The organism is Paenibacillus sp. FSL H7-0735, from assembly GCF_038008505.1.
Classification (GTDB): Bacteria; Bacillota; Bacilli; order Paenibacillales; family Paenibacillaceae; genus Paenibacillus_AQ; species Paenibacillus_AQ odorifer.
Map to the genome: position 1 here is coordinate 5,882,496 of NZ_JBBOZH010000001.1, position 57,671 is coordinate 5,940,166.

At 45.8% G+C, this 57,671-nt stretch carries 44 protein-coding genes (2 of these 44 cut by a window edge); 8 read left to right on the forward strand and 36 right to left on the reverse strand.

Annotated elements, in window-relative coordinates:
- Positions 1-891, reverse strand: partial view of an SPFH domain-containing protein gene (locus NSS82_RS26650; RefSeq protein WP_036686962.1) — the 5' portion only. The gene continues 45 nt to the left of window position 1, outside the view; the window shows 891 of its 936 coding nt (coding positions 1-891); it begins with the start codon at positions 889-891; its stop codon lies beyond the left edge, outside the window.
- Positions 891-1,415 (reverse strand): NfeD family protein, encoded by a 525-nt coding sequence (locus NSS82_RS26655; protein WP_256718601.1) that lies wholly within the window; start codon positions 1,413-1,415, stop codon positions 891-893. Before NSS82_RS26655 ends, NSS82_RS26650 begins: the two co-directional genes overlap by 1 nt.
- 512 nt (positions 1,416-1,927) lie before the next feature.
- Here NSS82_RS26655 and NSS82_RS26660 point away from each other — a divergent pair.
- Positions 1,928-3,877 carry a glycosyl hydrolase family 18 protein gene (locus tag NSS82_RS26660; RefSeq protein ID WP_076273746.1) on the forward strand — a complete coding sequence of 650 codons (1,950 nt, stop codon included), beginning with the start codon at positions 1,928-1,930 and terminating at the stop codon, positions 3,875-3,877.
- Between the two features lie 61 nt (positions 3,878-3,938).
- Positions 3,939-6,341 carry a glycosyl hydrolase family 18 protein gene (locus NSS82_RS26665; RefSeq protein WP_076273747.1) on the forward strand — a complete coding sequence of 801 codons (2,403 nt, stop codon included), beginning with the start codon at positions 3,939-3,941 and terminating at the stop codon, positions 6,339-6,341.
- 412 nt (positions 6,342-6,753) lie between these two features.
- Here the strand turns inward: NSS82_RS26665 and NSS82_RS26670 are convergent, their stop codons facing one another.
- From NSS82_RS26670 to NSS82_RS26680, 3 genes are all read right to left on the reverse strand, one after another.
- Entirely contained in the window at positions 6,754-7,410 is a 657-nt protein-coding gene (locus tag NSS82_RS26670) for an XTP/dITP diphosphatase (protein ID WP_038573081.1), read from the reverse strand.
- Between the two features lies 1 nt (position 7,411).
- Complete coding sequence (gene rph / locus NSS82_RS26675) at positions 7,412-8,170, reverse strand: ribonuclease PH (protein ID WP_036686952.1); 759 nt, start codon at positions 8,168-8,170, stop codon at positions 7,412-7,414.
- A 163-nt stretch (positions 8,171-8,333) separates the two neighbouring features.
- On the reverse strand, positions 8,334-9,467 hold the full coding sequence (locus NSS82_RS26680; protein WP_170914313.1) for a GerMN domain-containing protein: 1,134 nt from the start codon (positions 9,465-9,467) through the stop codon (positions 8,334-8,336).
- 269 nt (positions 9,468-9,736) lie between these two features.
- Here NSS82_RS26680 and NSS82_RS26685 point away from each other — a divergent pair, with 269 nt between their 5' ends.
- Positions 9,737-10,345: a phosphatidylglycerophosphatase A family protein gene (locus NSS82_RS26685; protein WP_036686950.1), complete on the forward strand. Its 609-nt coding sequence runs from the start codon at positions 9,737-9,739 to the stop codon at positions 10,343-10,345.
- Positions 10,346-11,916: 1,571 nt separating this feature from the next.
- Here NSS82_RS26685 and NSS82_RS26690 read toward each other — a convergent pair.
- The 5 genes from NSS82_RS26690 to NSS82_RS26710 all read right to left on the reverse strand — a co-directional run bounded on the left by NSS82_RS26690 (position 11,917) and on the right by NSS82_RS26710 (position 19,091).
- On the reverse strand, positions 11,917-12,927 hold the full coding sequence (locus tag NSS82_RS26690) for an MBL fold metallo-hydrolase (RefSeq protein WP_076272778.1): 1,011 nt from the start codon (positions 12,925-12,927) through the stop codon (positions 11,917-11,919).
- Between the two features lie 38 nt (positions 12,928-12,965).
- Positions 12,966-13,700: a class I SAM-dependent methyltransferase gene (locus tag NSS82_RS26695; protein WP_076099469.1), complete on the reverse strand. Its 735-nt coding sequence runs from the start codon at positions 13,698-13,700 to the stop codon at positions 12,966-12,968.
- A gap of 151 nt (positions 13,701-13,851) precedes the next feature.
- On the reverse strand, positions 13,852-15,543 hold the full coding sequence (locus NSS82_RS26700; protein WP_076272773.1) for a glycoside hydrolase family 13 protein: 1,692 nt from the start codon (positions 15,541-15,543) through the stop codon (positions 13,852-13,854).
- 71 nt (positions 15,544-15,614) lie between these two features.
- On the reverse strand, positions 15,615-17,270 hold the full coding sequence (locus NSS82_RS26705) for a response regulator (RefSeq protein ID WP_038573084.1): 1,656 nt from the start codon (positions 17,268-17,270) through the stop codon (positions 15,615-15,617).
- A complete protein-coding gene (locus NSS82_RS26710; protein ID WP_076272772.1) occupies positions 17,271-19,091 on the reverse strand; it encodes a sensor histidine kinase in 1,821 nt (606 codons plus the stop codon). It abuts the gene before it with no gap.
- 238 nt (positions 19,092-19,329) lie between these two features.
- Between NSS82_RS26710 and NSS82_RS26715 the strand changes: the two genes are divergently transcribed.
- The 3 genes from NSS82_RS26715 to NSS82_RS26725 all read left to right on the forward strand — a co-directional run bounded on the left by NSS82_RS26715 (position 19,330) and on the right by NSS82_RS26725 (position 22,715).
- Positions 19,330-20,706 carry an ABC transporter substrate-binding protein gene (locus NSS82_RS26715; protein WP_036679562.1) on the forward strand — a complete coding sequence of 459 codons (1,377 nt, stop codon included), beginning with the start codon at positions 19,330-19,332 and terminating at the stop codon, positions 20,704-20,706.
- Between the two features lie 206 nt (positions 20,707-20,912).
- Entirely contained in the window at positions 20,913-21,797 is an 885-nt protein-coding gene (locus NSS82_RS26720) for a carbohydrate ABC transporter permease (RefSeq protein WP_036679565.1), read from the forward strand.
- Positions 21,798-21,824: 27 nt separating this feature from the next.
- Positions 21,825-22,715: a carbohydrate ABC transporter permease gene (locus tag NSS82_RS26725; RefSeq protein ID WP_081386630.1), complete on the forward strand. Its 891-nt coding sequence runs from the start codon at positions 21,825-21,827 to the stop codon at positions 22,713-22,715.
- Between the two features lie 91 nt (positions 22,716-22,806).
- Here the strand turns inward: NSS82_RS26725 and NSS82_RS26730 are convergent, their stop codons facing one another.
- The 10 genes from NSS82_RS26730 to nifB all read right to left on the reverse strand — a co-directional run bounded on the left by NSS82_RS26730 (position 22,807) and on the right by nifB (position 33,740).
- Positions 22,807-23,937 carry a homocitrate synthase/isopropylmalate synthase family protein gene (locus tag NSS82_RS26730; protein ID WP_076272771.1) on the reverse strand — a complete coding sequence of 377 codons (1,131 nt, stop codon included), beginning with the start codon at positions 23,935-23,937 and terminating at the stop codon, positions 22,807-22,809.
- Positions 23,934-24,686, reverse strand: a complete 753-nt coding sequence (locus NSS82_RS26735; protein ID WP_038573088.1) for a HesA/MoeB/ThiF family protein — start codon at positions 24,684-24,686, stop codon at positions 23,934-23,936. The genes NSS82_RS26730 and NSS82_RS26735 overlap by 4 nt, the downstream gene beginning before the upstream one ends.
- A gap of 38 nt (positions 24,687-24,724) precedes the next feature.
- A complete protein-coding gene (locus NSS82_RS26740; protein WP_076103660.1) occupies positions 24,725-25,291 on the reverse strand; it encodes a DUF269 domain-containing protein in 567 nt (188 codons plus the stop codon).
- Entirely contained in the window at positions 25,275-25,679 is a 405-nt protein-coding gene (locus tag NSS82_RS26745) for a NifB/NifX family molybdenum-iron cluster-binding protein (RefSeq protein WP_036679578.1), read from the reverse strand. Before NSS82_RS26745 ends, NSS82_RS26740 begins: the two co-directional genes overlap by 17 nt.
- The gene (gene nifN / locus NSS82_RS26750; RefSeq protein WP_038573090.1) at positions 25,645-26,982 is read right to left on the reverse strand and encodes a nitrogenase iron-molybdenum cofactor biosynthesis protein NifN; all 1,338 of its coding nucleotides are present in this window, start codon (positions 26,980-26,982) and stop codon (positions 25,645-25,647) included. Before nifN ends, NSS82_RS26745 begins: the two co-directional genes overlap by 35 nt.
- Positions 26,972-28,336: a nitrogenase iron-molybdenum cofactor biosynthesis protein NifE gene (gene nifE, locus NSS82_RS26755; protein ID WP_038573091.1), complete on the reverse strand. Its 1,365-nt coding sequence runs from the start codon at positions 28,334-28,336 to the stop codon at positions 26,972-26,974. Before nifE ends, nifN begins: the two co-directional genes overlap by 11 nt.
- Before the next feature lie 77 nt (positions 28,337-28,413).
- The gene (gene nifK, locus NSS82_RS26760) at positions 28,414-29,955 is read right to left on the reverse strand and encodes a nitrogenase molybdenum-iron protein subunit beta (RefSeq protein ID WP_076103662.1); all 1,542 of its coding nucleotides are present in this window, start codon (positions 29,953-29,955) and stop codon (positions 28,414-28,416) included.
- Positions 29,952-31,415, reverse strand: coding sequence for a nitrogenase molybdenum-iron protein alpha chain (gene nifD / locus NSS82_RS26765; RefSeq protein ID WP_036679590.1), 1,464 nt, complete (start codon positions 31,413-31,415; stop codon positions 29,952-29,954). The genes nifK and nifD overlap by 4 nt, the downstream gene beginning before the upstream one ends.
- Positions 31,416-31,490: 75 nt before the next feature.
- On the reverse strand, positions 31,491-32,360 hold the full coding sequence (nifH, locus tag NSS82_RS26770) for a nitrogenase iron protein (protein ID WP_235219430.1): 870 nt from the start codon (positions 32,358-32,360) through the stop codon (positions 31,491-31,493).
- A gap of 3 nt (positions 32,361-32,363) precedes the next feature.
- Complete coding sequence (gene nifB, locus NSS82_RS26775) at positions 32,364-33,740, reverse strand: nitrogenase cofactor biosynthesis protein NifB (protein WP_076099475.1); 1,377 nt, start codon at positions 33,738-33,740, stop codon at positions 32,364-32,366.
- A 662-nt stretch (positions 33,741-34,402) separates the two neighbouring features.
- Between nifB and NSS82_RS26780 the strand changes: the two genes are divergently transcribed.
- Positions 34,403-35,230: a TerC family protein gene (locus NSS82_RS26780; protein WP_036679597.1), complete on the forward strand. Its 828-nt coding sequence runs from the start codon at positions 34,403-34,405 to the stop codon at positions 35,228-35,230.
- Positions 35,231-35,308: 78 nt separating this feature from the next.
- Here NSS82_RS26780 and NSS82_RS26785 read toward each other — a convergent pair whose 3' ends face one another.
- The 6 genes from NSS82_RS26785 to NSS82_RS26810 all read right to left on the reverse strand — a co-directional run bounded on the left by NSS82_RS26785 (position 35,309) and on the right by NSS82_RS26810 (position 45,523).
- Positions 35,309-36,961 (reverse strand): response regulator transcription factor, encoded by a 1,653-nt coding sequence (locus NSS82_RS26785; protein ID WP_339814934.1) that lies wholly within the window; start codon positions 36,959-36,961, stop codon positions 35,309-35,311.
- Complete coding sequence (locus tag NSS82_RS26790) at positions 36,948-38,711, reverse strand: sensor histidine kinase (RefSeq protein ID WP_076099477.1); 1,764 nt, start codon at positions 38,709-38,711, stop codon at positions 36,948-36,950. The genes NSS82_RS26785 and NSS82_RS26790 overlap by 14 nt, the downstream gene beginning before the upstream one ends.
- Positions 38,712-38,794: 83 nt before the next feature.
- The gene (locus NSS82_RS26795) at positions 38,795-39,682 is read right to left on the reverse strand and encodes a carbohydrate ABC transporter permease (protein WP_076272769.1); all 888 of its coding nucleotides are present in this window, start codon (positions 39,680-39,682) and stop codon (positions 38,795-38,797) included.
- 19 nt (positions 39,683-39,701) lie between these two features.
- The gene (locus tag NSS82_RS26800; protein WP_036679607.1) at positions 39,702-40,607 is read right to left on the reverse strand and encodes an ABC transporter permease; all 906 of its coding nucleotides are present in this window, start codon (positions 40,605-40,607) and stop codon (positions 39,702-39,704) included.
- A 183-nt stretch (positions 40,608-40,790) separates the two neighbouring features.
- The gene (locus NSS82_RS26805) at positions 40,791-42,443 is read right to left on the reverse strand and encodes an extracellular solute-binding protein (protein ID WP_076099479.1); all 1,653 of its coding nucleotides are present in this window, start codon (positions 42,441-42,443) and stop codon (positions 40,791-40,793) included.
- 707 nt (positions 42,444-43,150) lie between these two features.
- On the reverse strand, positions 43,151-45,523 hold the full coding sequence (locus NSS82_RS26810; protein WP_076272768.1) for a YcdB/YcdC domain-containing protein: 2,373 nt from the start codon (positions 45,521-45,523) through the stop codon (positions 43,151-43,153).
- A 161-nt stretch (positions 45,524-45,684) separates the two neighbouring features.
- On the opposite strand from NSS82_RS26810, the gene NSS82_RS26815 reads away from it, so the two are divergent.
- Positions 45,685-46,632 carry a serine hydrolase domain-containing protein gene (locus tag NSS82_RS26815; RefSeq protein WP_038574807.1) on the forward strand — a complete coding sequence of 316 codons (948 nt, stop codon included), beginning with the start codon at positions 45,685-45,687 and terminating at the stop codon, positions 46,630-46,632.
- Between the two features lie 148 nt (positions 46,633-46,780).
- On the opposite strand, the gene NSS82_RS26820 is transcribed toward NSS82_RS26815, so the two are convergent.
- From NSS82_RS26820 to NSS82_RS26865, 10 genes are all read right to left on the reverse strand, one after another.
- Positions 46,781-47,557, reverse strand: a complete 777-nt coding sequence (locus NSS82_RS26820; RefSeq protein ID WP_076272767.1) for a Cof-type HAD-IIB family hydrolase — start codon at positions 47,555-47,557, stop codon at positions 46,781-46,783.
- 132 nt (positions 47,558-47,689) lie between these two features.
- Entirely contained in the window at positions 47,690-48,778 is a 1,089-nt protein-coding gene (locus tag NSS82_RS26825; protein WP_038574808.1) for a low temperature requirement protein A, read from the reverse strand.
- A gap of 208 nt (positions 48,779-48,986) precedes the next feature.
- On the reverse strand, positions 48,987-49,979 hold the full coding sequence (locus NSS82_RS26830; RefSeq protein WP_081382488.1) for a carbohydrate ABC transporter permease: 993 nt from the start codon (positions 49,977-49,979) through the stop codon (positions 48,987-48,989).
- A gap of 3 nt (positions 49,980-49,982) precedes the next feature.
- Positions 49,983-50,858, reverse strand: a complete 876-nt coding sequence (locus tag NSS82_RS26835) for a carbohydrate ABC transporter permease (protein WP_052097289.1) — start codon at positions 50,856-50,858, stop codon at positions 49,983-49,985.
- Between the two features lie 4 nt (positions 50,859-50,862).
- On the reverse strand, positions 50,863-53,235 hold the full coding sequence (locus tag NSS82_RS26840) for a DUF5696 domain-containing protein (RefSeq protein ID WP_076099482.1): 2,373 nt from the start codon (positions 53,233-53,235) through the stop codon (positions 50,863-50,865).
- Positions 53,236-53,253: 18 nt separating this feature from the next.
- The gene (locus NSS82_RS26845; RefSeq protein ID WP_036679624.1) at positions 53,254-53,868 is read right to left on the reverse strand and encodes a YIP1 family protein; all 615 of its coding nucleotides are present in this window, start codon (positions 53,866-53,868) and stop codon (positions 53,254-53,256) included.
- Positions 53,865-55,358 carry an NHL repeat-containing protein gene (locus NSS82_RS26850; RefSeq protein WP_143761269.1) on the reverse strand — a complete coding sequence of 498 codons (1,494 nt, stop codon included), beginning with the start codon at positions 55,356-55,358 and terminating at the stop codon, positions 53,865-53,867. The genes NSS82_RS26845 and NSS82_RS26850 overlap by 4 nt, the downstream gene beginning before the upstream one ends.
- Positions 55,359-55,366: 8 nt before the next feature.
- The gene (locus tag NSS82_RS26855) at positions 55,367-56,227 is read right to left on the reverse strand and encodes a carbohydrate ABC transporter permease (protein ID WP_036679629.1); all 861 of its coding nucleotides are present in this window, start codon (positions 56,225-56,227) and stop codon (positions 55,367-55,369) included.
- 1 nt (position 56,228) lies between these two features.
- Complete coding sequence (locus NSS82_RS26860; RefSeq protein WP_052097291.1) at positions 56,229-57,194, reverse strand: carbohydrate ABC transporter permease; 966 nt, start codon at positions 57,192-57,194, stop codon at positions 56,229-56,231.
- Positions 57,191-57,671, reverse strand: partial view of an extracellular solute-binding protein gene (locus NSS82_RS26865; protein WP_076103671.1) — the end only. It continues 2,450 nt past the right edge of the window; the window shows 481 of its 2,931 coding nt (coding positions 2,451-2,931); its start codon lies beyond the right edge, outside the window; it ends in the stop codon at positions 57,191-57,193. The genes NSS82_RS26860 and NSS82_RS26865 overlap by 4 nt, the downstream gene beginning before the upstream one ends.

Below are 57,671 nucleotides of genomic sequence, written 5' to 3' on the forward strand. Positions count from 1 at the left end.
AAGACTTCCCAGCGTTTCAACAGCGCTAGTTGGCAAGAACACTTTATTAGCAGGGCCTTTGGCAATCTCAGCCAGAGCCTCGAAGGAACGATAAGCCAGCACCTGCTCATCCAGACCTGCTGAACGAATCAGCTCAATGCGTGATTTTTCTGCTTCTGCCACGGCTTGAATCGCTTTAGCCTCACCGTGTGCTTCCAGTTCCTGCGCCTGCCGTGAACCCTCTGCTTGACGGATACGCGCTTCTTTATCGCCTTCTGCTTTTAGAATCTTACTCTGTTTATCCCCTTCAGCGCGTAGGATCATATCCTGCTTGGCAGCTTCCGCTTCCAAAACAATGGCACGTTTGCTCCGCTCTGCTTTCATCTGCTTATCCATCGCTTCCTGAATATCCAACGGCGGTTTGATATCGATAACTTCCACACGCTCGATCCGTACGCCCCACTTCTCAGTAGCTTCATCGAGAGCAAGACGGATATCCGTCGAAATCTTTTCCCGTCCAGACAAGGTCTCATCCAATTCCAGCTTACCGATGATTTGCCGCATCGTTGCCGTCGAAATGTTTCTTACCCCATAAACATAATCAGAAATACCATAAGTAGCTTCCTCTGGTCCAACCACCTGGTAGAAAATAATCGTATCAATCTGCACCTGCACGTTATCCTTTGTAATTACCGTTTGCGGAGGTACATTTGCTTGTTGAATCCGTAAATCATGGTAGGTGCGCACCTGATCAATTACAGGAATCAGAATGTTCAGCCCCGGTGTCAGCAGACGATTAAATTTACCGAGCCTTTCCACTACGCCTACCCGCTGCTGTGGTACGATTTTGACTGTTAATGCCACAAAAACTACGACCACTACAATAATAATTGCGATAATTGCCCATTGCATTAGTTCATTTCCCCCCATCGTTCTACTTCGATAATCGTCGTGCCTCTTTTCACTACTCTTACAACCTCATCCTTGCCTAGAGACTGTTCAGAGGTCGCGCTCCACGTATCTCCGCCTACCTTCACTTGCCCGTAACGTCCCTGCTCTATCGGCTCAACAACTACTCCTTGCCTACCGATGATTTCTGTACCTGTATCCTTGAACCCACGTGAATGGCGAAATCTAGAAACCAGTGGTTTCGAGAATATAGTCAGACCAAGTGCGACCAGTGATCCAAGGACCACCTGAAACAAAATGGCTTCGGGAACAATCAGCGACACCAAACCTGCGGCCAAAGCACCAATACTAAGCCACAATAAATAAAAAGTAAGCGTCATCATCTCTACAACAAACAGGACACCGGCTGCGATCAGCCAAAACACCCACACAACCATCGGTGAGCCCACCACCTTCCGTATGATACTACTATAACGAAAAGAAACATCGATGCGTTGCATAGTTCCATAAAAAAATATTTCAGGCATGTATATAATTTATATTCATTACATCGGTGGTTATGTGTTTCTTCATGAGTTTCTTGATAAAAGGCGAGTATACAAATCCAAAAGGGTTCACTTTTTGACGAGTCACTATAAATTAGAAAATTCTCCCCCTATATCACCTGATTTTATCCCTAGCGCAATTGCAAGCTATGCTTGAGAATAAGAGTTACCATCACCCATTTATATCTAATTCATCCTAATTATCCAACTTCCAAACATCCTCCTCTATTCATTCAAACCATACACAGCATGTTACATCTTTTAAAATCAATGAAACAGCAGCACACAAAAAGCATAAAAGAAAGCGCTTACTGAATGGGTAAGGCTTGATTTGGACCGCTGCTTTTTTGCTGCTGAATCTACGAATTGAACTTCAATAGAATGATAGGGACGCCAAGGGTGATGGTGCACTACAACCGACGGGAGGTGAAGGTCAGGACATCTTGCCGAAAAGAATTTCGAACTACACTTTGAATCTAGGAGGTAGAAATTCAATGATCTTCACGAAAAAAGCTTCACGCAAAACCTTTGCAATTGCGATGATCGCCGCGCTTGTTCTGACACTCTTTTCCACCCTGGGTGGCAGTCCCAAAACAGCCAACGCCGCACAGGATTACAAACTGGTTGGTTATTACGCTTCATGGGCCGCTTACGGGCGTGCTTACAATGTAACAGATATCGATCCTACCAAAATGAATGTCATTAACTACGCTTTTGCGGATATTTGTTGGAATGGCATTCATGGCAATCCCGACCCCACTGGCCCTAATCCGGTGACCTGGTCTTGCCAGAATGAACAAGGCCAAGCCATCAGCGTTCCGAACGGTACGATTGTTCTTGGTGACCCTTGGATTGACACTGGAAAAAGCTTCGGGGATGACAAATGGGATGATCCCATCAAAGGTAACCTGAAGCAGCTATGGAAGCTGAAGGAAAAGAACCCGAACCTGAAGACCCTAATCTCCGTTGGGGGCTGGACCTGGTCGAACCGTTTCTCGGATGTAGCTGCGACAGCTGCGACCCGTGAGGTTTTTGCCAATTCCGCGGTTGATTTTATTCAAAAATACAAGATGGACGGCGTGGATCTCGACTGGGAATATCCAGTAAGTGGTGGACTCGCAGGCAATAGCTACCGTCCTGAAGATAAAGAAAACTATGTACTGCTGCTGCAAAAAGTTCGCGAAAAGCTAAATGCAGCCGGCGCGGCGGATGGAAAAACCTATCTGCTGACCATTGCTTCCGGGGCAGGCCCAACGTATATCAACAACAATAACCTGGCCGGCATTGCTTCCGTTGTCGACTGGATCAATATTATGACCTATGACTTTAATGGGAGCTGGAACACCACCACCGGACATAATGCTCCGTTGTACTATGATCCCGCAGCTTCCGCTTCGGGCTTAACCGAACCGCAAAATTTTAACATCGATAAAGCGGTAACCTCCTATCTTGCGAATGGTGTACCTGCGAACAAGCTTGTACTTGGCATGGCTTTTTACGGTCGTGGTTGGGGCGGAGCTCCTGCTTCAGGAAACGGCCAATATCAGGTATCCGCTGGCATCTCACCAACAGGAACATGGGAAAAAGGCAGCTATGATTTCTATGATCTCGAAGCTAATTATATCAACAAAAACGGCTATACCCGCTATTGGAATGATACATCCAAAGTGCCTTATCTCTATAATCCAACAAATCAAACCTTTATCAGCTATGACGACGTAGAATCCTTTGGCCACAAGATCAGCTACCTGAAGTCCAAGGGTCTTGCAGGTGCTATGTTCTGGGAAACAAGTGGTGACCGGAACAAAACACTAACCAATAAACTAAACGCCGATCTTGGTGGCGGAGTGGTGCAGCCGACACCGACACCATCCACATCACCAACACCTACACCTACGGCAACTCCAACTCCTACGGCAACAGCAACGCCAACGCCAACTGCAACCGTGACGCCAACCCCAACGCCTACACCGGGACAATGTTCGGCAGCGACCTGGGGTGCAACAACCGTATACACTGGCGGACAGCGTGTCTCCTACAATGGCTCAGTCTATGAAGCCAAGTGGTGGACGCAAGGGGATCGTCCTGATCTTAGCGGACCTGATGGGGTCTGGAAATTCATCAGCGTATGCGGAACAGCGACACCAACGCCAACTGCAACTGTGGTCCCAACTTTAACACCTACGGTAGTACCAACGCCTACCGCAACCGTTGCACCTACGCCTACTGTCGCGCCAACGCCAACTGCAACCGTTGCACCTACGCCAACTCCTTTGCCTACCGCTACACCTACTTCGGAAGGGTCTAGCTGGGGAACAGGCGTTGCGTACAAAACAGGTGATGTCGTCGCCTACAACGGAAAAACATATACCTGCTTGCAGCCCCACACTTCACTTCAGGGCTGGGAGCCAGCCACCTCACCTGCTCTTTGGAAGCTCAATTAAAGTCATGCAGGAAGCAGCGTTCCCTAAATAACATTATCCCCCCCTTGGAGGTATATTAAATATGATTGCAAAAGCACGTGCTAAGCGCAAAATATCCATAAGTTACCTTGCTGCGCTAATGAGCCTAATCGTTCTGGTTCCACTTTACACCGGGACAGGTGCATCCTTACCAGTGGCCCATGCAACGGAAACAACACCTTCCGCTCCCGCTCCAGCAGCTGACCATCCTCGCAAAATCGTTGCTTACTTCCCAGAGTGGGGCGATCAGGAGAACAAAGGATTTTACACCGTAGACAAAATTCCGTGGGATAAAATTACCCATATTAACTACGCCTTCGCCAAGGTAAATCCTCAAACGAACAAGATTGATCTCATGGACCGTACAGCTGCAATCGAAAAAGACTATCCCGGTCAGCTGACTACCCTGCCTTTTAAGGGGCATTTTAACCAACTGATCAAGTACAAACAGCTCTATCCTGATGTACGCACCCTGATTTCTGTTGGCGGCTGGTCGGGTTCCGGAGGATTCTTCAACATGGCGAATTCGGAAGCCGGGCGAGAAGCTTTTGCCAATAGTGTTGTGGATTTTCTGCGTACCTATCAGTTCAACGGAGTGGACATCGATTGGGAGTACCCTTCTGGCACTGGGCAGTCCGGTAATCCTAACGATTTTGCCGTGGCAGAACCGCTGCGTACAGTTAATTACAACAACTACGTTCTTCTTATGAAAAAACTTCGCGAAAAGCTCGATCTGGCAGGTTCACAAGACAATCAGAAATATGACCTGACTATTGCGGCCACCGCCTCTTCCTGGATTCTTGGGGGCATGAAGCTTGGGGAAGCCAATCAGTATTTAGACTGGGCGAACCTTATGACCTATGATTTCCATGGTGCGTGGAATGGTTATGTAGGGCCGCATTCTGCACTGTACCCGGATTCCCGCGATACTGAAACTGCTGCGCTGGGTACTCCGGTTCTGAATACCGACTGGGCGGTCCGATACTATCTCGGTACGCTTCCTCCGGAAAAAATCGTGATCGGAGTTCCTTATTATTCACGAGGCTGGAAAAATGTGAATGGAGGCATCAACAATACCGGCTTTTACGGCACAGCTCCGACAACCGGTGGGGGAGCAGATGGCCAATACGGCATCTGGAATGATCCCGCACCAGAGCAGCCTGCTGGTGCAAATCCGATCTGGCATGTGCTAAATCTGCTCAAAGATCCAGCGAATAAACGTTACTTCGATCCTGTTACCAAAACACCGTACTTGTTCAACGCAGACAAGAAGGTTTTTCTTACGTATGAAGATAAGGAATCTCTAGGCTACAAGCTGGATTACATTAAACAAAAAGGCTTGGGAGGCATGATGTTCTGGGAATTAACGGGCGATTACTCTGAGCAGAGCGATGGCACTTATACGTACGGCAATTCTCTGACCGATTTTGCCTATGATCAGCTGAAGACAGCCTCGCCGCCGGGCGGAGCTCCTAAGCCGCAGTTGCCTGAACCTAAAAACTTCAACCTCAGCTTCAGCGGCGCTTATGATCATCCGAACTATACCTATTCATTAAAAATAACGAACAACACCGGTGCGGATATTCCCGGTGGCTGGAAGCTGGAATTCGACCTGCCAACAACTACAACCCTAACCTCGGCATGGGGAGCCGGTAGCGTTGAGCAAATCTCCACGGCCTGGGATTTCAACCGCTACCGTATTACAGGTACAGCTACTCAAACCATTGCAAACGGAGCTTCACTTGAAATTCCGGGTATGATGAAGCTGAATTTTTCAGGCGGTCCACAGCGAATCACCCTGAACGGAAACTCGTCCCAACAGGAATACGATAAACTGTACGGTGGCATTACGCCAACACCAACACCGTCTGCATTACCGACAGCAACACCTACTCCGACGACTACACCAACAGCAACACCAACGGCAACACCTACAACAACACCGACTCCGACGGCAACCGTGACGCCAACGCCAACTGTAGCGCCAACACCTACTCCTACGCCGGGACAATGCTCGGCAGCGACCTGGAATGCGGCAACCGCATATACTGGCGGACAACGTGTTTCCTACAACGGCTCAATCTATGAAGCCAAGTGGTGGACACAAGGCGATCGTCCCGATCTTAGCGGACCGGACGGTGTCTGGAAATACATCAGCGTATGTGAAACAGCAACGTCTACACCAACGGCAACTGTAGCTCCAACGGTAACACCGATTTTGACACCAACGGTGGCACCGACGCCTACAGCAACCGTAACACCCACGCAAACTCCATTACCGACTGCTACACCTACTTCGGGAGGGTCTAGCTGGGTAACAGGAGTTGCTTATAAAGTAGGTGATGTCGTTGCCTACAGTGGAAAAACGTATACCTGCTTGCAGCCTCACACTTCACTTCAGGGGTGGGAGCCAGCTTCTACACCTGCTCTTTGGAAGCTGATATAATCGGGTGCTCTCTTTGATTCCAACAAGAAGATTGTCCCATTACAAGGAGAACATCCCATTATTAGTGCAGAGTCATACTCATTCTCTGGGGCTTACGTTAAGGACCCAGTTGACGTTATTTACAAATTTCAAGCCTTTGGAGCTATGTTTCGGACTCCAGTGCTGCTATTCCTTATGAAATGCTTCTTTTGGGGTGTTTTTCGTGCCCATAGCGACTTTGGGGTCCAGTAGAATCTCAATTATCGGAAATAGCTACGTTTAAGGTCAGCTGTGTCCGGGTGGCAGCTTCATACGGGTAAATGTGTTAGAATCGAACGAAGTTTGAGGCTTAGTTCAAAGGGAAGGTATAAAAAACGGGGGTGCCCAGCAGCCATTTCGCGGCTTTTGGACACCCCCACTTTTATAAAAAACTCTATTCCGGCGATAGGCCGCCTTCAGCTGCCAGTTTCTTCTCCAGCTTCGCCGTCAGCAGTCGCAGTGCAGTTCCTCGATGGCTGATCTGCTGCTTCTCTTCCAGCGTAAGCTCGGCCATAGTTTTTTCATGTTCCGACAGGTAGAATAGCGGGTCGTAACCGAAACCACCGGCACCTGATGGTTCTGAAGTAATCCAACCTTCGACCGCACCTTCTGCGGTTAGCTCCTGCTTGGAAACTGGATCGTACAGCGATAAAGTACAGACGAACCTAGCCGTGCTCAGCAAAGGCTGATCTGTGTCTTCCCCCTGTTTCAATCTCTCTAGCTCGCTAAGCAGCTTTAGGTTATTTTCCCCATCCGTAGCATCTTCACCTGCAAAACGTGCAGAGTACACACCAGGTCTGCCATCCAAAGCATCTACACAAAGACCCGAATCATCAGCGAGTACCGGAATTCCAAGTGCGTCACCTACGGCTTTGGATTTTTTAAATGCGTTTTCTGCAAAAGTAGCTCCGTCTTCTACCACATCGGGCAGATGCGGATAGTCATACATACTCTTAACTGTCAGGCCCAACGGGGCAAAAGCGTGCTCGAATTCGCGCACCTTCCCCTTATTCTTCGTAGCGACAATGAGAATATTGCCTGTGGAATTCATGTTACACCTCTTGGCCCGGCTGGCCGGAAGGGATTTTCAGAGCAATCGCTCCGAGCGCTTCTTTTTGTGCGGCAATCAGTTCATAAATCCCTTTCTCACCTAGACCCAACAAAAGATCCAGCTCTTGACGCGAGAATGGTCTTTCTTCGCCAGTTCCTTGTACCTCAACAAAAGCACCGCCGCCGGTCATGACTACATTCATATCCACTTTGGCTTTGGAATCCTCTTCATAATTCAGATCGAGCAGTGTTTTATCCCCTACAACACCTACACTAATTGCTCCCAAAAAGTCTGTTATAGGAAAAACAGCCAGCTTGTGCTGTAGTGCAATTTTATTAATAGCAAATGCCATGGCAACAAAAGCGCCTGTTATCGAAGCCGTCCGAGTTCCCCCATCCGCCTGAATCACATCACAATCCAGCGTAATGCTGCGTTCACCTAACGCTTGTAAATTCACCACGGAGCGAAGCGCACGGCCGATCAGCCGTTGGATCTCCATTGTACGTCCGGTAAGTTTACCGCGTGCAGCTTCACGCTGATTACGGGACTGGGTGGCCCGTGGAAGCATCGAATATTCGGCAGTTACCCAGCCTTTTCCTTGTCCTTTAAGAAACGGAGGCACTTTTTCCTCTACAGTAGCCGTACAAATGACTTTGGTGTCTCCCATCTCAATGATCACGGAGCCCTCAGCATATTTATTCGTTTGGGTCGTTATTGTCAGCGGCCGTAATTGGTCGTCAGTTCGCCCGTTTGATCTCATCTTTTCTGCCTCCTACATCGTATAGCTAATAGTTTAGTGTGAGTCCCGTTTCCCTGTTGTTCATTGCGGCAGTTCACCGTTCGGGACGTTGCGTCTTTTTGAGCAACTTTTATTCTACCAAAGAGGAGGCACAAAAGCATCTTTTAAACCTTAGAAGGTCATTCTATAACGGGAGCTCGTTCAAAAATTCAGGTGCAGAAACAGGTTTGCTATAGTCCACATTGTCAGTGTCGGTAATCGATTGTTTGCCGTTCAAACGAATTTGAACTAAAGCATCTTCCGTATTTTGCGCAACAGTCAGAACAACCGATTCCAGCAATTCGGCAGGAACTTCCTTCCCATCTGCGAACATATCGTCAGTCAAGGATACAGTAACAACACCGTTTTGTCCGGCTTCAACCGAATCAAGTGATGTGCCCTGTGTCATAACCATTTCCAGACCGTCTCCGGATTCAGGTCCCGCAATCAGTTCATTGATAGCAGCAGTCAGCTGTTCTTGCCCTGCGGGTACAAAGCGCGTAACCGGAACATAATATTGGATACCGTCAGGAGATGTTGTGGAAAAATAAACAGTAACCGCACTAGAGTTCATCAAAGATGGACCTTGTTTAGGCAGGTTAATGCCCATTGTGCGGGACAGCGGGCGATCCAGCGGAGTACCTTGAAGCGGCATTTCCGTAAGCTTTTTACCATCTACCCAGAACTGTACACCTTTAATGTCATCTTGACCGGTCAGCGTCCAAGTGATCGCTTCAAGGATTTTGCGTTCATCCGCAGCATCGTAGTTGTTAAATTCCGAATTGAACTCAACAACTGCCAGATTCGACTTGTCTACCGTAATGCTTTGCACCTCAGTTCCAGCTGGTAGAATGCCTTGGAAGCCTTCTGGCAATGAGGACGCATATTCTCCCTTATTCACTAATGCCATTAAAGAGTTCTTGAGCGTGCTGGAATCTTTGCTTTTTGGCAGATTTAGCGACACTGGAGCGAGTAAGCCGTTTCCATCTTCCAAATATACGGTCGTCCGGTCACCGGAAGCCGTTGTTTTATCCGTTGCTTTAGCGGTTTTGGTGCTGTCCTTAACAGCTGTTTGTGCATCATCCTGAGCCACTGGACCAAATACACCTGAATCCAAAGTGTTATTTCCCTCTGTCTGTAGCATCTGCGCTTCAACCTCAGGTGGCGGAGCATCAATCGATGCTGATTCCGAACCGAACAAGCCACAACCGGACAGTGCCAGTGGAACTGCGAGTAGGCAGACCGCGGAAATCCCGCGGATTTGTTGCATTGTTTTCATCATTTATTACCCCTTTCAAGGTTAGATAGCATTTGTACTGCTATGTATACGAGACCTTTGTCCAAAAAATAACAACTGCTTATCCTAAATTGTTGGAAAAGCCTGTGTACTTTATTTTCAGGTTGGGTTGGATCTAGATTTTAATTCACATAGACTCCGCTTTCTGGACAAATACTTCTTCTAAACGTACAATCTGAGATAACACCAGCGCTTAACATCATGCTAACGAACGTTGTAATGCAAAGACTTAACTTACGAGGTGACTAATCATGGCTGATGAACCAATCGCAAAAATACCTTACAGTCTGAACAGCAAGGCAGTCGCAGATGCGACCAAAGTGTGGTTGAATAAGCGTGGAGTGAATCTGCAGGAAATCGCAGAGCTCGTTATGTTTCTGCAAAAAAAATATTATCCAAACTTAACAATGGAAGAGTGTGTCCATAACGTTGAGATGGTACTCAGCAAACGGGAAGTGCAAAATGCAGTACTTACGGGCATTCAATTGGACATGCTCGCGGAGGAGGGGAAGTTGTTTCCGCCGCTTCAGGATATGATCGAAAATGATGAGGGATTATACGGAGTGGATGAGATTCTGGCTTTCTCCATCGTAAATGTATACGGCAGCATTGGCTTCACCAACTATGGTTATGTGGACAAGCTTAAGCCAGGCGTTCTTGAACGGTTGAACGACAAAAACACCGGGCAGATCCACACCTTTCTCGACGATATCGTCGGAGCTGTAGCCGCTGCAGCTAGTAGCCGAATCGCACACCGTAAGCAAGCGGAGCGTGAGATAGACCTCGAACTTCCGCATTCACCTGAGGATCGCGAAGAAGCTGCAAGGAAACTTGCAGAACATGAAAAACAACCGGAGTAACCGGTGTTTTGGGTACACTCTGAGAATTAAAAAGCGATTGTTTCGTAACCCTTGCGGGTTATGAGACAATCGCTTTTTTTGAGGTTGGGTTGGGTTGGGTTGGGTTGGGTTGGGTTGGGTTGGGTTGGGTTGGGTTGGGTTGGGTCGGGTTGGGTTGGGTTGGGTTGGGTTGGGTTGGGTTGGGTTGGGTTGGGTCGGGTTGGGTTGGGTTGGGTTGGGTTGGGTTGGGACCGTTTTAGGGAAAAACTCCCTAAAAAATACCGAAAATCGTTCAAAACCTAAGGTATTAGGGAATTCTTCCCTAATAACTCTACGAAAACCTTAATTTATAGCTACATTCGTAGAATATTAGGGAGAAATTCCCTAATATCCGCTCTACACCTCAACAATCCTCAAAAAACAGGGAGGAATTCCCCAATTAGTCAATACCAACACTTAGTTACTCGGCAAGATGTGTTTCTACCCACGAATAGCGGCATCTGAGTCCGAATGATCTGTGTGACGCATGAGTTAAGTAATCAAATGTTAGTTTGGTAATGCGTTCGGACTCAGGTGACACTATACTCACAATCCCCTTAGATTTGGACACTTTCGGACTCCAGAGTCGCTATTCACTCAAAAATGACCAATAACTACCCTCTGCACTAGCAATAACGCCTCTCCGGTCCGATACTAACCTCAAAAGCCCCAAAACCCACGAATAGCGGCATCTGAGTCCGAATGATCTGTGTGACGCATAAGTAAAGTAATCAAATGTTAGTTGGTAATGCGATCGGACTCAGGTGACACTATTTCCATAAAACACCCTTGATTTAGTCACTTTCGGACTCCAGAGTCGCTATTCACTCAAAAATGACCAATAACTCCCCTCTGCACTAGCAATAACGCCTCTCCGGTCCGATACTAACCTCAAAAGTCCCAAAATCCACGAATAGCTGCATCTATGTCCGAATGATCTGTGTGACGCATAAGTAAAGTAATCAAATGTTAGTCCGAATGTTCAGCCTGACGCATGAGAGTTAAGTAATCAAATGTTAGTCCGAATGTTCAGCCTGACGCATGAGTTAAGTAATCAAATGTTAGTTTGGTAATGCGTTCGGACTCAGGTGACACTATACTCACATATCCCCTTTGATTTGGACACTTTCGGACTCCAGAGTCGCTATTCACTCAATAATGACCAATAACAACTCTCTATACTATCAATAACGCCTCTCCGGTCCGATACTAACCTCAAAAGTCCCAAAACTCACGAATAGCTGCATCTGAGTCCGAATGATCTGTGTAACGCGTAAGCAAAGTAATCAAATGTTAGTCCAAATGATCAGCCTAACGCATGAGTATGTAATCAAAGATTAGTTTGGTATGCGATCCGACTGAGGAGCTCAATATTCATATAAATAGCACCGAATTATACTCTCTCCTTAGTCACTAAAACCAAAACCCAAAAAAAGAGCAGTCCCAATAACACAGGACTGCTCTGTACCTCTACTTGATCATAACCTTCACATCTCAATTCATTCCATCAATCATCATTCATCACTCATCACTCTTCGAGCCCGCTAGAAACTCTAACTAACATGGTCTCCAGCACTTTGAGATGCTGCAAATAATATAGCACCATCCGCCTCTATCATCACTGCCCGCTCCCGGCGCATCAGCTCCGCTAAATGCGCCAGTGTCTCACTCATCGCAAAGCGCATCTGGTGAACGGTGGTTACCCGGCTACGAAACAGAATTTCGCAGACTGCGAAGCCGCTCAGCGGGCCGTTTGCGAGCAAGGCTGCAGCGGTATCCAGCCGCTCCTCATGATGAGCGAGCAGGCTGCTGACCCGGTGCGTGAAGCCCGTGAACGGTTCCCGATGGCCCGGGAACGCCATGCTGACCGGATAGCTGCCCAGCTCCCGCAGCCCCTGAAGAAACGTCTGCAGCGGCTGTGGATCGCTGCCTGGAAGCAGGCTGACATTGGGCGAAATCTGCGGCAGCACAGCATCGCCGCAGATCATTTGCCCGCTGTCCGCATGATAAAAGCTCACATGTCCCGGTGCATGTCCGCCAGTTACAATCAATTGCCATTCACGGCCACCCATCCCAAAAGGCTCTACCTCATTCAGATAAGTTACAACCGGCTGCGGCTCCACTTGCGTGTCAAAGCTCTCCAAATGCGCTTTAATTCCACTCGACCATTCTTCCGACATTCCGTGTCCGATGAAATATAACGGCAAAACTTCATTGATATCCGTGTCACTGCCCCACATCAACATCGCTTCGGCATGAGCACGTTCAGTCATCCATACCTTACATCCGGTCTGTAACTGCAACCATCCCGCCAATCCATAATGATCGGGATGATGATGTGTTACGACGATATCCCGCACGTCCTTCCACGACAATCCCAGCTCCTGCAGGATCGCCTGCCAGCATTTTTCTGTCTCCGGGCTACGCGGACCGGGATCAATAATAGTAATTCTGCCATCCTCATCGGGCAGAATATAGCTGTTCACTTGACGAAGCGGCGAGTCCATGGGCACCGAGACCTGAAGAATGTTCTCGTCCCATGAAGTGATATCCGCCTTAGACATGGTGCGATCACCGCCTTTGAATCTTTTTCCTGATACCATTACGATCGAATTCCACTAAAAATCATCCGCGTGGAGCTTTCTGCATTATAAACCTCATCTTCATAGCTGCCATGCACAGCTTCGAGCTGTAAACCCGCTTCCTCGATCATCCCGCTGAATTTCTCCAAGGAATACAGCTTCACACGTTCATGATATTGGCGAGGTGTAGAATCATTTTTAGAGGTTAAAATGATGTCCTTCTTCACGTACCCATCCTCGATCCGCCGCGACTCATCAATCAGATTTTTTCCATCCTCGCGGGTAGAATGCGGCACCAGATGACGAATCACATACGCAGGATTCAGATAATCAATAACAAACTTGCCACCCGGCTTCAACATCCGATAGATTTCACGCAAAACCTTTACCTGCTCCTCATCCTCTTCAAAATAACCAAAGGAAGTGAATAGATTAACCACAGCATCGAAACCTCCAGTTAACGGTAGGTCACGCATGTCAGAACGCAGCCAAGTTACCTGCTCCGCTCCTGTTTGAGATCTTGCCTCACGCAGCAATACCTCTGATAAGTCCACTCCAGTTACCTCGTACCCTGCTTCCGCAAGCGCCAGTGAATGACGTCCCATCCCACAACATAAATCCAGCACTTTGGAGCCTGGCGGTAGTCCCAGCCACGAGATCATTCGTTCAACTTCTTTACGAGCTCCACCAAAGTCTCGATGTTTGTATACGACCAGATAATCCTCTCCGAAGCTCTTTTCATACCATTCAGTCATGTTGTCTCTCCTCCCACAGGCGTCTTCCTGTAACTCCACTCTATGTATGTTAATGTATCGCCATTGTACAGTCTTTTACTCACAAACTCAAAGAAGAGTTGTCACAGTGAGCGTTCAGCCCCTTCATGACAACTCATTCCTACAGCTTCCTTTACACAAGCTGCTGCAAATATACTCGTGCTTCATAAGGTCGAAGTTTAAGCGGTTGGATCTGCTCATCTTTTTCCACGGAATAATTAGAAATTAACAGCTCTATATTTTCTGGTTGGAACTCTGCTGGCCATTCGAATACAGGCTCTCCATCATAAAAATTCAGAATAACCAGCAGCCGCTGATCTTCCAATGTCCGGGTATACGCATATATCTCTGTATGCTCTGCAAGCAACAGCTCGTAGGCTCCATAAACGATGACTTTATGTTTTTTTCTCAGGGCAATCAGCTGTTTATAGTAGTTGTAGATGGAATCGGGATCTTTAATCGCGTTGCCAGCGTTGATTTCCATATAGTTGGAATTCACTTCAATCCAAGGTGTCCCCGTCGTAAAACCACCTGCGTGACCATCGTCCCACTGCATCGGGGTGCGGGCATTATCCCGGCTTTTATGATGAATGGCAGACATAATCTGCTCTTCTGGAACGCCGTTTTTTCGCTTTTCCTCATAATAATTAAGCGTCTCTACATCCCGGTAATCATCAATGGATTCGAAACAGACATTCGTCATTCCAATTTCTTCGCCTTGATAAATATAAGGTGTGCCTTCCAGCATGTGAATGAAGGTCGCCAGCATTTTAGCCGAAGGAATCCGGTAAAAAAGGTCGTTCCCAAACCGGGACACTGCGCGCGGCTGGTCATGGTTGCAGAGATAATTCGCATTCCAGCCTTTGTCATGCAGAACCGTCTGCCAATTACTCATAATCTTTTTCAGCTCCAGTAGACTCCATGGGACGACATCCCATTTTCCACTACCTGCCGAAGCGGCATCCAGAAACATATGCTCAAACTGAAAAGTCATATTCAGCTCCCGGCGACCATCACCTACATAATCTAGCGCCTGCTCCGGTCCAAGTCCTGAGGTCTCTCCTACCGTCATAATATCGTAGAAATAAAGCACTTTATCATATAAATTCTGTAGCAGGGTATGCACATCTGCCAGATTGGAGAACATTCCATAAGCCCGTACGGTAGGTGTTCCACCTGGATTATCCGCATCCGGGTAACCTTTCGTCTTCACGATATGTGCAATGGCATCAAAGCGAAATCCGTCCACACCCTTCTTCAGCCACCATTCCACCATCTCATGCAGCTTATCAATGACCACGGGATTCTCCCAGTTCAGATCAGGCTGATATTTGGAATAGAGGTGAAGGTAATATTCATCGGTCCGCGGATCAAGCTCCCACACCGAGCCACTGAAATAAGACTCCCAGTTATTCGGGGGACCTCCATTTTTTCCTTTTCGCCAAATATAGTAGTCCCGTTTCGGATTATCCTTCGACGATCTGGATTCAACAAACCATGGGTGCTCATGTGACGTATGGTTCAGAACCAAATCCATCATCAGCTTCATCCCACGTGAGTGCATCTCCCTCAGCAAATGGTCAAAATCATCCATCGTGCCAAATTCCTTCATAATGTCACAGTAATCACTGATATCATAACCGTTATCATGGTTTGGCGATTTATAAATAGGGCAGACCCAAATCACGTCTACACCTAAATCCTGCAAATAATCCAGTCTGGATATGATTCCTTGCAAGTCTCCAATCCCATCTCCGTTACTATCCATGAAGCTAATCGGATAAATTTGGTACACGACACTTTCTTTCCACCATTTCGGGTTCATTTCTCGGTTACCTCCTATTTAGCTATATGTAGAGTTTAACCACACAAAGCCTAGTAGATAACAATTTGCTCCTACTTCCCTAGTCCCTTTTGATATTGTGAGGGCGTAAGTCCGGTCCATTTCTTAAAAGTAGCACTGAAGTGGCGTTCTTCCCCGTAGCCTACTAACTTTGCAACAGCGTACATTTTTAAGTTTTGGCGGAGCAGCTTTTTTGCCTCTTCTACCCGGTATTGATGCAAATAATCGAGAAAATTCACACCCAGCTCCTGGCGGAACAGTGAACTTAAATAAGTATTAGATACATAAGCTTCCTTCGCAACATATTCCAGAGACAGATTGGTATTATATTTGTTACGGATGATCTCGAGCGCTGTAACTACTGTTCGATGCAGAGGGCGATGTTTAGAAAAAGCCTCCACCACATTCTGCATGATCTTATTCAGGATCGTAGACAATTCTTCCAGCGTCTCGATCTGCGGTGCCTGCTCCATCCAATTGACCAAATGCTGTTTCCATTCGAATCCAGCTACTTGTTTTTCCTGCGCAAGCCTCTTAAGGCGAACGACAAAAGCTGTTGCCCGAATATTCACCTCCTGCTTGAGGCATCCGGGGTTTCCGCGAAAGCGCTCCAGCCATTGCTCCAGCAGATCGAGGGCAAGCTCATTACTTCCTGCACCGACTGCCACAAGCATCTCATCCTCCAGCACATTTAATTCAGGATCATCTAAAATCCCGATCTCCTGTGCGCCACCCCCAATAACTCCCGAGCCTTCTGTATAAAAATAAACGCCGCCTTTCCCGTTCAGAAAGCGGGATTCCATGGCCTGAAGCGCTTCTTTATAAGACAGGTGAGCTTCCGAAATATCCGCACGACAGGAGCCTACAGCAATACTGATTGACAGCTTGAGGTATTTCTCCAGATTGCTTTGCAGCATCCCGATCTGCTCTTTTAAATAGATGGGGGTTCGGTAAGACTTGCGGGAATCCGTTCCAGCTAAACCACTGCCGATCCAGAGCAGGAGATTGCCATCATGAAAGGTCTCGATTTTTCCTTTATAGATAGGAGACAAGGTTTCACTAATAATATTTAGGGCCGCGTAACGCAAAAGTACAAAATCCTGCCCAGACCCACCAGCAGAGGGAGGATCAAAATCAAAGCTGACCAGCCCAATCTGCGGACCTTCGTGGCTAATAGCCATAGCTAACTCACCGATCAGCTCCTGCCGCCGCTCCAGCGGAACCGGAGGATGATGAATCCATTGGGACAGCACTTGGCTTTTGACAAGCGGTGCATTTTTATGCCAGGAACGATCTCTTTTTAGCTGCTCATTCTCCTGACAACGCTGCCTTTCAATTAGCTCCTTAGCCTTTAGTACCGTCTTCAGAATTTCTTCCGGCCGGCACGGCTTCAGCACATAATCGACAACCCCCAGCGCAATCGCTTGTTTCGCATAAGAGAACTCATTGTATCCAGATAAAATAATCGAGCGAAAGTCGTAACCGCGACGCCGTCCAGCTTCGATTAGCTCCAGACCATTCATCTGCGGCATGCGGATATCCGTTAACAATAAATCCGGCTGTTCAGACTCCATCAGAGCCAGCGCTTCACTTCCGTTCCCCGCCTCGCCCATTACCTCAATCTGATGCGAATTCCAGTCAATCATATTGACGATACCCTCACGGATGGTGTCTTCGTCTTCAGCAATCAGCAGCTTCAGCTTCATCATTTAGGGACCCTCCACAGTGATATGAATGATAATACGTGTGCCTGCTCCTTCTACACTCTCTACTTGCAATGAGGCTCCGGCAAAAAACAAAGCTAAACGTTCCTGTACATTCGAGAGTGCAAACCCCGAACGTCCAGCATTCTCCTCTTCCTCCGAAATAGAGCTTCCTCTCGCTAAATGCTGATGTAGCTCCTGAAGTCTTTCCGGCGTGATTCCCACCCCGTTATCTTGAACCTCGAGTACAATAGTTCTATCTTTGCGGAAGGCGCGAATCGAGATTAGCCCACTTCCAGCCAGTGGCTCGATCCCATGAATCACTGCATTTTCCGCCAGTGGCTGGAGCAGCAGTTTCGGAACTGTGAAATCCTTGATACTCTCATCCAAGGCAATTTCGAACTCAAAACGTTCTCGAAACCGATTTTTTTGCAGGAACAAATAATTCGTCACAAGCTCTACTTCCTGTTCCAATGTAAACGTATCCCGCCCATCATTTAAGCTCAGCCGGAATACTTGAGAAAGCGAATAGACCATATCGGCTATTTCTTTGTCGCCCTTTTTCTCAGCTTCCCAACAAATCGTATTCAGCGTGTTATATAAAAAGTGCGGCCTGATCTGTGCCTGAAGCGTTTTCAATTCTGCTTCCTGCTGCTTCAGTTTGGAGGCATATACATCATTGATGAGCGATTTGATCCGCTGCACCATTAGATTATAACCATGGCCCAAAAGACCAATCTCATCATTTCCTTCAAAAAATACGCGCTGCGTGAAATCCCCTGTCTGGAATCTGCGCATGGAGCGGGAAAGCTTTTTCAGCGGTTTCGTTATTGAGGCGGCGGCGAGCCAGGTAACCATTAAGCTAACTGCTAAGCACAGAAAAGCGATCGTCACCGTGACCTGTGAAATCTGTCCCAGCTCTTTGACAAGCTGCCGTTTGGAATGCACCACCACTACATACCAACCCGTCGTTTCTGACTGCAGATGCGAGACAATCCACTGTTTGTGATCCGCTGTAGACTCCAGTCTCTCCTTTAGGCTCAACTTAGGATCGCTGTCCGCAAAATACGGAAGATCAAGATCTCTTTTGCCGATCCAGCTCTTGTTAGAAGCCGTAATGATGAGCCCGTCTCGATCTACCACAAACATATCTACATCATCTTCAGAGTTGTCTAGATATTGGCTTCCAATCTTACCAGCATCGACCCCGATCACCGCAAGCCCTGCCGGTTTTAAAGTATATACATTCTTGATAATTCTGGAAAGTACAATCTTATGATAATGATCACCAACAAATATGCCATCCGTGGGTCTGGACAATCCAAAGGTTGGACTACCTGCGGCTTCAACGGCTTCCTTGTAGTACGAGGTTTGGATAAAGTTAGAGAACTTCATGCCAGTTGTCAATCCGGCTTGGTTCGCAGCAAAAGGCTCCGCCCCGTTATTCTGGTCTTCCAAAGAGTATAGAATCAGTGATTGAATCGAGTTGCCAGCGACCATCAGGTTGGTGACCGTTTTAAATACGGAATTTCGTTCTTTTTGTGCTTCTGACGACACTAAGAGCCGCTGCACACTTTCATCCAGAAAGAGTGTATTGGAAAAAGAAATCATTCCCCTCACCATCTCATCAATCTGCTCTGCTGTTTTTCGGGTCAGGTGATCCTGTGACTGTTTCATTTTCTCCACCACCTGCTGCGAAGAGATCTGATAGGAGTTCCACCCCATAGCGAATATAGTCACGAGAAGCAGCGGCACAAACCATAATAACAGCTTAAACTGGAGCGGAAGATGGCGATAACGGCTTAATAAGCGGATGTTTCGATTCATGAGAACCACCTTCATGTATAATCAATAAATGTGTAAACCAAGTATAACTGAAATCATTAAACCCTGAACCAGCTTTTTACAATCACTGAAAAATGCCTACATAGTTCTTAAATATGGACCATGTTTCTATCGGTCATAAACTCTTAAGATGGGGATGCAAGAAGAAACGACATTGTCGTCCTCGTTTGATGACAGCCGTTCTAGTGGAAATATATCTCATAAAAAAGGTGGGTTTTTGATGAAAGGTAAAGGAATAAAGCTAGCACTTATGAGTCTAATGCTACCAGCTCTGCTGGCAGGCTGCGGTGGCGGAAATAACAATGCGAAAGCTACCAATGCACCTACAAATGACAAGGCCGAAGCTACTGCCGAAGCAACAGCTAGTGCAGGGGAAAACACACCCGCCGAAAAAATCACACTGAAGTTCTTCACCGCGCTCGCGGATCGGGCAAATGGTTCAGGTAAGGTAGAGCAAGACATTATCGATGCTTACATGAAAGAGAACCCTAACGTCAAGATTGAAGTGGAAGCGCTTCAAGATGAGCCTTACAAATCAAAAATCAAAGTGTATGCCTCCAGCAATCAGCTGCCTGATATCATTCAAGCCTGGGGTCAGCCCTCCTTCCTGAGTCCCCTGCTGGATAACGATCTGCTGCTTGAACTGAACAGCGCTGACTTCGAAGGTAATCAGTTTGTGTCCGGATCCATGGACGGCTTCAGTAAAGATGGTAAACTTTACGGTTTGCCGCGTGGTGCCGACTACATGGTCATGTACTATAACAAAAAAATATTCGCTGACAACGGCATCGAGGTTCCAAAAACCACAGATGATTTGCTTGCCGCCGTCAAAACACTTCGTGCCAAGAAAATTAACCCGATCGCTATGAATGGTATGGACGCTTGGACATTGCCTATCTGGTATGAATTTGTAGCCCAACGTCAGACTGGCGATTTCAATACAATGGATGAAGCTGTTGCGCGTAAAATATCCTTTACAGATCCTAGTCTCGTTGCAGCCGCAACTGAAATGCAGCAATTTGCCGATGCTAAAGGTTTTGCCGATGGCTGGCTGACTGCCGATTACGGTGCTGCACGCAACTTGTTCGGACAAGGGCAAGCTGCCATGTTCTTTATGGGCGCTTGGGAGTCGGGTCTGGCAACAGACGAGAACTTCTCTGAAGAATTCCGCAATAACGTAGGCGCTTTCGCTTTCCCTGCTTCAGATAAAGGTAAAGCAACCGATGATGCCGCTTGGTATGGTGGTGGATATGCAGTCAGCAAAAATTCCAAACATGCTGAAGCCGCTGTTGATTTCTTGAAATATTTCTTCGCTCCAGAGCATTGGTCTAAAATGCTATGGCAAGCCGGCGCGGGTACACCTGCGCAGCAATTCGATCAATTCCTAACGGGTAACGAAACCCAGCTGCAAAAAGAATTGATTGAAGTGTTCAGCTCGATGACATCCTCCAGCGGTACTCCACTGCAGGATGTGGGTGACGATGAGTTCAAGCAAAAGGTAATGGAGGCGCATCAAAGCCTGCTTTCTGATGCAATTACCCCTGAAGAATTCGCCAAAGCACTGGATGCTGCATCCGATAAATTCGCTGGTAAATAAACCAGAGACTACAAAAAACATGAACCTTAGCGCTCCTGAAGTAACCTTATAGATGGCAGTGCGCAAACCCCGGCTTCCCCCAGAGGCCGGGGTTTTGTTTTCGAAAAAATGTATACACCGATCTGAAATTTACGGCATGTTCCGGTGCCTGGCTTCCCGTTACGATGGTAATAGATAGATTACTCTTTAAAAGGACGGAGATTTCCATGCACAGAGTGTTAAGCGACAAAAAAGCGATATTCTTACTCATCGCACCTGGACTGTTCCTATTTGCTTTTATGATCTGCATCCCTATCTTCATGAGCGCTTATTACGGTTCTACGGATTGGGGCGGAATCGGCAAATACAATTTCATCGGCTTTGATAACTACCGTGAAATTCTATTTCATGACAAAGTGTTCTGGAGATCGCTAGTCAATGCCCTGCTCCTGACCGCCGCCACTGTATTTTTACAACATCCCTTTGCCATTCTCATGGGGATATTCCTAACCAATTCCGGCAAATACGAAAAAATATTCCGGACGATCTTTTTTATCCCCGCTGTAATTTCCGTCGTCGTTACAGCCAAGCTGTGGACCGGAATTTTCCATCCAAACTACGGACTGCTCAACAAGCTGCTAAGCGGAGTTGGATTGGATGCACTTACGCATGATTGGCTCGGTGATCCAAAGACGGCCATCTGGTGCATCATCATTGTTGTTATGTGGCAAGGCTTTGGGTATGCACTGCTGCTGTATTATTCAGGTCTGCAAGGCATTCCGGAAGATTTAAGCGAAGCCGCAAGAATCGACGGCGCCAACAACTTCACCCTCTACACGCGTATCATCATTCCGCTGCTTTCGCCGATGATGCGGGTTGCCATCATCATTGCCGTCACCACCTGCCTTAAGCAAATGGAAACCGTATTCTTAATGACCAACGGTGGCCCTGCAAATAGCACACAGTTCCTAGGGAACTATCTGTACAAAACTGCCTTCTCATCATCGCTATACGGTTATGGTAATGCCATTTCGATTCTGTTTATTGTGTTCTGCCTGATCCTAACCGTTATCCTCAACAAGATTTTAAAGAAAGATATCGGAGAATTTTAAAGAAACCCTGTAACCGGAGGAAATCCTATGAATAATTCCTTATCGCCTACCGCTTCACCCCCTAAGCTAAACCTTCACAAACAAGAACGCAGAAAGCCTACAACGGGCAAAATCCTAATGATGGTGTTCCTGTGTATCATCGCGTTGATTCAGTTATTTCCGCTTATTTGGTTGATCGATTATTCCCTGCTCAAGAGCGGTGAGTTCTTTGGAAGCTCATTTCTGAAATGGCCCTCTCCACCCCAGTGGGAGAACTATCGAAACGCTTTTACCTACGGGCGTGTGCCACGTTATTTTGCCAACAGTCTTATCATTACAGTGATTACTGTTATGCTCTCTGCGCTGGTGTCCCTGATGATGGGATATGCGTTTACCCGGATGAAATGGAAGCTAAGTGGCATCGTCCTCTCTCTAATCATGTTAGGCATGATCATTCCCATTCACGCCACATTGCTGCCAAACTTCATTCTGTTTAACAAGCTTGGGATGCTGAACAATATGTACACATTGATTTTGCCTTACTCAGCCATTGTCATCCCCATGAGTGTCCTGATTATGACCGGGTTCCTGGAGACCATCCCACGGGCTATTGAAGAGTCCGCCGTTATTGATGGCAGTGGCATTTACGGGTTAATCTTCCGTATCATCCTGCCCATCACCAAACCGGCGCTGGCAACCATCTGTGTGCTCAACTTCATCAGCACGTGGAATGAATTCATTATGGCGAACACCTTCCTCACCTCGGAAGATCTTAAGACGATTCCCTTCTCCATTATGAAATTCACTGGTGAGTATTCATCCAACTATGGTGCACAGTTCGCGGTTATGACGATCATCGCCATCCCAACCATCCTGATCTACCTGCTCTTCACAGAACAGATGACCAAGGGAATTACCGCCGGGGCGGTTAAGGGCTAACACAATAAACTTAATCATAACAACATAAAAAAGCTGACAAGACAGGTTTCTTACCCGTCTTGTCAGCCTTTATTCATTCTTATTATATCCCTTACGGTCGTTGCCAATCCTCCCTCAGCCATTCAACCAAGAGGAGCTCTGGCACATTCACTTTATTAACTTCGGCATAGTCTCTCACCCGTTCAAGCAAACGTCCCGCGGTTCCCTCACTAACCTCTAAACCATGTGCGTTCAGAACATGCATGATTCCACCACTTCCGGAATGTTTACCTAACACAAAATGATGTGCTCTCCCCACCTCAGTGGGATCAAAGGTCTGGTAGGTGGCTGTTTCTTTCAACAAACCGTCAACATGTATCCCAGATTCATGTGTGAAGGCGAGTGATCCGACGATTGGTTTGGCATCGCCGACACTTCGGCCCGAGGCTGCGATCACCCTATCCGCCACCCCCTTCAGACACTCTGGACGCACGCTGCTCTCCCCGCCATAAAGATAACGCCAAGCCATCACTACTTCTTCCAATGCTGCATTCCCGGTGCGTTCACCAATCCCTGCCACCGTAGTGCTTGCCCAGACCGCACCCGCGGCAATACCGCTAAGTGTGTTTGCAGCCGCAAGACCAAAATCATTGTGGCAGTGTACCTCAAGCTCTACATCTGCAGGAACAGCACTAAGTAATGTGCTTACCCGCTCTGCCATTTGACCCGGATGATGAGCAGATACCGTATCTGCATAACGGAACCAACGAATGCCTTCTTTATATAATGTATTTACCAGTTCAACCAAGTACTCCATACTCGCCCTTGAAGAGTCCTCCATCCCCACCGACACAGTCATTCTTAGCCGTTGACCATATTCCGTCGCATGCAGTAATCTTGTCAGACCTTTGGCAGGTGTTAAACCTAGCTTACCTTGTAATTGAATTTCCGAGACAGGGATCGATACATGACTCCAGTTCACACCCGTCGCCCACGCTTTGTCGATATCACTTTCCAAGGCCCGATTCCAGGTCATCATCTTCATAGGAAGACCTAAATCAGCGATAGCCGCAATATCTTCTTGCTCTTGCTTGCCCATGGCAGGAATTCCTACCTCTGCTTGCTCCACTCCGCATTCCGACAGCAACCTTGCGATTTCCAGCTTTTCTTCCCTCGTGAATGAAACTCCAGCCGCCTGTTCACCATCCCTAAGTGTCGTGTCACATAGCCTGAGACTTTTCACGGTTTACCTTCCTCTCCGCAGCAAGTGCAATTCGGATTACGGGTAATATGGACGCTGTAACAGGCGAAGTCGAGTGAATTGAAGCGATGCATTACGCCCGCATAAGTCGTCCCTACCCTTGTAACCCATTTTACGGCTTCCAACGCAGCCAGACAACCCGCAATTCCGGAGGTTGCTCCCAATACTGGAAAGCCAAACGGTTCCCATTCTGGATTCACATCCGGATAAAGACACTCTAAGCAAGGGGTTTCACCAGGTATAACCGTTGTTAGTGAAATCTCAAATCCATACATCGCCGCCTCTACCATTGGCGTGCCGGTTTCTACACATAGGCGGTTCAACGCATATCTTTCCGGAAAATCATACCGTGCATCAATCACTATATTGGCTTGCTCTACCCAAGGTTTTGCCATATTGTATTCAATCTTCGAATTATATCCTTCAATTTCAACATTTGGATTCAGACGTTTTAGCTGCTGAATTGCTGTGCTCATCCTTTCCATACCCAAATGATCACTGTCCATCAAAATCTGTCGATTTAAATCTGGAGGCACAATGTTTCCTTCATGCGCCAAGATCAGCTTGCCGATTCCGGCAGCAGCTAGATAAAGTGCGGCAGTGCCTCCAAGCCCACCAATTCCAGCAATCATCACTGTAGCTTCTTTTAGCGCTTTCTGCCCGCCTTCTCCAAGCAGCTTCAATTGGCGAGCGTATCGTTCCAGTTCGGTGCCGCCTACAAGCTGCTCCATTTTGCTCCCTCCCTGTGGCTGAGCTGCATCATTGGAATCTAACCCTCCAGACCATCCGTTCCATAGAGAGCTGTCATTTCATTAAATTTATCCATAAAGGCTAACCCTTCTTCCACACAAGCAACGCCGTAGCGAATTACTTTCTCCTCAGAGGTAAAAGGAAACGGAAAACCTGCTCTCAAGCTTTTTAACACAAGAATAATCCGATCACTATATAAAAGAGCACGCCCAAATCCTTCCCCATTTATTTCAGAAGAGCTTTGAACCAGAACCCCACTTTTCTCCTCGATCACGCCCGCCACCGCCTGAAACAAGAGAGGAACCTGCAAACGGACCTTTGGAGAAACCGCGCAGTTAAAATCAGATTTGTTCTTGTCTTCAGGGGAAGCGAGAAACAATCGTTCGATCTTCTTCTGTGGTGAAAGAGAAGCATGCCTTCCAAAAAAGTCTTCTGTATCAAGCAATTGACACAACCGGCGTATGAGCATCTCTGCTATATCTTTATCCAGCTTTTTCTCCGTGGTTCGACAACGACGTTTTAATACTGCCGCTTCCGGAGCAACCCGGCCCATTAATGCAGAACTCTCATTAGCTATGGGATCCATCTACACTCGCCCCTTCCGCTTCATTTTCAGCATGTAATACCTTGGCTAGCCACATCGGTGGTTTGCCCTGTAGCATTTCAACAATCCGCTTCACTTGCTCATCAATAGGACTGCCTGGCGGAACCTTTACCGGCATAATTTTACGACGTGTGACTCTTGCCGCTGCTGAGGCTCCAATCTGCATGATGAATATTAGCGTGCAATCCTCTACCACCTCCAGACGACTCTCTATTTTGCCTGCTTCATCCTGATTGAGAATCGTTGGCAGTTTACGAAGGCCTATAAGCTCCCCGCCACCTTTGGTAACTTTATAAATTGCGAACATCGGACTCTGCCCAAAATGGGCATTCACTCTAATTCCATCCTCTGTAGCGAATGCTACTTTCACGATGTTCCTCCTCCCTTCGCATTAACAGATTCGCCGCTTTATTCGTCCACTCCATCGCTCCCCGATACCCTACAGAGGTGGCCATATAAGCACCAAGCTCATTCCAAACGGGAAATCCAGCCGCCATAAAAGCAGCATCTAACCGCGCCGCTCCATTTATCCCATGTGAGTTACCGATCCATAAATCTGCACCTTTGCCCAAAAGCTCAACATCATCCAGATCACCGACCCATACCTCTCGTTCCATCTCAACCACCAAAGGAGTTTCATAGGAGGTGACCAGGGCCTTTTGCTCCACCCCCAGCTCTTCGAGCCAAGAAGATACGGTATACAAATGATCTGGCTCCAGCGCGACAAGTGCAGACATCCCCGCAAATTGAAAATGAGCATCCAGCATGCTATCCAATAAATTCTCCCGTTGCCAGCAATAACGAAGCTGTACCGGCTCCCCGCTAATTTGATGCAGGAATTGCAAAATATCATCCGTTGCTTTAAGCCCCATCGCACTCTCGAATACTTTGTAGGGAGTTCCCAGCGCATTATGCAGTCTTCTAGCTGGACGCTCCATACTTCCGCCGATGGCAATGGTTAGACCCGAATGCAAGCTTTGCAGCATCGAATCTAGAGGCACCCCACCTCTTGTCAGCGGTGAAAATCCTGTCAGCAGATGCCCAGACAAAGAGGTCGAAATATCAGGTAGAGCGATTACCTCAAAACCGAAGGAGGATATCATTTCTTTCAGCTCCATCACATCACCCGGCGTCAGAAACGATCCCGGCAAGAGGGTAATCTGACGTGTATTTACACTCCTTGAACCCCGATGGCCTACCTGCTGAATCATCTCATCAAGCATCGCCTCCACGGTAGAGCTGAACCCCGATTCCAATGAACCACGAAAGTCTGGTAAGGTGACGGAAAAAGCAAGCCCACCCCGCATGTTCCGCTCCCTTTTATAGGTCTTGAGCATGGATTGATAATCCACTCCTGCCACATCCGTCAGCTCAGTCCCAATAATGCCTATAATGTCTGGTCGGTGTTTACTGAGTATGGTATTTAGAGCTTCCTCTAAATTACGATTCGCATCAAAGATTACATCCATCTCCTGCAAAGCAGAGGTCTGTACGGCTATAGGCTCACGAAAATGCCGGGTAAGCAGTGCCTTCGGAAATGCGGAACAACCTTGCGCACCATGCACAATAGGCAATGCCTTGTAGCAACCCTGAAATGCCAGTACGGAACCAAGGGATTGGCCTATTTTCATTGGATTAACCGAAGTCGGTTTACTCCTTTTGTTAACGGTCATAGGAAGGTTCCTCCTTATCCCAGGGAGCGGCACTGGCAGCCAGCTTCCAGATTGGATTAGCAAGAGAATACGTCAGCTCCTTTGCCAGCCTTAGTAAACCTTCGTAACCAGCATAGGCCTTGTGTCTTTCTTGATTAATATCGATAAACGGAATCTGCTCTTTCATTGCCACATACATATTCCGTCCGCCAGCAATCATAATATCTGCCTTACGATCCCGGACGGTTTTGATAATTCGGCTTGCCCCGCCCTCCGGGATATATTCGGTGTCATCACCAACACGATCCGCTATACGCCGTACATCATCTTCCGTGCTTTTGTTCGTGCCTACACCTACCACCTGAACGCCTAACTCCTTCAGTGCGGAAATAATCGACCAGCTTTTTACTCCACCCGTATAGAGAACTGCTTTCTTTCCTTTAAGCAGCTTGCGGTAGGGCCGCAGCTCCTGAATCAGTCTGTTTTCCTCTCGTTCCGTCAACCGATCCACACGCCGCTCCATCTCACGGTCATTCAGCAAATAAGCCATTTGACGTAAGGAATAAGTTGTCTCTTTGGCCCCATAGAAGGAGCCTTCGAAATAGGGAATGTGGTATCTTGCCTCCATTTCTTTTGCCAGACCTAACAATGCACGGCTGCACACAACCATATTCACTTTTGCATGATGTGCCCATGTAATTTCCTTATATCTTGCATCCCCTGTAATTCTGGACATTAGCGTAATTCCAACACTCTTCATTAATTTCTCGATATCCCACATTTCACCCGCGATATTGTACTCTCCAATCAAATTCACACCTAAAGGAATCTCAATCTCTGGTTCACCTGTGCCAATGACATATTGTAGCAGCGCTTCACCAGCCAGCCGATTTCCAAGATTCTTACTGCCTACGAATCCAGGGCTGTTCACGGGGATCACAGGAAGCCCCAATCTGCCTGCCGCTTCCTTGCATACCGCATCCAAATCCTCGCCAATCAATGCTGTCACACAGGTCGCATATACAAATATTGCCGGAGGCATAAAGCGCCCGGCAATATAGTCAATGCTATCTTTAAGTTTCTTTTCTCCGCCAAAAATAATGTCGTTATCGTTGAGATCTGTAGTAAATCCGTATTGTGAAAGTGATGGCCCGCTTGACAAAGCCCCTCTACTTTCCCAGCTATTCCCGGCACAAGCAGCCGGCCCATGGACGAGATGCGCAGCATCCATGATCGGCAGCAGCGTGATTTGGGCTCCGTCGAAGGAGCAGCCCCCAGCCGCTTCGCCCGGCTTGGGGCGTGGACATGGCTTCGATTTCGGAGTTAAGCTCCCGCAAGCTTGCGCGTCGAATACATCGTTTCTGATGGACTCCATCGTACCACCTCCCGTAACTGAATACTCCTTACTCTTAAAATGCTCAATTATTCAGTGTCACTACGATAAATATTGGACTAACGAACAAGATCGTGGTTGAAGCCAGATGAATCCTCATCCAACCCCTGCAGGATTGTATTTACTATAGTAGTTAACAAGTTCAAGGCACCTTGATAACCGATAATCGGATAACGATGCAGATGATGGCGGTCAAAAACAGGGAAGCCTACACGGATCAAAGGAACGTCGGCATCTTTGGCAGCAAATTTAAGATGAGAGCTTCCAATGGCCAGATCCACAGGATCATCAATCAGCAGAGAGCGCATATGCCACAAATCATTTCCGATATGAACCGTTGTTTCTGCTCCGTAGGGACTGGCAGCAAGCAGAGCTTTCGCTTCTTCTTTAAATCCGTTTTCCCCATTGGAGCACACAATATGAATAGGCTCTATACCGACTTCCAGACAGAATTCAATCAGGCCGATCAGCAAATCCGGATCGCCAACTAAAGCCACTCGTTTGCCATGCAGATAAGGGTGGCTATCGAGTAAAGCATCCACTACCCGGCCACGTTCTTCCACAAGCTCAGGCGGAATGGGCAATCCCGTTAATTCACTGATAGACTCTATTAGCCGATCTGTCGCATTAATGCCCAGTGGAGTCGACATCGCAACGGTCTGTTGTTTCCATGTGCCGCTGATGTATTCCAACGTTTTTTTGACAGAATATTTCTGAAGTGATAGAGTTCCCAACGCATTAGCTGCTTTCGGCACATCTGCCAGCTTCGTTCCCCCATAATAATAGGAATATTCTCCTGTAGCCGGGGAATCAAAATTGCCGCTGTGGTCACCAAGGAAGGTGTAGCCTGTATCAAACGCGGCAAGGATTTTTCGAATTTCCGCAAAATTCCCCGTATAAGGCTCAAACCCTAAAATGACATTCAGCTTCTCTCCAGTTCCCTCTCCACTGCCAGGGGTAGCTTCAATCCCAGAGCGGATGAACAAGGTACTGAGGATGGACTTTAACATGGAATCGTAACCTGTAATATGTGATCCGGAAAAACTTGGTGTGTTGGCGTAGGGTACAGGAATTTCTTTCGAAATTGCACCCTTCTGGCGGGCATTGGATATAAAAGCCTGCAGATCATCCCCTATAACCTCAGCCATACATGTAGTGGATACAGCTATCATCTCTGGCTTATAGAGCGCCACACTATTTTCAAGACCATCAATAAGATTGTTCATCCCTCCGAACACCGCACCATCTTCTGTCATAGAAGAAGAAACCGCGGGGGTTGGCTCCTTGAAATGACGGCTCAAATGACTACGAAAATACGCAGTGCAGCCTTGGGAGCCATGTATAAACGGCAGAGTTTTTTCGAATCCCAGCGCAGCCATCAAGGCTCCTAGGGGCTGGCATGCTTTATGAGGATTAACTACCAGTGAGGTGCGGGCAAAATTCTTATCCTTATATTCAGACGACTTCGAGTAGGCTAATGCTTCCGCTGTCTCTTGCTCACTGCAGGGTGCCTCGAATGCTTTTTTCCCTTCACGTTGCTTCACATAGGGTTCAGTTTGAAATAATGTATTGTAATCCGGGATCTCCAGTTTGTCCTTCATACGCCCGCCTCCTTTTTAGGGAGTGATCCTGTTTTCCCTGAATTGATCAAGCTCCACACTGGGCTGTTAATGGTCATGTCCATGTCCTTAGCAAAAATCTTAAACCCGTCATAGCCATGGTAAGGACCACTATAATCCCAAGAGTGCATTTGCCGGAAAGGAATACCCATCTTGTGATACACATATTTCTCCTTCACACCCGAGCCCATCAGATCAATATCAAGTCTTTGCGCAAGCTCTTCCAGCTCGTAAGCGGTTGGATCATCGTAGATAATAGTGCCTTCCGGCAGTTCAGGGAATGTTTTCTCGTAATCATCCTTGTGAGCGAACTCATAACCTGTGCCCACTACCTCCATACCCAGATCCTCATAAGCCCCCAGTGTATGGCGGGCACGTAATCCGCCTACCAGCAGCATGACCTTTTTACCTTCCAGCCGGGGTTTAAATTTAGAGATAATCGCCTCCATTTGTGGCGTGTATTTAGCGATGACTTTCTCGCAATTTTCCTGAATATACTCATCAAACCTTGCGGCGATGGCTCGAAGGCTTTCAGCTGTTTTGGTCGGCCCGAAAAAGTTGTATTCCAGCCAAGGAATCCCATATGCTTTCTCCATCGTCGTTACCATATAGTTCATGGAGCGATGACAGTGAATCAGATTGAGCTTCGCCTTATGCGCGATCGCCAATTCATTGATGGTTCCATCCCCAGACCACTGCGCAATAACACGCAGACCCATTTCCTCCAGTAAAATGCGTGAAGCCCAAGCGTCCCCACCGATGTTATAATCTCCGATAATATTAATATCGTAAGGACCACATTCCGCAAGCTCCTTCTTCCCCATCAGAAAATCACGGATCGCATCGTTAGCAATATGATGACCCAAGGATTGGCTAACCCCACGGAATCCTTCACAACGAACGGGAATGATCGGGAGACCTAGCTCGATAGACATTTTTTTGGACACCGCTTCAATATCGTCTCCGATTAGCCCCACAGGACACTCTGATTGGATCGAAATTCCTTTAGCCAGTGGGAACATTTCTTTAATTTCACGGCAAATGACTTCAAGCTTCTTGTCACCGCCAAATACAATATCTGTCTCCTGAAAATCACTCGTCACCTGCATAGCCGTAAAATTATCAATGCCCAGTGTTCCGTTGGCATAATTCCGTCTTGTTCCCCAGCTATATTGCCCACAACCTACAGGACCATGGCTGATATGCACCATATCCTTGATCGGGCCCCAGACCACGCCCTTCGAACCGGCATAAGCACATCCTCTTTGGGTCATAACCCCCGGACGGGACTTCATATTCGATTTGATGGCGCATTTGCCACAGTTTATTAACTCTTCATTATTGATTTCAAAATGCTTCTGACGATCCTTCCGTGCCTTTTCCGGGTAAACCTCAAGAATCTCTTCGAGCATCTTTTGGTTATCTTCGATATTCAGCCCCATTCTGAATCCTCCTCATCCCTTAGAGTGATCCGGTGAACAGCCGTCTCTCCACTCCTGTTCACCGGACGAACCTAATTATTGGCCAGATGCCTTCAGCTTTTTCAGCGCCGTCTCTTCATCCTCAATCACACCAAATTCCATGAGTAAATCCTCCAGCTCTTCCATAGAAATCGGGGTCGGGATTGTCATCATATTGTTATTCAGGATCTTTTCTGCCAAAATCTCATATTCTCTCGCTTGCTGATGATGAGGATTATATTGGGCTACGGTCATTCTTCTCAGTTCTGCATGCTGAACCACATTATTCCGCGGGACAAAATGGATCATTTGCGTATTCAAACGGCGTGCCAGCTCCATAATGAGCTCATCCTCACGGTCCGTATTACGACTGTTGCAGATCAGACCGCCCAATCTTACGCCACCGCTGTTGGCATACTTTAGAATTCCGCGCGCAATGTTATTGGCCGCATACATAGCCATCATTTCCCCGGAGCATACGATATAAATTTCCTGTGCTTTATTCTCACGGATCGGCATTGCAAATCCACCACATACCACGTCACCAAGTACGTCATAGGATACAAAATCCAATCCTTCATAAGCCCCTTGCTGCTCCAAAAAATTAATCGCTGTAATAATCCCGCGGCCGGCACAACCCACACCCGGTTCAGGTCCACCGCACTCCACATTAAGAATGTCGCCATATCCCAACTGAACTACATCCTCAAGCTCCAAATCCTCAACCGTTCCTCTTTCAGCTGCCAATTGGAGCACTGAATTCTGAGCTTTGGTGTTCAGAATCAACCGTGTGGAGTCCGCTTTAGGATCACAGCCTACGATCATTGTTTTTTGACCAAATTTAGTGGCGAGCTGCGCCAAAGTGTTCTGCGAAGTTGTGGATTTACCGATACCGCCCTTACCGTAAAAAGCTATTTGTCTCATCATTCATCATCCCTTCGAAATCGATATATTTTCAAAATAAGAGCTGATCTTCACACTTTCGAGAATCACATCCTGTATTTCACCTTTACGCACCAGAGGCAATACTCCGGCTTTATTTAAGCTGGCGCGAGGGACATCGCCAATGCCAGAGCAGAGCAATATTTGACAGTCCTGTAATATAGAAATAATTTCTTGTAGCGTGGTATTCTTATCCCCATTACAATCCGCTTTACCGTGGCAATAGGCCTGAATCTTTCGGACACCTAGCAGCTTCACGCTTACTCCATCTGTTTCATAAACCATGAACTCTGTCGCGTGGCCAAAATGTTGATTGACCTTATCCCCACCACGTGTAGCAACAGCGACTTTGGTGGTGTGCTGCCCTTGCTGGAAAGAGTTCTGCCTTAGCTCTTTGGCTTTGACACGCTGACGGATTTTGGCATCGAGTTCACGTTGAAAGAGCGCTCTAGCTTGCTCATTTATAACTGGATTTTCATCCATCTTTTCTAATATAAAATCCTGATTACGATCCTGACCTAGCAGCCCAATGGCATCAGCACGGCATTGTCGACAATGGCGCATGACCTTCATTCCTTCGCGCCCAAGCACTTCCTGCAGGTTGTGCAGTTCTTTAGGACGCGGCGCCTTGCGCCCATCCCGTTCATACTGACTTCCCGGTGCGATAATTAAAGGCGTCACATTATGCAGAGTTGCCCCGAGCGCTTTAACTGTTCGCGATACTTCAGGGAGATGATGATCATTGACCCCTGGAATCATAACGGAATTAACTTTAACAAGAATACCTTGCTGTGCCAGCAGCTCCAAACCTTGAAGCTGGCGGCTGATCAGCAGCTCCGCTGCTTCTTGTCCTTCGTACCGGACCCCTTCGTCAACAACCCATGGATAAATTTCACGGCCCACATTGGGATCAATGGCATTGATGGTGATCGTGACATGACGGATACCTAGCGCTAGTATGGCGTCTACATGCCTGTAAAGGGTCAATCCATTAGTACTCAGGCAAAGGGTAACATCAGGGATCTGCCGCTTGACTCGTTCGAACGTGTCAAAGGTTCGTTCTGGATTCGCCAGCGGATCACCCGGACCTGCAATCCCAACTACCGACAGTTGCATCAGCTGTGCGGCTACACCTTTCACTTTTCTTTCAGCTTGCTCTGGAGTTAGCACTTCACTAACTACACCAGGCCTGCTTTCATTCACACAATCGAATTTTCGGTTGCAGTAATTACATTGGATGTTACAGGCGGGAGCAACCGGGATGTGCATCCTAGCAAAAAAACGATGAGCTTCCTCGCTGTAGCAGGGATGGCGGCTGAGCTCCTCCTCTGCTTCAATGGATAACCTCGATGACGTCTGCGGCATTTCCCCACCTCCTAAAAGTTTTATGCAACATGAACTTCTAGTACTTCTTCGCAGTAAAACTCACTTCAACAGAACGACTGATGTAATTTTAGTTAACACAAACCATGTTCGATTGCTTTGATTAGTTTCATCATATTTTCATCAACCTACATCGTCAATCGAGTTTTTCCTTTTTAAGTCCTGTTTTTCCTTATGTTTGCAGTTTCGTCATATTAAATGTTAGTTTATATAACCTAAATGTATCATGTTTCCGTTTCCATTTTTATTCAATCTCTGTTGATTTCCGTTATCATGTCATGTTTCTGGCCATTTTAATGATTCTTAAAAGATAGAATCCATTTATTTCTGCAACTTTTATTGACAATGACTTTCATCTCGTATATGATCTCTTTAGGCAAGAACACATTGAATAATCTTAAAAATTTAATATATCCCGTAAAGGGGAGTAGCTGTTAAATAAAGTCGTCAATACGAGAATATGAGGATATTCTCCGGCTTTATTGGCAATTCACATTGTTAGCGAGACCTTTACCAATCAGGTTAGACCTTTATTCCAAAGGCTAATCTGTTTGGTAAAGGTCTTTTTTATATAAATTTGGTTAAAATGGTAGGGTAGATATCTTTTGGTAGATATTTGCATTCAAAAAGGGAGGACAACAGTAATGGATTGGGGATTATTATTAGAGTACGGTTGGGTATTGCTTGTTCTGGTAGCACTAGAGGGACTACTCGCCGCAGATAACGCATTGGTATTGGCAATTATGGTTAAGCACCTTCCTGATGAGGAAAGAAAAAAAGCGCTGTTTTACGGATTAGCGGGGGCCTTCGTGTTCCGATTCGGTTCGCTATTTGTCATCTCCTATCTGGTCGATATCTGGCAAGTACAAGCCATCGGCGCGATTTATTTATTATTTATCGCGGGTAATCATATTTTCCGAAAACTGTTGTTTAAGAAGCCCGTCACAGATGAAGCTGCTGAAAGCGGCACTGACGGTGCGGTCAATAAAAAGAAATCCAGCTTTTGGTTTACTGTTCTGAAGGTAGAAGTCGCTGACATCGCCTTCGCGGTCGATTCCATCCTAGCCGCAGTTGCACTCGCGGTTGCTCTTCCTGCAAGTGGTCTTCCAAAAATCGGAGGCCTCGATGGCGGACAATTCCTCGTCATCTTTGCCGGTGGATTTATCGGTCTGGTCATTATGCGTTTCGCAGCTTCCTTCTTCGTTAAGCTGCTGCATTCCCGTCCAGGACTTGAAATTGCAGCCTTCTTTATCGTAGGTTGGGTGGGTGTTAAGCTGTCAGTCATTACATTGGCGCACCCTTCACTTGGTGTTCTGTCCGAAGATTTCGCTCATAGTACCTGGTGGAAAGCCACCTTCTACGTTGTGCTCGTACTCATCGCTGTAATCGGCTGGTTTATGAGTAGCCACAAGGTTGAAGAGAATGTTGGCGAGAATCCGGTTAGAGAAGTAGACAAACAACTCGGTAAATAATCGTTAAAATACAGCCACAAACAATACCCCGTAAGATGCACCTTCTGAACAGGTGTACGTCTTTCGGGGTATTGTTATTTATCCTCGTTTTTGCTCTCGATATTCCTGCGGCGTACAGCCAACGGTTTTTTTGAAGAATCGAAAAAAATAGTGCTGATCACTAAACCCGAGCTGGCCGGAGATCTCGTGCATTTTTAGAGCAGTTCCAAGCAACAGCTCCTTACTCAGCTCCACTTTTTTCTCCAGAATATAATCAGAAATCCCCTTCCCTGTCGTTCTTTTATACCAGCGTGACAGATAGGACGGATTAAGTGAGACTTCCTGCGCAATCCGGGTTAAGGACAAATCATCGGCCAGATGGGATTTAATATATTGGTGGATCATGGACAGGATATTCGATTCATCATGTTTATAGGTAGCGCTTCTGTTCGAGATAATCCATTCAAAAAACGTGTGATAAAAAGAGATGACGTCCGACCAGTGTGTATTGATATTAAAATATAACATACGTGATAAATTCATACCGCTATGGGCTTTTTCCGTTAAACCTAACTCTTGTAAAGTCTGCAGCAGGGTGTTACTGATCCCAGACATTAATCTTAATCTCAAAAAAGGATCCTCCGGCCCACCTTCCCCCGAGAGCTCCACCCATTTGCGAAAAGATGTGCCCCAATCGAGATCACCTTCAAGCAGCCGTTGTTTTAAATAGTCGAGCAGTAGTTCTGCTGTTGCATTTCGATTATGCATAGAACCTGGACTTGGGCTCACTTCCTTGGTATTTATCCTCAGCAGCTTTTCCATCCCAAGTCCGGGGCTATCAAAAATGGCTAATCGTAAACGGTTCAAGGCATAGTTCAGCTCATGCCAATGCACTTCCTGATCACTGGCGATAATAGACACAGATAGTTGCAGACATTTGCCACAGGCTTGCTGAACGGATTCCATGGTTCCATGGACGAAACGGAGCGTTTTTAACCAGAGCTCTTCTTCCTTGATTGAGGATACACTTTCACTTTTAGGCTGAACAAAACAAGCTATCGTCCCCGGGTCCAGATCCACAGCCTTAACTTCAACTTTGTCGCTGAGCAGCTCCTCCGCAATATTGGCTACCGCATAACGAATTAAGCTCCGGTCTGAAGCGGTTTCATAATTTCGCCAAGCCTCCATTCGCAGAATAATAGGCAGGACGGGTCCATCCGCTTTGAACGGGAGCTGAATGGCGTCAAATTCAACCTGTAAGCTCTGCCGGTCTATCCGTTCAGTGCGTCTTAGAATATCGTGTAATAATTGCTGCTGTAACTGGGGCAGAGCACGCGGGAGCTTATCGCGAAGCCATTGGCTTTTATAGAAATAATCCTCTTCTGAAGATATTTTCTCCAAAGTCAGCTCCACAGCGGCACGAATTTTATCCATCCCCTCTGTCTTCAATAAATAGTCAACTACACATGGATTTCGGATCGCCTGATGGGCAAAATCGAATTCATTATGTCCTGTCAGCAGAATTACTTTACAACGCGGCCAGCGGTCGACAATTTCCTGAATTAACGCCATCCCATCCATTCCTGGCATACAGATGTCACTAAGCACAATATCTATTTTTACGGTATTAAGCCAATCTATGGCATGATCCGCTGAATGAACCTTTATGATCTCCAAATCTTTAAAATCTGCCTTTACAAAAAATTCGTACAACCCATCCAAAATATTAGGCTCATCATCAACTATCATCATTCGTTGCATCCTGCACATCCCCTTTAAGCGGTAAATTGACTCTTACACAAAGCCCGCCCAAACAACTTCTCTCTGCCTGCAAGCCATAAGGAGAACCAAATTTGATCCTCAATCTCTGATTCACATTTAATAAACCCGTGATTTCCCCCTGAATAGCATTCTGCTCGGAGAACTGGCGCTGCAAGAGATTTAACTTGTCCTCACTAAGCGAGTCACCGTTATCTTCTATTATAATAGTCAGCGTATGCTCAACTTTTTCATAACTCATTTTTAATAGGCCATTGCTGCTTTTTTGCTTAAGCCCATGCTCGAATACATTTTCAATAATGGGCTGCAGGAGGACCCGTGGGACTTTGATGTCCCGGCAATCCGCTGCAATCTCATCTACTTCAGCTCTAATTCTCGCGCCAAAACGAATCCGTTGTATAGCCAGATAGACCAAAGCATGCTCCTGCTCTTGCCGCAAAGTAACCTCCTGGGCGGAATCCCGGGTCATGTACCGAAAATATTGCCCTAAATAATCAGAGAACTCCTTGATCAGCTCTACATTTTCCACCTCAGCCATCTGTTTTATGCTAAATAGACTGTTGTAGAGAAAATGAGGTGTGATCTGCGATTGTAAATGTTTAAGCTCCGCTTCCCCTGTCCGGATACGCTGCACGTAGTTCTCATCAATTAGTGTATTTAAATGCTTAAGCATCTCATTGAAACGAGAATATAGATACCCAAACTCATCCCTGCGGGAGTGAGTAATAAAGATCCCCGTCTGCCCCTGCTCCGCTTTCTTAAACCCTCTGATAAGAATAGACATCGGTCGATGAATCATCCTGTACGTCCATAAAGAGAACAAGATAATGATCACTATCGAGACAACGAACAACAGCCACAGCAGCAATGAGTACACATGAATCGGCTTCATGAGCACCGTGTTGGGAATATTTGCGGTCAGCCTAAAGTTATTGCTGTGATCGTAGAGCGAATAATAAAAAGAGTCATCATAACGATACCGCTGCACACTTACAGTCTCTTCACTATTTAGTGGTTTCTCTATGGGGAACAACCTGGGCTTCTGGTCAGAAGTTGATATCACATAATCGTTATTGCCGAAGGCCAACGTAATATCGCTCCCCCCTGATACAGCAAATTCTTTCAAACGCAACTCAAGCTCAGGCGAGGAAAGCTTCACTCCCAGCAAAAAATTAGGTGAAAGATTGCGATCCAGGTTATAGGGATTACTGCGCAGTAAATACAACTCGTCTTCGTATTTAGATAAAGCGCCCTTAAGATTGCCCATAGTGGCCAGCAGACTTTGCCATTCCTCATTGGTGACATCCCTAACCCCCACCACAGCGCTAACCCGCTTATTAATTTCCGGTACATAATACACAACATCACTAATATAAGGACTGGTTTCTTTGATTTGTTTTAGCTTGGTGTATATATTGTTCAGATTAGAATCCACTTCGTACCGGCTCATAATTGGAATACGGGTACTGAAGGTAGCCAGCGTTTCATCCTGAGAGTACTCCGTGACTAAGCCCGTTATCCGTTGCAGCTCAAATTCAAGATGGCTATAGTAAAAATGAACCTTCGATTCGTTCGCCCTCTCCACTTCAGCTTGCATTTGGTTGGAGCTATAGTAGGTAATAGATATACTCAGCGCACAGAGTGGAAGCATGACCAATAGGAAAGCTCCGATCAGCTTGATCACAATGGAATCGGGGTTCCACCCGATGGAGAATGATTTCATTGGAATTTTCTCCCTCTTCTATCGAATAATAATAAAGAAGGAGCCATGTTCAGGCTCCTTCTTATATTTAGGTCCAGTCCAGTTTACCCCTTTACACTACCCACGACTAGTCCATGCACAAAATATCTTTGCAGGAACGGATAAATCGCCAGGATCGGAATGATAGACAAGAAGATCTGGGAGGCTTGCGTTGTACGGTCTGAGATTTGATTTAATAACGCAGCTTGTTCAAAAGTAATATTTTCAGTCTGGATCGATACCTGCTGAAGTATGGATTGTAAATAGGTGGCCAGCGGATAATGTTCCGGGCTTCTCATATAAATCATGCCATCGAACCATGCATTCCAGTGACCCACCAAAGCGAACAACGTAATGGTCGCAATACTTGGAATAGATACCGGCAGATACACACTCCATAACGTACGTAAGTGTCCTGCGCCATCCATCCATGCGGCTTCCTCCAATTCTTTTGGTAAACCTCTGAAGAAATTGAGCATAAGCAGAACATTAAAGATCGGCACCGCGCCCGGTATAACAAGCGCCCAGATGCTATCCAGCAGCCCCATTTCTTTTACAATTAAATAGCCAGGAATCAGACCCCCACTGAAGAGCATCGTAAACACAAAAACCCAGGCATACACGGTCCGTGAGCGGAAGGACTTTGCCTCTTTAGACAATGGATAAGCTACTAGAATCGTAAACAACAGGTTAACGGATACGCCAAGCACTACCCGGAGCAGACTAGTTCCGAAGGAGTGAATGAACTGGTTGTTCTGAAGGATATATTTATAGGAAGAAAGTGTGAAATCCACAGGCCAGAAGGTTACGCTACCCGCGTTAACAGCTGCGCTGGAGCTGAAGGAGATCGCCAGAATGTTCACGATCGGAAAAAGACAAAGCACTGCGAGCAAAGTCAGAAATACATAATTGCAGCGGAGAAACCAACGATAAGCAGTTGAAGTATGGTGCATTTAGTCCACTCCTTTCTCTCTAAAAAATCCGATATTTAGCAAAACGATACGCCAGATAGTAACCCAGCCCGATAAATACGAAGGAAACTACAGATTTTATCAATCCTAATGCGGTCGATACAGAGTACTGAGCATCCTGAAGACCAATTCGGTAAATCATCGTGTCCAAAATATCGCCTGATTCATACACTAGCGGATTGTACAGATTGAACACTTGGTCAAATCCCCCGTTCAGGACGTTGCCAAGACTGAGTGTAAGCATCAGGATCATAATCGGGCGAATGCCCGGAAGCGTAATATGCCAGGTCTGCTTCCATCTTCCGGCACCATCGATTACAGCAGCTTCATAAAGGGAGGAGTCAATGCTGGTTAAAGCCGCCAAATAAATGATCGTCCCGAATCCAAACTCCTTCCATTGATCTGTGATCACTAGTACGTATGGGAACCAGCTATTGTCGGCTAGAAATTGAATAGGCTGCATGCCTAGTGCTTTTAAAAGCATGTTAACAATCCCGCTGCTCGGAGACAGTACATCTACGATAATCCCGCCCAAGATAACCCATGAGAAAAAGTGCGGCATATAAATAATCGTCTGAATCGAACGTTTGAAGCCGTTTACACGAACCTCATTAAGCAATAAAGCCGCTATAACCGGCACGGTCAGCCCAGCAATAATTTTCATGACGGAGATAAATACAGTATTCCATACGACCTGTCCAAAACCGGGAAGCTCAAACAAATAACGAAAGTTTTCGAGCCCTGTCCAGTTCATATTCTTAAACCCTGAAATCGGGGAAAAATTCTGGAAGGCAATTACAAGGCCAGCCATCGGAATATAACTGAAAATAATGATCACTATTAAGGCAGGTAAAATCATTAAATGGAGCGGAATATTACGTAGAAATTGCTTAGTATTAAAGTGCATATGCTTTCTCCTCCTTGTATCTCAATTATAGAGCAGCCCCAAATTGCCTTAATAGTGTAGCGTATTGACTTTAAGTATCTTTTGTTGACCTGGTTATCGAACCGAATAGCTGTTCAGCCAAAAAAAGAACTGCCCGTTTGTCATTATCATGACTAGGGGCAGTCCTCTTCTGCGTCGTTTTTACTAGTTAGCTTTTACGATATCATTTACTTCTTTCGTAATTTGATCTCCACCGAGCTTTTTCCAGTTGGCTACGAATTTGTCGAATTCATCGATAGGAAGACTTCCGTAAATGATTTTGACAAAGGTCTCTGCACGCAGTTTATCCAAGGTAGCCGCTTTGCTGTTCATCGTTTTGGTTGGGGCATAAATGAACTCGTTCATCAACACCAAGTCATTGTCGCGGTAGTGTTTGATAACCGATTGTGAGCTAAGCGGCCCAAAGATCCGTTCCATATGCCATTTATCAAGATCTCCGCCGCGGTAGCTTTGAATATCATCATAGAATAGTTTAGCTTCAAGTCCCATGTTTGAGGTATCCCCCGATTCAAGGGCTTTTTCCACTTCATCCTGTGCCTTTACATTTTTGTTCGGTGGCAGGTTGGATACAACCGCGTTTTGGAAGCCCAGACCTGTGTCCCCGTTCAAATATTTTGCCCGTTCTGTTTTAGCGGACTCCCCAAACATTTTCTCTGCTTGGAAGTTAAGCAGCTTGATCAATGCCTCCGGATGCTCGTAGCCCTTACGGACCGCGAATACGCCACCAATTGTAAGATGGTTTTGGGTTTTGGCAGGTTGGTCATCAATAGATTGTACTGGATAAGGCACCCAGTTAACATTTTGATCTTTTTTAATCATGTCCTTTACTTGGAAAGGGGCCCATTGCGGCAAAAATAACATACCGGATTTACCAGCATTCACATCCTCCATCGCTTTGGCAAAGTCTTTTACCCCAAACTCTGGATCAATGACTCCTTCTTTATACAATCTTTGCAGCTCCGCAAGTCCAGCTTTTACCTCCGGTTGAATCGTACCATTCACAACCTCGCCATCGGCATTTTTGATCCAAGTTTCCAGGTAGGCATGGTACCCGAGAAGAAACGCATTGATTGGCAAGTCCTTGTTCAACGAAATGCCGTAAGTGTCCTGTTTGCCATTTCCGTCTGGATCTTTAAATGTAAAGTCTTCTGCAATCTTAATAATATCCTGCATGGATGTTGGTTCTGCCAGACCCAGCTTGTCCATCCAGTCTTTTCGAATCCATATCATATCAGAGGAATCCAGCGAACCCGGGAAGCTTACCATCGCCATCAGTTTTCCATCTTTCGTAACCGGCTTTAGACCTGCTCCGTCCTCTTCAGCGTAATATTCTTTCACAAGATCCGAAGCATATTTATCAAACACCCCGGTCAAATCCTCCAACATGCCAGCTTCATAAAGCTGCTCGAATTGCACCGTGGACACCTTTAACAAATCAGGTAAATCTCCGCTCGCCAAGGTAACATTCATTTTATCGTTATAGTTGGCATCAGCCACAATCCAGTCATAGGACACTTTAATCCCAAGTTCTTCCTCGTATCCTCTGGTCCAGATGTTATTGGAATGTGTATCTCCCTGCGCCAACGTCTCTTTGCCTGTTTCGTTCATCGTGGAGCGAAGTTTGATCGGCGGATCATATTTGGTTAAAGGACCGCCTTCCATTTCCGTTTGCGCACTAGTGTTTCCCTCTGCGGAACTACTACTGTCTCCACTATTATTGCTGGAGCAACCACTGAAAACTAATGATAAAACAATGGCCGATGCCATTAAAGGCAAGCCTTTAATCTTACTTTTCATCTATTGAACCTCCCTTATTTTCTATATCCTAATTGTAAGAAGAAAGCGTTAACACAGCGAGTGTGAACCGTTTACATTCGGTATCTTTTCTTTACCTATTCATGTTCGCCTAACAAAGCTTCGCTTTAGGATCACTCTGATTATCATAATACTGTGAGATTGTAAGTGTCTATGTATTGGTAATTAATTACACAAAAAGAGGCTGATCCTTATGCTATCCCTTAAGAATCTTAGCCATCAAGATTACCTATAATGAGCCGGCGGTGCATAGTGTAGGAGGATTGCGCTGAGGATTGCGCTGAGGATTGCGCTGAGGATTAAATTAAGCATTGAATTACGCGGCATTACGCGTTTAATTGTATTTAGTACACTTATAATGCATCAAATCACTCGGCCAAAGGATATAAGTGTATTTCGTACACTTATATTCTTGCTTTTCTCGCCGATAGGTGAATTCTCTAGTTTTTAGTTGCAGAGAATGCAATTAAAGATTCACATTCGCCTTTTGCACAAGAAATAGCTGTATAGAATACAGTTATTTTCCGGATTCCAGCAAGAATCGGCGCACAAAAAAATGCTGGGTGGAGACCGAAAACTGCATCTGCCAGATAGAGATGCTTCAGTCACTCCGCCGCGCTGCAAACTAAAAAGCCAGGCAGCGATTCTCCAATCGTCGGAGAATCGCTGCCTGGCTGTCTTTTTAACACTTATTGACCTATGATCTGATCAGTCTTTCCTTGCAGCTCCACTAGCTTCATGATCACCGAAGCCGCCAGCGCTTTTGTTACATTCTGCTGCGGATTAAACTTGCCGTTGTCATCCTTTAAGAGTCCCAATTTCACAACAAGAGCCACCGCCCCCTTATTGTTTATAGCTGAGCTATCACTAAACTGACTTACAGTCACATCTTTATCAAGATAAGCTGTGAGTTTATTATATTTCAAGAAATTAGCCAGATGAACAGCAAGCTGTTCCCGGGTTAACTTACTCTCTACTTGCAGACTTTCATCCTTATTGATCCATTTACGATCCGCTGCAAAAATAACAGCATCATAATATGAATTCTCTGGCTTCACGCCTGCTACAGTTTTCCGTTCATTATTATTATAATAATTGGTGAAATTTGGGCTAGAAGCTTTGGCAAGATAGGTTAACCAATCACCGACAGTTATTTCTTGATCCGGGTTCACTTTGCCATCGGCATCCGGTGTAATCACATGGTGGTTTACCAATTCTGATAATTCCCGCTCTGCTGTATGGCCTTTGATATCCGTTGCAGATAGTTGAGCATCCTGCTGACCGAGATAATCATAGACCGCAATCCATTTTCCAGTGACTGCATCCAAAACCTGATTCAATCCGTTAGATTCATCAAAGGTTGTATCATATACCAGCTTCACCTTCGGTGCGACATAGTTTCTATAAGTATTGTATCCGCCAACCTGAGTATACTTCAGCTTAGTCTGATATTTAGGTTTATAACTTTCGAGCGCTTCTTTCTTGGAAATTGTTGCATCAGGCGATAATGTGATTTCATCGATACTGCTTATCCGATTCCCCATGTAAGAAGTCAGTCTGCCGTAAAGATCCAAGCTTACCGTAATGGTGCTGCCACTCACAGGAATTCCTTGATGATATCTAATAAACTGATATCCATATCCTGATCCGTCTGAAATCAAACTCGAATTATCCCCGTATTCTACCAGCTTTAGCTTCTGGCTCGCCTGAGGATATAGACTATTAATTATACTAAGCGCTTTCACCTTCGCTTCAGCCTCACTAAGCTTCTTACCTCCAGCAGGTGCTGGCTCTTCCTTCTTCTTATCCTGAATAGCACCATAAGCTTGAACCTGGTACTGCAATACTTCACCGGTCTTTGCATCGATCTCGGCAGAGGATTGTTCTGGAAAGCCAGCACCAATGTAACGATCATTTCCATTACTGCCCCAGTATAGCTGCCAGATTTTTCGATCTGAATCCTGATAGTCATTTCTCAAGGTTTGCGAGATCAATTTACGATCTGCTGGGATATAAGCAACCTTCTCTACAAGCTGTGCTGCTTCTTTTGCAGAAAGCTCTGTACTAGAACTTCTTGCCTGAAAAACATCCTTGCTCTTCGCTACTTCTGAATACACGACTGAGGTGGATACGGATTCTTTTCCTTCATAATCTATCCGCTTGCCCGTTAATGCATCGATAGGATATAGAGACTGATCTATTGGACGCCAGCCTAGAATCCAGTTGTTAGGTTTTCCGTTCTTATAAATAGGAATGTAAAATAGGCCCACATCAAACTGTTCCGCAAATTGCTTCTGTGCTTGCTCCAAGGTAATCTTGGGCTGTGCAGACGGGTACTCAAGCCCTTGAGAAGACTTAGAGAATTGCGTTACATTTCCGTTACCATCCACAACTATGTTAATGCTGTCCGATCCAGAAGGAATACCATTCTTCAGAATACTGAAGTTATACCCATATTGAACAGGACCGAATAATGATTCCGAAAAATAACTATAACCGACATTCTCATTTAATTGCAGCTCACTGCTCTTAACTGATGAGGCTGCCTTAGCCACAAAAGTCTTGGCGATCTCCAATGCCTGAGTCTGCGATACTTTCGGTGGATAATAGGACTCGTTCTTTTCCTGCGAGAATGAGAGATAGGTATTGATGATATCACCATTAATGGCGTCTACCTCACTGCTAAAACCATATCCCATATTCCCTTCTTGAACCTGCCACTGAATATGCCAGATCATTTGATTTGCTGGTGCTGGGTAGCTTTGGTTAGATCCCAGTTGAACATTGTTTACAGTTGCATCTTTTAGGGATGGGAATAGTTCTTTTAACTTTGCAATGGCTTGCTCCTGCGTGAATTTCACTTTTGTAGGATCAGCCTCAGAGTTCGTAGTCGTAGCTGGAGCCGCTGATTGCGTACTAACCTGCGTTACGGAAGTGTTGCTGCTAACAGATATAGAATCGGCTGCGGCTAAGCCAGGGGGTAAGAGTAACGCGAGTGCAACTGAAGTGATCAATACCGTTTTAGCCGTTTGATGAACAAAAAGAGTACTATTGCTTTTCAAAAGAATTCATCCTCCTCTAACACGTGATTCATATTATTATACAGATATTTTCTTGTATTTTCCATAATTATTTAACGACAGGAAATTACGACATTTTGGTGATGTGAGCTATAATGGTAAACAGTTACTGCTATAATTCATCTAGAAAGGGGGTCACCGACATTACTGACTGGAACCTTCAGCCGCTTATTGACGGTATTACTAGCCTAGACATTCGCAGTTGTCTAATCGTTCAACATGGAGAAACCATACTGGAGCATTACCGTGATCCACAAATCGCTGCAGAGCTTGGCAAAATCAACTCGTGCACCAAAAGCGTACTTTCTGCCTTAGTTTGCATAGCCATAGATAAACTAATCATTCCACCTCCAGACACACCTATTTCTTTATTTTTTCCTTCATTAAAAGAAGATCGTGACCCACGTAAAAAAGAGATCACTATCGAACACTTATTAACGATGACCGGAGGCTTTAACTGGACAGAGTTCGGTGGGCAGAATTCTTTTCCGGCCATGACTAAAACCGCGGACTGGATAAAATACGTGCTTGCACAGCCATTAGCTCATACACCAGGAACCGTGATGACCTATAACTCAGGCTCCTCCCAGCTTTTGTCCGCAATCCTGCGTGATTGTTCTGGACAAGCGGTTGCAGAATTTGCCGAAGACCAGCTGTTTCAACCGCTTGGTATTCAAAGCTATCACTGGGAGAGCGATCCGCAAGGCATACATACCGGTGGGTTCGGACTTCATCTGAAGCCAGAGGATATGCTGAAATTCGGCTTACTTTATTTACAGGAGGGACGCTGGAAGAATCAGCAGATCCTTTTTTCGGATACAATTCAGCAATCCACTCGCCCTTACGTTGAAGCCAATCATCCGCAAAAAGGATTCTACGGCTGGCATTGGTGGGTATCCCAGTTCAATGCAGGTTCAGAGCAGCAGCCGAACGAGATCCCTTATTATTTTGCACTCGGCTTCAAAGGTCAGCATATTATTGTAGTTCCTGCTTACGAGCTGGTTGCAGTTATCACCGCGGATAAGTACAAAAAAGGCTCTCCTGCAAATGTTTTCGGCCGATTTATTGTGCCGGCTCTTCTAGGACAATAAGAACCAGGAATCACATGCAGTTCTATGTGTGGATGCCACACAATCCATAAAGCAGCCGCAGCCATAGACTGATAAAGTCTTGGGCTGTCGCTGTTTGATTTGAACGAAAGATCGTTCTCAATTTTTCATCAATTAGTTTGCTGCAAGCTTAAATGACACCAAATTTCTTTAATGCGTAGGCTATCCCGCCTTCACTTGCTTTTTTTGTAACAAAATCGGCTTTTTGTTTTAACTGTTCCGCACCGTTTCCCATCGCAATGCCCAATCCCACATACTCCAACATGTCGATATCATTTCCACCATCACCAAACGCGATAGCTTCTGACCTGCAAATATTCAGATAATCCAGCACTTGTTTAATCGCAATTGATTTAGAAACTTTTGTTTCTTCAAGCACATTCATAACGTATCCGTGAAAACGTTCGAACCGTAATTCAGGAAATCTATCTTGGAATTTTTGCGCTTCATTTTCGTCCGCATACAAGCATATACAGTAAACCTCCTCTGGCAGAGCGCTCATTTTTTCGGGATATTGTGTAAGACTCAAAGTCTCCTTTAATGCCTTCATAACGCGCTCATCCTCGGAACCCATTCCGTTCATGGTTATAAGTTCGGTGAAATAGGACATGCCATGTCCGTTTAACTCAGCAAAAGCCGAGAGTTCCCGCACGGTTTCTGTTGAAAGCATTGATTTATAGATAACGTTATCCTTACATTTGATAAGCGCACCGTTAGCAGAAATAAAGGTATCAATGCCCATAGACTTGAACTCTTCACATAAGTTATGCGGTCTCCCTGTTGCAACTACGACATTAATTCCTCTCTCTATCAACTTCTCAATTGCTTCTATCGTGCTAAGCGGGATGCTTCTATCAATTTCACTTACTAGAGTACCGTCCACATCAAAAAATACAATCTTATACATATTATGAAATAAGCCTCCCCGTTCGAACGTAACTAGATAAGATTATATTTCATGGGATCTAAAACAAGAAGGAAGCCGATCACATGGATCGGCTTCCTTCTTGTTTTCTTATTCAGCTTCGGCACAACAAACTTACGTCGTTAATTTTGCATATACCACAAAAAATAACATCATTTCACCAATGATCAGGTAATTAGGTATAAGGAACAACAAATCTACTGCGAAAAAAACACCAAGTAAACCTAATAATAACGCCAAATGGAATATCCCTAACCGTTGCTGTATACGTCTATATTTATGGAAGACCAGTGAGGTAGAGAAGAAGTAAAGCAGGACCGATCCAAAAATAAAACACACCATAAATATATAATTTAATTGATCTAAAAATAACAGTTGGATCGAAGCTGCAATCATACTCAAGGATACATAAATAAATAAATGCCCATAAATTATGGTTTGCCCGGCAGTCTCTATAGTCTTGTCCACTTTCTTTTCAACATTATCAAAATATTGCCACCACATAGCTATAATTAATAGAAAAGTTAATAATGCAAATACAATAGATTGCCACGTCCAGTGGCTAGACTGTAAAACCGCAAGGATACTGACCACTGATTCCCCAAGCAGAATAAGCGTAAACAACGAGAAGCGTTCTAATAAATGATGAGTATTGATCGGACTTTTCACCAAGTATTTCCGACCGACTAATGGAAGCAAAATGTCTACAGTAATTCCCGCATACAAAACTACATAACGCATCCAAGAGTCAAAGAAAAGTGATAAAGAAGAGATCACTAATCCAATCCAAAATCTGCTTCCCAGATACCGGGCAGTGCCCTTTCTATCATCCTCTTCATTCTTATTTACCGTAAGATATTGAATGGCTGTCATAGCTCTTAAACCAACATAACCTATTAAGAATGGCATATAATATTGATCAAAGTTAACCGATAAACTCGCCGTCATTATTAATACAAAAAATAATTGTAGAATCAAGAATATCCGATGTGAAAAGATGTCTTGCCCAAACCGATTCACAAAAAGAGATTGCCCTACCCAAGCCCACCAGATCGGAACAAATATCAAAATAAATTTGGATAAGTATTCAAGTGGGATTGTACCCGCCTCTACATGCAATAGGACATGGCTCGCTTTTGAAACTGCTGCTACAAAAAGCAGATCATAAAATAGCTCCAGCCAAGTAACTTTCTTCTCAGCAATGGATGCTGTACTGTGCTCAAATCCCGATGTGCGTTTATTCATCGTCTGACTCCCTTGGTTTGGATGTGTATTTCTAATACAGTTTATCGAATACTTATCCATCTTAACCGAATTGATATACTAATTTGAAGCCCCTTTGCCTAAAATAAAACCAGCAAGCCCCCACATACGGGAGGCTTGCTGGTTTTTTCTGACTAGAGCTTTGTTCTTATTCCCCGGCAATACCGGAGCGTTCCACACTTTCTACGAAATGACGCTGTACGAACAAATACAGAATCAGAATTGGCAGAATGGTTAGAATACACGCCGCCATAACCTGATTCAGTCCAGTTGGGGCCATCCCAATAGAACCCGAAGTCATTTGCGACATCGTCTCCGCTGCCTGATTATTGGAACCATAAAACATCGCTAATCGCTGCGACAGATTATAGAAATCCGGTGTTGTTAAATACGTATTCGGTTCAAAGCTGTCATTCCAGTGCCATACCACAGAGAATAAGAATACGATCAGCATTGCGGGCTTGGCGATAGGAAACATGATTTTCCAGTACGTTCTGAATGCGCCTGCACCGTCGATACGTGCTGCTTCCTCCAACACTTTAGGCATTCCGCGGTAGAACTGAATAAAGATCAGTACGAATAATGCCCCCTTCAACCCGTGCCCAAACATAGAGGGAACCACAAACGGCAAATGTGTATTAATCCACCCCAAGTCACTAAAGAACAAATACAGTGGCACAACAATCGTCTGCGGTGGAACTAGAAAAGTAAACAACAGCAGAACGAAACACACTGCGTAGCCTGGAAAACGGTATCTGGCAAAGCCATAACCGATTAAGGAACAGCTTAAGATTTGCAGAACCGCACTCCCGAAGGAAATAATCGTACTATTTGCGAACCCGGCCCAGAATTTTAGCGAATCCCATGCCAGAAAATAGTTGCCAAAACTTATCTTTTTCGGAAGCCATTGCACTGTGGCATCGGCCACGTCTGTTACTTGCATCATGGATTTGGATACCATGTATAACAAGGGATATAGGAATACGAACGTTAAGCTGAGAATAACCAAGTAATAAAAAGCGATATTCAGCACCTGAAGCGAACGTTTCACGACCCTGTCCAGCTTGCCGCTTGCTTTTAGACGAGTTGTCAGATGTTCCATGTTCGTTGTCCGAACCTGCTTTACGGATTCCTTCAACATCTTCTACTTCCTCCCTTCGGTGGCACCGAGCGACTTGCTGAATAACAGGAAGACCAAACCCAGAACCAAGAAAATAAACACAAAATAAATCCAACCCATCGCTGAGCCATATCCAAAATCATTATTCTTAAAGACGACATTCAAAATATGACTCATGATTTGATTATCTGCCTTCGTGAATGAGCTGACGATACTAAACAATGTGTTTACGAGCATCATCGGCATAATCATCGGGAAGGTGATTTTCCAAAAGCTTTCCCACGCGGTTGCTCCATCACATTTGGCCGCTTCATACAGTGAAACAGAAATCGTCTGTAACCCCGCTAGAAAAATCAAAATTTGCACGCCAGAATCCCACATCACCAGCGTTAAAGATTCTGCATATTTCAGCAACGACTTCAAAATGTCGCCGGGGATAAAGTTATGGAGCTTATCATATAAATCCTGATTATAAAAAATCGGTAAATTTGCGGCACCCTGATCCATCAATTTGCCCAGGATCGCCCCTGAAGCAATGATGACCGGCAAAAAGAACACGCCACGAAAAAAGGTTTTTCCTACGAGTCCTCGATTTAGCAGAATCGCACAAAAGAGCGAAAAGATAAGAATTAACGGAACCTGAGTCACCGTCGACACCATCGTCGATTTGAGCAGAGGCAAGAAATTAACATCTGTAGTAAAAGCGGCGCGATAATGCTCCATCCCAACAAAAGTGGCCAGTAAGCCGCTTTTGCTCACTTGGAGATCCTGAAAGGAATAATACAAGGAACGGCCCAGCGGAACAGCCATAAACACCAGAAATCCGACCAGCCACAGGCCGATGAAGGAATATCCTTCAACGAAATAACGCGCTCGCATCGATAGCTTTGATTTTTTCACTTCATCATCCTCCTGTTACCGCATAGCTGAATGCCTCGACGGTCTGACCAGACACGTCAACAGACTGCTCATTATAGTTGACTATAATGCTCACACCGTTTGCATAAGTCGTCCGAAAGACCTTACTTTGCAGCTGCTCATGATTCGTCATTTGCTGGTTACTAATGCTGTCATAGACCTCTTTCAATGCGAGATAATTCTGTACAGAAGGTGCCAGCCAGTTCTCAAGACTAGAACTGAACAGCCGGTCTGCCATGGTTCTCTGAAGATCGCTAGTCGGAGCATAAGTTAATTCATAACTTGGAAGGGCTCCATATTCCAGCGCCCGTAAGGTTTGGTTACGGGAATCATCGTACAGATTAACCGGGCTTGCTGTATAAGGCACTAAGCCGTGTAACACTAGTTGATAGAAAGGAATCGCCCGATCTGTATAGACAAATTGACTGGAGTCGAGCGGCACTTGATCAATCCGGTTCACATGTCCTAATGTATAGGCAAAACCATAATCTACTGCCGTGTTAAGCTCACCCTTACGGAAGTTATCCAATGCATTAACATAAGTATCTTCTGTAAGCTGGCGGTCCGTATTGGATTTATTATCCTCATCGGAGTATAGCAAGCTTCCAAAGTGTTCAAACTGTACACCCTTCACACCCAAATCCTGGAACTTGCTCAGCTCAGCATTACTGCGTTTTGCGATAACACTAGGTTTCATTAAATAGAAATAATCATCCGTATTCCACCGGGTAGAGAGATAATAAACGTACTGCTTCAAGACTTCACGATTAATGCCGCGCACAGCATCTCTGCTTGCCTTCACGCTGTTGCTATCTTGGTAAGGTTTCACGTAGTTAGCTTTCAAATAAAGATTTACGCCCTTGCCTGCGGCATATTCCTGAAGCTCTTTAAGTCCCTTTTTACCTCCCAGCTTCTTTTCAACCGGAAATTGTTCTGGCTGGTTTCCGTATAAACCATTTTTGGACCATCCCTCGATCGTAATCTCTAGCTGAGTAACACCCTCTGCCTGATATTGATCAATCATGTCCTTGATTTGTTTAAACGTAGCTGCTTCTATAAAAGTTGAACCGATGACTTCATCACGAGAAATCCCACCGAGCACTTGAAGATACAATGGCGTGTTCTCAAGAACTACTTCCTTGACCTTTTTCTCTTCCATTAAATAATTACGGTATTCCTTCGCCATCCCAACGTAGTTAGCTTCCTCGCCTTGGAGCAGAACATAACGTACGCTACGATCGGTTTTGATCATCTCACCCTGATAATAAGGAATTTGGCCGGAATTGCCGACAAAAATAACATCATCCTTGCGCAGGGTAAATTCACTTGATGCTCTATAAAGCGAAATAGCGCGAATGCCTGATGGAACACCGTTTATTTTAGCGTCGGTATCTCCCTTAGTAACAATTGCTAAATATCCGGTGTCTCCCTGATAGATCCCAAACACTGGCAAAGCGATGGCTTTTTTAAGAGGTGCCGCCTTTTGCCAAGAGTTATCCGTAATTTCATGATTTTGTTTCACGAAGGTTTCGTCCCCGCCGTAAATGTACTCAGAATAACCTTTCAAATAAACGGGATGTTCTTTACGAAACTCCAGCAATGCCCCTGAACCATCTGGAAGCATCATTGCCCCCTCTGCATCTTCTCTAGCCGCATGAAAAAATGGCAGAACCTCCAGACTCGTGAATTTCGCATTCCCCTCTTCCTTCAAATACTCCTGTGGAATGGAAGCCTCAAATCCATTAGCCGTCAGTCTGTACTCCAGAGCAAAAGAAAGCTTCAGGCTAATAAAAGCAAACTCCGCGCGGACGACATCTTGCTCAATCGTTACGGTAACCGTGGAGTCCTCATCTTTAAGTGGGTAGACCTGTGTAATGTCAGCCCCCTGTGTGTATCTTGCATAAATCGGTGCGGTCGTGTATTTCTTAATATTTGGCATGGCTGTTCGCTCCAGCTGTGGAGATCCAAGCCACTCCTTGTTTGTGATTTTGTCTGTGATGCGAAGATTTCCCGATTTCTCATCTACATACAAAATATAGCGTTCGTTCTCCAGTGCTTTTGTTCCAGGCGTGACCGGCTGCAGCTCAACCTTCTGAACAGGTGCTGCTACGACGGCTGGAGTCTGCTCTTCTGCAGGAACCGCAGTCTCCTTTTCTTTCACAGCAGTGGCCTGCCCTTCAACTGGTTCAGTCACCACCGATGTTTGCTCTTGCCCAACCTCTTTGCTTTCTTCAGTCTGAACAGACTGCGCAGCGGTGGACGGATCGGCGGAACTGTGTAGGGGTTGAACATTTATCACTGCGAACAGCATCATCACAACAATACAGAGAATGCCCCGCACTTTAACTTTTTTTCTCATCGTGTTACCTTTCCCTCCTTACGCGCGCAATCTCAATTCTTTGAGCAGATCGACAATAAATGAAACAAATTGATTGGAAATACCAAACAGCAAAATACCTACGAACCAGATAATGGCGATTCCTATTACACTGATTATGGTGATAAAAATAACCTTGCGAATCTCAAAATCATGCAGGATCTTCACCTTCATTAAAATCAACCAAGCCACCCAAAGAATCACAAACTTGTGCAGCAGATTGAAGGTTGAAGCCTCATCCAGCGAAAGGACCAACGTTAACAGTGTGACTGGAAGGATAAAGAGCATGTATGGAACAAGGGCAAAGGCACTGCCCACAAAAATCTCTTTGAATTTCCCCTCACCATCCATAATCGTACTGACACCCCAGTTCGAGACACACCAGGTCAACCAAGGAACGATAAGCCAAATAAACTCATGAAACATGGAGATTTCATGCGGCTCTCTTGTTTGAAAAGCATACCCTGTAATCAGAATCGAGATCATTCGTGCCACAAAGGTCAGTAGAACGATGGCAATCCCCTGTATCCAGCGGATACGTTGCTTTCCTTGAATATCGTTATAGAACTGATAAGGATGAACTACAACCTGATGAATCATTCGCAAAGTGTTCATCCAATCTCCCCCTTTGCCGGATCCAATACTGCCTTGTTTCCTCTATACAGCCAGGTATGGAATCTCCGGTATAATCTCGGCACACTCCAGAGCAGTACTAAGAACAGTCCAATTCCGCCGGCGAAGAAATAAGTAAAGTGCTCTCGGATAAACAATTTACGATATTCGCGGAAAGCAGATGAATAGTCAGCTTTGGAATTTGAAAGCTTGAAGTAGCTCATAGATTCCTTATATTGCTCTGCTTTATATAGCGCTTTGCCGATAGCTTGATAAGCCATATCATAATTGGCGTTCAATCGCAGCACCTCTTGCCATAAGGATTGCGCTTCGTCATAGCTGCCATCTACATAGAGCAAAGACGCCTGATGAACCAAATCCGCAAAGGGCGTGGTCCGGAAGCGATCGATTCTGCCCCGTCCTTTATCCACTACATAGATCAGGCCATCAGCGGTTTGATCTACGGCGGAAGGAGTCACGAAGAGTCCATTCTGATCCCCAATCCCGCCAAAGCTGAATAACAAATTCCCCAGCTTGTCATATTGGAAGACTTTACTGGACTGCAAATCCAGCGCAGTTATAAATCCGTTCTTATCAATACTGATCCCCATAAAGGAAGCCATACTGAATGGACCCTCAGAGTAATAATCACCGTACCAGCGTTTACCAATGTTCAGCGTATCTACGCCTACCGGAGATAACCGTTTGATCTGGTTGTACTCTTCGCCCAAGGTTGTGCTGTAGATAAACCCTTCTTCATCCAGATCCACGTTCGAGAACTCAGAAGGTTTAACGGTCGCCAGCTGGTTCTGCTGCTCTTTAGTAGCCACCAGCTTAATTAAGAGACGTGTCCATGAGAAACCTACATGGTTCGCCCCATAGAACCCCTTGAACTTACCGCCCGAGTCAATTTGCAGCAACCCCTGCGTGTTACCATCGCTCACCACATACATATAATCACGCTTATCTACGACTAATTTAGAAGGAGAATAAGAGAAATTAGCACCCAGTAATGGGCTGTCCGGTTTTAGAAACTCTTTTACGAACTTGCCATTTTTATCAAAAATAGCAATACGCGCGTTTTTTGTATCTGCTACATATACCGTTCCATCCTCTTTCACGAATACACCCTTCGGCTCTTGCAGCTTGCCGCTGCCTTCCGTATCGCCGATCAGATTTAGCAGACGACCGTCCTTATCCATATGAACAATACGGCTATTGCCCGTGTCTACTACGTAGAGTGAATCGTCATCACTAATAAAGAGAGATTCCGGATTTTTGAAGGACCCCGTATCTGTTCCTGTTGGATCGATAGAAGAATCGTAGAGATAACCATTAATCGAGCGGACCTCATTGCCGGACTGATTCCACGTATACCCCTCATATGGGGCTTCACCAGCTAGCGCCTGCCCTGGAAGCAGCAGCACTGGCAGTGTCAGCGTCACCAGTAGCCCTGTTAGCAGCATTTTTTTCATATTACGTCCTATCATCATGACTCCCCCTATTCCTTCAGCCCCGAATGGGCCATTGTCTGAAGCACCATCCGCTGCGTTAATATAAAGACAAGAATAGTCGGGAGAATCATCAAGAAGCTTGCTGCTGCCAAAGTGCCTACCCTAGCAACGACTCCGGCTCCACCACTGATAGTTTGGATGGCGAGCGGCAATGTCTTCATTTCCTGAACAGTCGTATAGACCATTGAAGGATACGGATCATTCCAAGCAGAAATGAAGCTAAATAAAGCAAAAGTCGAAATCGCCGGCTTAAGCATTGGCATCACAACCACCCAGAATACCTTCCATTCGGAAGCACCGTCTATACGGGCTGCCTCTAATAAAGCGTCTGGAAGCTGCCGCAGGAACTGGGTCATAAGGAACATTCCCATGGGTGCAGCCAGATAAGGTAAGATCATTGCAAAATACGAATTCATTAATCCGCTGCGGCTAATCAGCAAATATTGCGGAATTTGCAATACTAAGGGTGAGAACATCAGCGCCGCCACAATCATACTAAAGATAGCGCTTTTAAATGGCATATTGTGCTTGGCAAGCGGATAAGCCGCCATTGCTGAAATTAAGACACCCCCGACCACAATCCCTGATGTAACGACCACGCTATTGAAAATAAACCGTGAGAACGGCACCGCCGAGGTTCCGGTAATTAACAGCAAATCACGAAAGTTCACCAACGTCGGATTCACTACGAAAAACCGTGGTGGGAACAGGAATAGTTCGCTTGTTGGTTTTAAAGCAGTCACTGCCATATAGACAAGTGGCAGCAGCATAATTAGGCCAAACACCGTTAAGAACAGATACAAAAAGATGCCTCCATAGTCAATACGCCGTAAATTTATTTTGTGCATCCTAATCCCTCCCCAGCACTTTGAAGATGAGACGGTTGAGCCCAAGCATCAAAGCGAACAGTAATACAGCAATCGCTGACGCATATCCCATCTCAAAGCGGATAAATGCGTAGTCGAACAGATGCGCCATAATCGTATGGCCTGCATAAAGGGGACTCGGAAATCCAACAAGCCGCATACTGACGTCAAATACGGTAAGCGAACCGACCACCTGCATCACCGCACCGAATAACAGCTGCGGTTTGACGCATGGAATCGTAATGTACCAAAGCTCCTGCCAGCGGTACTTGACCCCATCAATTGAGCCAGCTTCATATAAATCTGTCGGTACATTTTGAAGTCCGGCCAGAAAAGCAAGGAAACCTACCCCCATACTCATCCATAAGGAAACTATGATGATCACCGGTACGATCGAATCCACATTTTGCAGAAATAAATAAGGTTCATTGATAATCCCCAGCTGAATGAGCCAGTGATTAAGCAACCCCTTGCGGTCGCCGGCGAACAAATACAACCAAACCACGGACATCGCTACTGCACTTGTAATCGATGGCACATAGTAGCATAAGGTATAGAAAAAACGGAACTTCTGCGGAATCTGGCTAATCAGCCAGGCCAGCAAGAAGGCCATAATATAACCTATCGGACCTGTAATAATGGCAAATTTCAGCGTAATCCCAACAGCTTTAAGAAAGATATCATCGTCTACAAACAACAGCTTATAGTTAGAGAAGCCAATGAATCTCGGTGTCTCAATAATGTTGTAATAGCTGAAGCTTAGAACGACGGACATGATAATAGGAACAATAGTAAAAACGGTGAACAGAATCAGGAAAGGGGCCAAGAAATAATAGGAAACTTTATTTTTCTTGATATCTAACCAAAGCTGAGTCCATTTCCCGGGAGTTTTCGTCGGCTGCATCTGTACGGCTTCGTTCTGTGCCGGTGTAATTATTTCACTACTCATTTCTGACCTCCTTCCTCTTTGGCGCTTGAAGTCTGGGAAGTTTCAATTCCGAACTCTTCGCGTTTCTTACTAAGCTCTTTATTGATTTCACGCACACCTTGCTCCATCGCCTCCCGCGGGAATTTACCGTTGAGCACAATTTCATTCCAGATGTTGGCGATATGCCGGGTCGTGTAATATCCTCCAAGCACCACTTCGCGCTCTTTAAACCACTCCCACTGTTCCATAATGGCGTCGATATCATCTTGCTGCCACGGCAGACGTTTGAGTGCTTCAACATTGGCTGTATTCCAACGAGCTTCAACACCCAGCAAAGACTCAAGCTCTGAGCCGAAGTTCTCCTGTGCATCCGCACTGGTCCACCATTTCAGGAACTCCCAAGATTCTTCTTTCATATCCGTATCCTTAAAAATAATTCCTGTCTGTGCAAGCCCGCCTGTAGAACGGTTAATCTGTCCATCTGCTTGTTCAATACCC

Coding starts and splice junctions, on each gene's coding strand:
- NSS82_RS26655 (WP_256718601.1), bottom strand. CDS start 1,415: ATGCCTGAAATATTTTTTTATGGAACTATGCAACGCATCGATGTTTCT.
- NSS82_RS26820 (WP_076272767.1), bottom strand. CDS start 47,557: ATGTATAAGATTGTATTTTTTGATGTGGACGGTACTCTAGTAAGTGAA.
- rph (WP_036686952.1), bottom strand. CDS start 8,170: ATGAGATCAAACGGGCGAACTGACGACCAATTACGGCCGCTGACAATA.
- NSS82_RS26845 (WP_036679624.1), bottom strand. CDS start 53,868: ATGAACACTTTGCGAATGATTCATCAGGTTGTAGTTCATCCTTATCAG.
- NSS82_RS26800 (WP_036679607.1), bottom strand. CDS start 40,607: ATGCACTTTAATACTAAGCAATTTCTACGTAATATTCCGCTCCATTTA.
- NSS82_RS26715 (WP_036679562.1), top strand. CDS start 19,330: ATGAAAGGTAAAGGAATAAAGCTAGCACTTATGAGTCTAATGCTACCA.
- NSS82_RS26795 (WP_076272769.1), bottom strand. CDS start 39,682: ATGCACCATACTTCAACTGCTTATCGTTGGTTTCTCCGCTGCAATTAT.
- nifN (WP_038573090.1), bottom strand. CDS start 26,982: ATGACCGTTAACAAAAGGAGTAAACCGACTTCGGTTAATCCAATGAAA.
- NSS82_RS26855 (WP_036679629.1), bottom strand. CDS start 56,227: ATGCACAAAATAAATTTACGGCGTATTGACTATGGAGGCATCTTTTTG.
- NSS82_RS26690 (WP_076272778.1), bottom strand. CDS start 12,927: ATGTCTAAGGCGGATATCACTTCATGGGACGAGAACATTCTTCAGGTC.
- NSS82_RS26830 (WP_081382488.1), bottom strand. CDS start 49,979: ATGTTGAAGGAATCCGTAAAGCAGGTTCGGACAACGAACATGGAACAT.
- NSS82_RS26740 (WP_076103660.1), bottom strand. CDS start 25,291: ATGGATCCCATAGCTAATGAGAGTTCTGCATTAATGGGCCGGGTTGCT.
- NSS82_RS26700 (WP_076272773.1), bottom strand. CDS start 15,543: ATGAACCCGAAATGGTGGAAAGAAAGTGTCGTGTACCAAATTTATCCG.
- NSS82_RS26780 (WP_036679597.1), top strand. CDS start 34,403: ATGGATTGGGGATTATTATTAGAGTACGGTTGGGTATTGCTTGTTCTG.
- NSS82_RS26840 (WP_076099482.1), bottom strand. CDS start 53,235: ATGAGAAAAAAAGTTAAAGTGCGGGGCATTCTCTGTATTGTTGTGATG.
- NSS82_RS26710 (WP_076272772.1), bottom strand. CDS start 19,091: ATGAATCGAAACATCCGCTTATTAAGCCGTTATCGCCATCTTCCGCTC.
- NSS82_RS26805 (WP_076099479.1), bottom strand. CDS start 42,443: ATGAAAAGTAAGATTAAAGGCTTGCCTTTAATGGCATCGGCCATTGTT.
- nifB (WP_076099475.1), bottom strand. CDS start 33,740: ATGCCGCAGACGTCATCGAGGTTATCCATTGAAGCAGAGGAGGAGCTC.
- nifH (WP_235219430.1), bottom strand. CDS start 32,360: ATGATGAGACAAATAGCTTTTTACGGTAAGGGCGGTATCGGTAAATCC.
- NSS82_RS26785 (WP_339814934.1), bottom strand. CDS start 36,961: ATGATGATAGTTGATGATGAGCCTAATATTTTGGATGGGTTGTACGAA.
- NSS82_RS26660 (WP_076273746.1), top strand. CDS start 1,928: ATGATCTTCACGAAAAAAGCTTCACGCAAAACCTTTGCAATTGCGATG.
- nifK (WP_076103662.1), bottom strand. CDS start 29,955: ATGAAGGACAAACTGGAGATCCCGGATTACAATACATTATTTCAAACT.
- NSS82_RS26735 (WP_038573088.1), bottom strand. CDS start 24,686: ATGGAGCAGCTTGTAGGCGGCACCGAACTGGAACGATACGCTCGCCAA.
- NSS82_RS26705 (WP_038573084.1), bottom strand. CDS start 17,270: ATGATGAAGCTGAAGCTGCTGATTGCTGAAGACGAAGACACCATCCGT.
- NSS82_RS26850 (WP_143761269.1), bottom strand. CDS start 55,358: ATGATGATAGGACGTAATATGAAAAAAATGCTGCTAACAGGGCTACTG.
- NSS82_RS26790 (WP_076099477.1), bottom strand. CDS start 38,711: ATGAAATCATTCTCCATCGGGTGGAACCCCGATTCCATTGTGATCAAG.
- NSS82_RS26680 (WP_170914313.1), bottom strand. CDS start 9,467: ATGAAAACAATGCAACAAATCCGCGGGATTTCCGCGGTCTGCCTACTC.
- NSS82_RS26695 (WP_076099469.1), bottom strand. CDS start 13,700: ATGACTGAATGGTATGAAAAGAGCTTCGGAGAGGATTATCTGGTCGTA.
- NSS82_RS26720 (WP_036679565.1), top strand. CDS start 20,913: ATGCACAGAGTGTTAAGCGACAAAAAAGCGATATTCTTACTCATCGCA.
- nifE (WP_038573091.1), bottom strand. CDS start 28,336: ATGGAGTCCATCAGAAACGATGTATTCGACGCGCAAGCTTGCGGGAGC.
- NSS82_RS26665 (WP_076273747.1), top strand. CDS start 3,939: ATGATTGCAAAAGCACGTGCTAAGCGCAAAATATCCATAAGTTACCTT.
- NSS82_RS26670 (WP_038573081.1), bottom strand. CDS start 7,410: ATGAATTCCACAGGCAATATTCTCATTGTCGCTACGAAGAATAAGGGG.
- NSS82_RS26685 (WP_036686950.1), top strand. CDS start 9,737: ATGGCTGATGAACCAATCGCAAAAATACCTTACAGTCTGAACAGCAAG.
- NSS82_RS26860 (WP_052097291.1), bottom strand. CDS start 57,194: ATGAGTAGTGAAATAATTACACCGGCACAGAACGAAGCCGTACAGATG.
- NSS82_RS26725 (WP_081386630.1), top strand. CDS start 21,825: ATGAATAATTCCTTATCGCCTACCGCTTCACCCCCTAAGCTAAACCTT.
- nifD (WP_036679590.1), bottom strand. CDS start 31,415: ATGGGGCTGAATATCGAAGATAACCAAAAGATGCTCGAAGAGATTCTT.